The sequence below is a fragment of the Streptomyces desertarenae genome (assembly GCF_042681365.1).
Classification (GTDB): Bacteria; Actinomycetota; Actinomycetes; order Streptomycetales; family Streptomycetaceae; genus Streptomyces; species Streptomyces desertarenae.
In genome coordinates, this window is sequence record NZ_JBHUFU010000003.1 from 171,073 (window position 1) to 214,859 (window position 43,787).

Genomic DNA, 43,787 nt, shown 5'->3' on the forward strand with positions numbered 1-43,787 from the left:
CCGCGGCCCCCGCGTCCGTCCTGCCCGAGCAGGCCGGCAACTGGGCCTACGCGCAGCCGGAGATGACGGACGGGGAAGCGGTGTTCACGCTCGCCGGCGGCATCCTGGGGCGGCTGTACCTGGCCGGCCGGCTGGACCGGATGGACGCCGGACGGCTCGGCCTGGTCCGGGAGGCGGTGGCCGTCCACCGGGCCCTGCTGCCGGAGATCGCCCGCGCCCTGCCCCTGTGGCCGCTCGGTCTGGCCGGGCCGCCCGGGCCGTGGGTGGCGACGGGGCTGCGGGTGCCCCCGCCGGACGGCGGAGCGGGCGGGGACGTCCTGCTGACGGTGTGGCGCAGGCCCGGTGCCCCGGCGGCGCTGGAGCTGCCCGTCGCACCCCTGCGCGGTGCGGACGCCGCGCCCGAGACGGTCTTCCCCCCGCCGCGGGGCACCGGCGCGGCCGACTGGCCGCTGGAGTGGGACGCCCGGCGCGGGACGCTGCGGCTGACCTGCCCGGTGCCCGCGCCCGCCGCCCGGGTGATCCGGCTGCGCCGTCGCTGACGGCCCGGCGGCGGCCCGGCCCGGGGGGCGGCCGGCCGCCCCCCGGACCCGTGCCTCACACCCGCGTCGCGCGCAGCAGCACCAGCCGCTCGGGGTAGAGCACCGGTGCCTGGAGCCCGGCGCCGTCCAGCACCCGGCCCGGCAGCCGGACCCCCTCCTGCGTCCACCACGGCAGGAGGGCGCCCCAGTGGTGGGCGTTGCCGTCCGGCAGGTCACCGGGCGGCTGCGGCCGCACGTGGTAGACGGCGTCGGGGTCGAGTCCGGGCAGCCTGACCGGCCCGGGCGGGTACAGCTCGGAGGAGGCCGTGGCCACCAGCGCGTACACCGCCTCCGAACCGTCCTCGGCGACCACGCCGTGCAGGTGGTAGGCCGGGTCCGGGTGGTCGGCGCGGACGGACGTGCCGGTGTGGAGCAGCCCGCGCAGCTCCTTGTGGAGGGCGACCCACTCGCCCAGCCGCGCCAGCTCCTCCGGGCTCGCGGCCGTCAGGTCCCACTCGATGCCGAAGTGGCCGAACAGCGCCGTGCCGGCCCGGAAGTCGAGCGGGTGGCGGCGTCCGGTGGTGTGGGCCGTCCCGGAGCCCACGTGGGTGCCCATCAGCTCCGGCGGAATCAGCACGCCCGTCCAGCGCTGGATCTGCTGCCGCTCCAGGGCGTCGATGCAGTCCGAGACCCACACCCGGTCGGTGCGCTGGAGGATCTCCAGGTCGACCCGCCCGCCGCCGGAGGAGCAGGACTCGATCTCCACCCCGGGGTGGCGGCGGCGCAGTTCGTCCAGCAGCCGGTAGACCGCCAGCGTCTGGCCGTGCACGCCCGCGCGGCCGGTGGGCCGGTGCCCGGCCTCCACCAGGTCCCGGTTGTGGTCCCACTTCAGGTAGGAGATCGGGTGGGTGCTCAGCAGCTCGTCCAGGCGTTCGAGGATGTGGGCGAAGGCCTCGGGACGTGCCAGGTCGAGCACCTGCTGGGAGCGGGCCGCGCCGGGCAGCCGGCCGCCGGTGGCCATGATCCAGTCGGGGTGGGCGCGGGCGAGGTCGGAGTCCTCGTTGATCATCTCCGGCTCGACCCAGATGCCGAACTGCATCCCCAGGCCCGTCACGTGGTCGATCAGCGGGCCCAGGCCGTCGGGCCACACCTCCGGGGAGACGTACCAGTCGCCCAGGCCCCGGCGGTCGTCGCGGCGCGAGCCGAACCAGCCGTCGTCCAGGACGAAGCGCTCGGCGCCCACCGTCGCGGCGGCGTCCGCCAGCCGGCGCAGCCGCTCCAGGTCGTGGTCGAAGTAGACGGCCTCCCAGGTGTTGAGGGTGACCGGGCGGGGCGTGGAGGGGTGGTGCGGACGGGAGCGCATCCAGCGGTGGAAGCGCGCGGAGACCTCGTCCAGGCCGGTGCCGTGGGAGCCGTACTGCCAGGGCGAGGTGTAGGACTCGCCCGGCGCCAGCTCCACCTCGCCGGAGAGCAGCAGCTCGCCGGAGCCCAGCAGGGAGACGGAGTGGAAGGTGCGTTCGGCGAAGGTGCGGTGGTTGCCGGACCAGGCGGTGTGCACGGCCCAGACCTCCCCGGAGCGGTTGCCGAAGCCGGGGGTGCCGGCGGCGAGCAGGTAGGCGCTGTCGTAGCCGGTGCGGCCGGTGCGGTTCTCGCGCATCCGCAGCCCCTGGGTGAAGGCCGTGCGCTGCGGGCTGCGCTCCCGCAGGTGGTGCCCGGTGAAGTCCAGCAGCTCGGTGGCGGCGGCGGGCACCGGCAGGGTGAGGTTCACCGCGTCGAGCGCGAAGGGGGAGGAACCGCGGTTGGTGACCGCGGCGCGCTGGCGCACCAGTCCGGAGGCGGTCAGCTCGATCACCAGCTCCAGTTCCAGCTCGGCGCCGGCATCGTGGGCGAGGACGGTGAGGCGGCCGCCCGCCCCGCCGCCGGGGGCGGGTTCCTGCGGTACCGCCAGGTGCGCCTCGCGGACGGCGAAGGCCGTGGAGAAGTCCCGTCCGCCGCGGTTGCCCACCAGGCCGGGGGTGCCCAGCCAGCCTGCCGACTGCTCGGGGAGGACGGCCACCTCCACGGGGGCGTCCACCGAGAAGCCGATGGGCTGCGGCCGCCGGGCGAGCCGGAGGTCCCGCAGCCGTCCGGGGTCGAGGTCGCCGAGGTCGCAGCCCCAGTGCAGCACCCGCGGGAGGGTGCCGCCGGTCAGGTCGAGCACGAGGCCGACCCCGCCGGCCCGCAGGTACGTCACCTCGGGAGGGAGCGAAACGGAAGATGGTGCCACGGTGGTCTCTCCGTCCTGGCCGCATGCGCCGTTGACTTACTTAATTCGGTGGCGTAAGAATCTCGGGCGACGATACTCGGCTCGCGAGGGAGAAATCCACCGGCGACCGGCCCCTTCCTCCCACGGCCCCAGAAACGACCCGCCCCGACCCGCCGTGCCCCCGGCGGAGCGACCGACCTAGGAGTGAGCGCCGATGATCCGCCAAACCCTGCACGACGGCTGGCAGTTGTCGGCGACCGCCGGACCGGTGCCGGAGGGCGTCGCGGGCCGGACGGTCCCGGCGTCCGTCCCCGGCAGCGCCCACCTGGACCTGCTGGCGGCCGGACTGATCCCCGACCCCTACCTGGACCGCGCCGAGGAGGAGCTGGTCTGGGCCCACCGCACCGACTGGCGCTACGACCTGGCCTTCGAGGCGGAACCCGCCGGCCCCGGCGAGCGCGTGGACCTGGTCTTCGAGGGCCTGGACACCGTGGCCACCGTCGAACTGGACGGGGCGGTGCTGGGCAGCACCGCCAACATGCACCGCAGCTACCGCTTCGACGTCCGCGCCGCCCTGGCCGGCGGCGCCCGCGAGCACCGGCTCGCCGTCTCCTTCCGCTCCGCCCTGGAGTACGCCGAGGAGGTCGAACGCCGCCTCGGCCGCCGCGACCACGTCTACCCGCACCCTTTCAACATGGTGCGCAAGATGGCCTGCAGCTTCGGCTGGGACTGGGGGCCGGACCTCCAGACGGCCGGCATCTGGAAGCCGGTGCGCCTGGAGCGCTGGCACACCGCCCGCCTGGCCCGGGTGCGCCCGCTGGTGACGGTGGACGCCGACGGCACCGGCCGCGCCGAGGTCCACGTCGACGTCGAGCGCTCCGGCCCGGCCGGGGACGCCGACCTGGTGCTGACCGCCGTCGTGGCCGGCCGCACCGGGCGCGTCACCGTCCCGGCGGGGCAGACCTCCGCGCAGGTCGCCGTCACCGTCCCCGGTGCCCGGCTGTGGTGGCCCGCCGGGCACGGGGAGCAGCCCCTGTACGACCTCGCCGTCACCCTGGAGGCACCCGGGGACGGCGAGCCGTTGGACACCTACGAGCGCCGCATCGGCTTCCGCACCGTCACCGTGGACACCACCCCCGACGAGATCGGCACCCCCTTCACGGTCGTCGTCAACGGCAAGCCGATCTTCGTCAAGGGCGCCAACTGGATCCCCGACGACCACTTCCTCACCCGCATCACGCGCGAGCGCCTCGAACGCCGCGTCGACCAGGCCGTCGGCGCCCACATGAACCTGCTGCGGGTGTGGGGCGGCGGCATCTACGAGACCGAGGACTTCTACGACGTCTGCGACGAGCGCGGCGTCCTGGTCTGGCAGGACTTCCCCTTCGCCTGCGCCTCCTACCCCGAGGAGGAGCCGCTGTGGAGCGAGGTCGAGGCCGAGGCCCGCGAGAACGTCGCCCGCCTCACCCCGCACCCCTCCCTGGCCCTGTGGAACGGCGCCAACGAGAACATGTGGGGCTTTCGCGACTGGGGCTGGCCCGAGCAGCTCCAGGGCCGCACCTGGGGCCTGCGCTACTACACCGAGCTGCTGCCGTCCGTCGTGGCCGAACTGGACCCGACCCGCTTCTACTCCGCCAACAGCCCCTACAACCCCGGCATGCCGGTCGACGGCACCCACCCCAACGACCAGGACCACGGCACCCGGCACGAGTGGGAGGTGTGGAACCGGGTCGACTACACCCACTACCGCGACCACGTCCCGCGGTTCTGCTCCGAGTTCGGCTTCCAGGGCCCCCCGACCTGGGCGACCCTGACGCGGTGGATCCACGACGAGCCGCTCACCCCCACCTCGCCCGCCTTCCTGCTCCACCAGAAGGCCGAGGAGGGCAACGACAAGCTCGACCGGGGCATGGCGCCCCACCTGCCCGCCCCGAGGTCGTTCGAGGACTGGCACTGGGCCACCCAGCTCAACCAGGCCCGCGCGGTCGCCTTCGGCATCGAGCACTTCCGCTCCTGGTGGCCGCGGACGGCCGGCTCGGTCGTCTGGCAGCTCAACGACTGCTGGCCGGTGACCTCCTGGGCGGCGGTCGACGGCGACGAGCGCCCCAAGCCGCTGTGGTACGGACTGCGCCACGCCTACGCGCCGCGGCTGCTGACCGTCCAGCCCCGCGACGGCCGGCCCGTCCTGGTCGCGGTCAACGACCACGACGGGCCCTGGACGGGCGAACTGCACCTGGAGCGGCAGACCTTCTCCGGGGCGGTGCTGCGGACCGTTAAGCTTTCCCTCGACGTGCCGGCCCGCTCGGTCGCCGGCATCGAGCTGGATCCGTCACTGGTCAGCCCGGAGAACGCCCAGGAGGAGGTGCTGGTGGCGACAGCGCAGGACGTACGCGCCGTCCACCTCTTCGCCGAGGACCGCGACCTGGCCTACGACCCCGCGGCGCTGAAGGCCGAGGCCGTCGCGGTCGAGGGCGGCTACCGGGTGGACGTGACCGCCTCCTCCTTCGCCCGCGACGTGGCGGTCCTGGCCGACCGGGTCGCCCCCGACGCGGTGGTGGACGAGATGCTGGTACCGCTGCTGGCCGGCGAGACGCGCTCCTTCACGGTGCGCACGGCCGCCGAGGTCGACCCCGCCGCGCTGACGGACCCGCTGGTGCTGCGCTCCGCCAACTCCCTGAGCGCCCGGGTGGTGCGGTACTGAGTGGACGCATCCGGTGGCGGGGGGACGAACGCGGTGGACGCGGGCAGCGGTTTCTCGGGAGCCGTCGGGCTGGTGCTCGCGCGCCCCGCGCGACTGCTGGGCATCGAACCGTTCTTCATGGAGTTCATCGCCGGCATCGAGGAGCGCCTGGCCGAGCGCGGGCTGTCCGTCCTGCTGCACGTCGTGGCCGACCAGGAGGCGGAGGTCGCCGCCTACCGGCGGTGGGCGGAGCGGGAGCTGGTCGAGGCGGTCGTGGTGGTCAACCGCACCGTCGCCGACCGGCGCCTCCCCGTCCTGCGGGAGCTGGGGCTGCCCGCCGTCCTGGTGGGCGCGGGGGACGACCTCGGGGAGCCGGGCGGAACCGGCGGCCCGGGGAGCCGGGCCATGCCCGCCGTCCGCACCGACGACGCCGGGCCGGTGCGCGAGGCCCTGGCCCACCTGCTCGACCTCGGCCACCGGCGCATCGCCCGGATCAGCGGGCCCGCCGACCTGCTGCACACCCGGGCCCGCACCGAGGCGCTGGTCGAGGGGTGCCGCGAGGCCGGCATCGAACCGGTGGTCGTCGAGGGCGACTACTCCGGCGAGGCGGGCGCCGGGCTCACCCGGGAGTTGCTGCGCGGCCCGCAGCCGCCCACCGCGATCCTCTACGACAACGACGTGATGGCGGTGGCCGGACTGGGCGCGGCACGGGAGCTGGGCGTGGCCGTGCCGGACCGGCTCAGCCTGATCGCCTGGGACGACTCCACGCTGTGCCGGCTGGCCTCTCCGCCGCTCACCACCATGAGCGTGGACGTGCACCGGTACGGCGTGCTGGTCGCCGAGTCGGTGCTGGAGCTGGTGGACGGGGAACCGGTCGCCGAGCGGTGGTCCCCCACCGCCCGGTGCGTGCCCCGGGGCAGCACCGCGCGCTGCCCCGTCCGCTCCACGGCCTGAGGAACCCCCGCCCCGGGGCGGGAGAACGCGCAAGGACCTCCGGGGGGAGGGCCCTCTTGGGGCCCTCCCCCCGGAGGTCCGCATCGGTTCCGGCTGCTCGGGCCGCCGGAACCGGACACGCACGACGGCGTCAGCGGCTGCCCTTGTGCTTGCCCTGGCCGCCCTTGCCGTGGTCCTTCTTGCCGTGGTCCTTGTTCTGCTTCTTGCCGTGGTCCTTCTTGTCCTGCTCCTTCTTGCCGTGGTCCTTCTTGCCGTGCTCCTTGTTGTCCTGCTCCTTCTTGTCGTAGCCCTTCTTCTGGCCACCGTCGTTGATGCAGGTGTTGCCGAAGGCGGGGTTCAGCAGCCCGACCACGCCGATGGTGTTGCCGCACACGTTCACCGGGACGTGGACCGGCACCTGGACGACGTTGCCGGAGACGACACCGGGGGAGCCGATGGCGGAGCCCTGAGCCCCCGCGTCGGCGGCGGCGGAGCCGGCGGTCCCGGCCAGTGCGACACCGGCGACGACCGTCACGGCGGCGGCCTTGGCGAAACGCGACATGAAAAGTCACTCCTTGGTTGCGGACATTCGTCCGGCCGCTCAGCCGTCGGCGGCCGGTGCCGTGTCCAACGGCGGGCCCGGCCGCGAGGTCACCGCGGTTAGGCCGAATGGTGGTCGCAGATCACCCGTCCGCCCGGCGACCTCCCGTTTCACGGCGCGGTACCCGGGTACCGGATCCCGGCCCGACCGCCCACGAGGAGGCCTGATGAACGCGCAGAGCGCACCCACCACCCGTGTCGCCGTGATCACGGGAGCGGACTCGGGGATCGGCCGTGCCACCGCCGTACGCCTGGCCGAACAGGGGATGGACGTCGGCATCACCTGGCACGAGGACGAGCGGGGCGCGCACCGCACGGCCGAGGAGGTGCGCTCCCACGGCCGCCGGGCCGCCGTCGCCCGGATGGACCTCACCGAACTCCCCGGCGCCGCCGACGCGATCGACCGGCTCGCCGACGAACTGGGCAGGATCGACGTGCTGGTCAACAACGCCGGGACCGGCACCGCCACCCCCTTCCTCGACCTCGACCTCGACACCGTCCGGCAGGTCCTCGACGTCGACCTCGTCGGGCCCTTCCTGTGCGGTCAGCGCGCCGCGCGCCGCATGATCCGGCAGGGGGAGGGGGGCAGGATCGTCAACGTCACCAGCGTCCACGAGCACCAGCCCAGGGTCGGCGCCGCGCCCTACTGCGCGGCCAAGGGCGGACTCGGCCTGCTCACCCAGGTCATGGCGCTGGAGCTGGCCGCCGACGGCATCACCGTCAACGCGGTGGCACCGGGGGAGATCGCCACACCGATGACCGGCCAGGAGGACACCGACGTCCGCGCCGAGAAGCGGCCCGGCATCCCCGCGGGACGGCCGGGCGACGCCCGGGAGGTGGCCGCCGTGATCGCCTTCCTGGCCGGGGAGGACGCCTCCTACGTCACCGGCGCCTCGTGGTCGGTGGACGGCGGGATGCTGCGGATGGGACCGCAGGCCGGATCCCACCTGGAGAGCGACTCCTGGCGGACCCCCTGAGCCGGGCGGCGGGCGGCACGGGCGCCGGGACCGGCCGCCCGGTTGCTCCGGTTGGTGGCCCCCGGTTTCCCCGCGGCGGCGCCGGCGGGCAGCATCGGTGTCCCGGGGGGCGGCCGCCGGACCGCAGCGCGACCGCCGTCCACCCCTTTCGGAAGCGACCAGCCCGCCACGAGCCGGCGGCTCGAGCGAGACACGACGAGACACAGTGTGGTGATCGGCCGTGACGGAGACCGTGCGCGCGCCCCAGGGCGCACCCTGCTGGGCCACCCTGCTGGCCCCCGACCTGGGAGCCGCGCAGCACTTCTACGGGGAGCTCCTGGGCTGGCGGTACCGGCCCGGCTCGCAGAAGCTCGGCCACTACGTGGTCGCGCTCGCCGACGGGGTCCCGGTGGCCGGGCTGGGCGAGGCCAGGGACAGCCTGCGCGTCCTGTCGTCCTGGACCCCCTACTTCGCCTCCGACAGCGTCGACAGCGCGGCCGGCCGGGTGCGGGAGCGCGGTGCCACCGTCGCGGTGGGCCCGGTCGGCTTCGGCGCGGGCCGGGTGGCCTGGGCCGCCGATCCGGCCGGGGCGCTCTTCGGCATCTGGGAGGGCGGCGTCGACCCGGAGTGGCGGGCGGGGAGCCGCCTCAACGCCCCCTCCTGGCTGGAGCTGCGCACCCACGACGCCTTCGCCGCCGCCCTCTTCTACGGCGAGGTGTTCGGCTGGGACAAGGGCGACCCGGAGCGCTACGACATCCGCTACGAGCACGAGCGGGTGGTGCTGCGCATCGACGGGCACACCGTGGCGGGACTGAGCAGCGGCGCGGTGGAGGACGCCCCCGATCCGCGGGTGCGGCCCCACTGGCACCTCCACTTCGCGGTGGAGGACGTGGACGCCTCGGCGGTCCGGTCGGCGGAGCTGGGCGCCGAGGTGGTGTCACCGCCCGCCGACACCCCCGCGGGCCGGCTGGCGGTCGTCCGCGACCCGCAGGGCGCGCTGTTCTCGCTGGAGACCGCCGGCTCCTGAGGGAGGGCGGGACCGGGCCGGCCGCGGCCCGGAGGGTTCAGTCCCCGGCCCCCTCGGCGAGCGTGAGCAGCCCCTGCCCGACCACGGTCTCCAGGGACAGGGTGCGGTACCCGACCGTGTCGAACAGCACGGTGATCCGGTCCTCCTCCTCGCTCATCACCAGCCCCTCGCCCCATTCCCGGTGGAGCACCCGCGCCCCGCTGCGGAACCGGCCCGCGTCCGGCCGCGGGGCCTCGTCGCGGTCGCCGCGCTCCTGCGCGAGGTGCCCGAACTCCTCCCGCCCCTCCTCCTCGCGGGCCCGTTCGGCCAGGCAGGTGTCGCAGTTGCCGCACGGCGGCTCGTACTCCTCGCCGAAGTAGCCGAGCAGGAAGCGGCGCCGGCATCCGGTGGCCTCGGCGTAGCCGCGCATCATCTCCAGCCGGGACCGCTCCATCCTGCGCCGCGCCTCGGCCACCTCGACCGCGCGGTCGGCGGCCTCGTGCGGGCGGAGGTCGCCGGCGGGCACCAGTTCGCCGTCGTCCGTGGTGTCCACCGCGCCCGCCTCCTCCAGGAGGTTGACGGTGGCGGTGAGACGGTTGGCCGACAGCCCGGTCAGCTCGCGCAGCCGGGCGGTGGACAGCGGGGCGCCGTGGCGCCGGATCCGCGCGGCGACGTCGGCCAGCACCCGGGGGTCGGGACGCCCCCCGGAGAAGAACCTGCGCAGCCCCAGGTCCTCGGGCCGGTAGTGCAGTACGGCCAGTGCCGGGGCGCCGTCCCGGCCCGCCCGGCCGATCTCCTGGTAGTAGGCGTCGGGGGAGCCGGGTACGGAGGCGTGCAGCACGAACCGCACGTCGGGCTTGTCGATGCCCATGCCGAAGGCGGAGGTGGCGACCACCACGTCCGACTCGCCGTCGAGGAAGGCGTCGTGGGCCCGGGAGCGCTCGGCCGCGCGCAGCCCCGCGTGGTAGGGGACGGCCGACAGGCCGAGCTCCGCCAGCCGCGCCGCGTACTCCTCCGTCTCCCTGCGGGTGGCCGTGTAGACGATGCCGGGCTTCGGCTCCCGGGCGGCCCGTTCCACCACGGCCCGGCGCTTCTCCTCGTCGTCCCGGAACCGGCGCACCTCCAGCCGGAGGCCGGGCCGGTCGAAGCCGGCGACGATCCGGGCCGGGTCCTCCATGCCCAGGCGCTCGACGATCTCCTCCCGCACGGGAGGGGCCGCCGTGGCGGTCAGGGCGAGGACGGTGGGCCGGCCCAGCCGCTCCACCGCGTGGCCCAGACGCAGGTAGTCGGGGCGGAAGTCGTGGCCCCAGGAGGAGACGCACTGGGCCTCGTCGACGACGAAGAGCGAGGGCCGGGTGCGCGCCAGGCGCTCCAGCACCTCGTCCTTGGCGAGCTGCTCGGGGGAGAGCAGGAGGTACTCGGCGTCCCCCTCGCGGACGGCGCGCCACGCCTCGGCGGTCTCACCGGCGGCCTGGTCGGAGTTGACCGCGACCGCATCGGGCGCGTCGCTCCCCGACAGCCCCTCGACCTGGTCGCGCTGGAGCGCGAGGAGGGGCGAGACCACCACGGTGGGGCCGGACAGCAGTACCGCGGGCACCTGGTAGACGGCGGACTTCCCCGCACCGGTGGGCATCACCACCAGGGTGTCCCTGCCGCGCAGCACCTGCCGCATGGCCTCGGCCTGGCCCGGGCGCAGCTCGTGCCAGCCGAAGACCTCGGCGGCGACGCGCCCGAGCCGGTCGAAAGCGGTGTCGTCCGTGCCGGCGCCGGCCGGCTCGGGGGTGTCGGACATGGCCGGTTCCCTCCTTGGGCCCGGCGGCGGGCCCGAAGTCTCAGCGGGACGCCTCGACCAGCGCGTCGGCGCCGCTGCCCTGCTCCTCCGTCCCGGCCTCGCCGGCCCGGAGGTGGTAGACCGCGAAGGCGCGGCGGATGACCGGCTGGGCGACGTTGCGCACCCGCACCCCGCCGCTGGTCATGCCGTGCTCGGTGCCGGCGTGGGCGTGCCCGTGGACGGCCAGGTCGGCACCCGCCTCGTCCACCGCCTCGGCCAGCAGGTAGCTGCCCAGGAAGGGGTAGATCTCCAGCGGCTCCCCGGCGAGGGTGTCGGGCACGGGGGAGAAGTGCGTCAGGGCGACGCGCACGGCGCACCCCTGCCGGCCCAGTTCCTCCAGGGAGGCCCGCAGGCCGTCCGCGCAGCGGCGGCTGTAGCGGATGAACTCCTTCATCACCGGTTCGCCGAACTCCCCGCCGCTGCGCCCGGCGAACCCTCCTCCGAAGCCCTTGGTCCCCGCCACGCCGACGGACGTGCCGCCGACCTCGAAGACCGCCGCCTCGCCCTCCAGGACGGCCACGCCCGCGTCCCGCAGCAGGGCGGCGACCTCCTCGGGCCGCTCGTCGTGGTGGTCGTGGTTGCCCAGCACGGCGACCACCGGCACGCCCAGGCCGGCGACCTCGTCAGCGACCACCCGCGCCTCCTCGGGCGTCCCGTGGCGCGTCAGGTCCCCGGCGAGCAGCAGGAGGTCGGCGCAGTCGGGCAGGGTCTCGAAGGCCGGGCGCAGGACGCCCCTGCTGTCCGGGCCCATGTGGATGTCACCGACGGCTGCGATGCGGATCATGCGAGTTCCTCCGGACGGTCGGGGGCCGTGGCGTCGGCCACGACGATGTCGGTCCGTACCGGCACGCCTGCCAGCTCTTCCTCCGCGATGCGCACGATGGTGTCGCGGCACTCGGTGGTGGGCGCGGTGCCGCTGACGACCACGGTGCCGCCGCGGGTCTCCACGCGCATGCCCAGCTCGGCGATCTCCTCGCGGACGAGCCGCTCCTGGAGGTGGGCGATGCGGTACTCGATGTTCTCGGCCTGCTCCGGGGCGGCGGACCCGGACGGGCGCTCCGCGCCGCCTCCCGGGCCCGCCCCCGGTGCCTGCGGCCCGCCGGTCCGCCGAACGTCACGGTCCGTCATGGGGCTCCTCCTCCGGTTCGATGACCTGCAGGCGCTCCAGCAGGTAGAGAAAGGCGTCGGGCATGGGGGCCGCACCGCACTCGCGGCGCACCCGGGACCAGTCCACCTTCTCCCGCAGGGCCCGCGCGATCGGCAGGACGGCACCGAAGTCGCAGTGGTGCTCGGTGAAGGCGTTCAGCAGGGAGGCGATCAGGTCGGTCACGGCCAGGACGGGCATGCGGACCGACTCCACCGGCAGCATCTCGGCCCGCTCCAGCAGCTCGCGGGAGACCGGCTGCCGCGCCAGCTCGAAGATCAGGTCGATGTCCTGCCCCAGGCACCGGGCCTTGAGCAGCCAGTCCTCCGGCGGGGTGTAGACCTCGAGCCCGGCGTCGCGGAGGGTGTCGGCCACCGCGTCGGCGTCCTCGGGGAGGATGCAGAAGTCGGCGTCGTGCTGGAGGTTCCCGGGCCCGCCGTGCGCGTACACGGCGACGCTGCCGGCCAGCGCGAAGGGGTGGCCGGCGGCCTTCAGCAGGGAGGCGACCTGCTTGGTGGCCTCCAGGATGGCCTGGGTCAGGTTCGGGGGCAGATCCTGGGGTGCGGGGCCCTCGTCCACGCCGAGGTGCTCGCGCATGCCGCCGGGGTCGCCCGTCGGGCGCGGGCCGGCCGCCGCGTTCCATTCGGCTGTCGCCGCCTCGCCCGGGTGATCGGTCACAGTCACTCCGCTCTCCACGTCGTCGTCTCCTCGCCCCCGCCGGCGGTTCGCGGTCGCGGCCCGTGCCGGCCGGGCGCACGTGTCCGGAACGGGCCCGAAGGCCCTCCCACGAGACCACCGGTACCCGTCGTCGTCCGTTCGATACCGGCGGATACCGGATGCGGGGGGCGCGCGAACGGGAGGAGGAGCCCCGAGACGGCGCGGTGGGGTCCGGTGCGCCGCGCCGGCCGTGCGCGGCGCACCGGGCACGGTACGCGCCGTGGAGCGCGTACCGTGCCGTGCCGCGTCGGCGCGGCCTCGGGAGCGGGAGCGTCACCCCTCGTCGTCGGCGTCGCACTCCTTCCAGGCGAGCTGGTAGGTGGTGTTGACCGAGCCGTCGGTGGAGTCCATCGCGATGAAGCTGGTGGTCCGGGAGGTGTCGGAGGTGCCGCCGCCGACCCGCAGCTCGGTGTTGATGTTGAAGTTCCGGATCTCGCCGCAGGGCGCCCAGACCAGGGCGCCGATCTCGGTCACGTCGCTCGCCTGCCAGTTGTCGTCGAACGGTCCGGTGAACTGGTGGACGCCCTCGTTCGTCTCCGCCTGGCCCTGGAAGTAGTAGTGGGCCTTCTGGGTGGCGGTGGCGCCCTCGGCGAGGAACGCGTACCCCCGGTAGTTCACGCCGGCGATCGCGTAGGTGAAGCCCTGTGGAACCCGGACGGCCAGGTTGAGCTGGCAGTTCTTCCGGAAGTCGGTCGGTTTCGACCCCACGCCCACCTGGGCGAGGTAGTGGCTGTAGGTCACGGTGAAGGCCGTGTTGTCGGGGGAGACGGCCACGGCCGCCGTCCCCAGCGGGCAGCCCGACCCGTTGACCGTGACGACGTCGATCACCATCCTGTCGGTCGGCGCGTCCTCGAAGGTGGGGGTGGAGACGACGATGTTCGGGGAGAACGTCGAGGCGACCAGCGCCGCGATCGCACCACCCACTGCAAGTGCTCCGGACATGGTTCTCCAATCAAGCGTCTGTGGGGCACACCGGGCCGGAGGGCACGGTGCGTCCGCCGGAGGGGACTGACCGACGCGCGTGGTGCCGCGCCCCCGGCGCGCACCGTCCGCGGGCACGCGGGAACGGGCCGGGGGAGGGCGGGGGTCCCGGGGCGCGCGCTCCGGGGCCCCCGCCCGGACCCGCGGCCCGGCGGGGCACCGGCCGGTGTGCCCGGAACCGGTGACCGGGCACCGGGCCCGGCCGTCGCGTCCTCCGCCTCGAAGGGGGGAACGCGGGCCACGCGCGGTCCGTGCCGGTGGTGCGGATCAGGCCTCGCACCTCTTCCAGGCGATCCGGTAGACGGTGTTGACGGCGCCGTCGGTGGAGTCCATCGCGATGAAGCTGGTGGTCCTGTCGGCGGACTCGCCGCCGTCGACCCGCAGCTCGGTGTTGACGTTGACGTTGCGCTCCACGCCGCAGGGCGCCCAGACCAGCTCGCCGATCTCGGTCCGGTCCGCGGTCTGCCAGTTGCTGTCGTACGGGCCGGAGATCTGGTGCGACGAGGCGGTGGTGTCGGGCGAGCCCTGGAAGTAGTACTGGGCCTTCTGGGTGGCCGTGGCGCCCCTCTCCAGGTACGCGTACCCGCGGTAGTCCACGCCGGCGATCGCGTAGGTGAAGCCGTGCGGCACGCGCACGGTGAGGTTGAGCTGGCAGTTCTTGCGGAAGTCGGTGGGCTGGGCGCCCACGCCGGCCACGGCGAGGTAGTCGCTGTAGGTCACGGTGAAGGCCGTGTTGTCGGAGGAGACGGCCACGGCCGCCGTCCCCGCCGGGCACCCCGAACCGTTGACGGTGTTCACGCTGACCTGGATCTTCTCGTCGGGGACCGTGGAGGTCGGTTCCGTGCCGAGCGCGATGCCGGAGAGGGCCGAGGCGAACAGCGCCGCGGCCGCTCCGCCGGCCAGAAGGATTCCGGACATGGTTCTCCAATCGATCGTCGTGGACGCGGGGAGGAACGGTTCCGGCTCCGTCGGTCCACGGGACGGGATGTGCGGTCGGTGCCATCCGGGCTTCCCGGGTCCCCGGACGTCTCCGCGGGGCCGGACGGGGCGCGGCCCCGGGGCCGGCGGTCCCGTCGGAGGCCGGGAGCGGACCCGTCCGCGGTGGGGCGCGTTCGGCCGGGTCGCGGCCGGAGCGGTGCGCGTGTTCGCGGACGGACGGTCCGGGTGGCCGGAGCGCACCTGCGGGGAAGGGGCGGGGCGGCGCCCCGCAACCGGGCGGCGCCTTCGCGGCCCGGTTTTCCGCAGATTCGCAAAAAAGGAGGTGGGATCGCTCCCAACCTAGGGAGCCGCGCACCGCCGGGCAAGGTTCCGCGCAGCTCTCCGGGAACACGGCCGAAACGCCTCCTCGGTGCCGTCGCCAAGCGATTCGCATTCCGGATCGCCGCGTGCGGTAAATGTCCCGCACCGGGTTCCGGGTGGCAGGGAGGAATTCCCGAACGCCTCCGGCGAGCTGCCGGGGCGGCCCGCCCAGGGCACCCCGGCGCCGCCGGACGGCGCCTGGTGCGCGCCGTCCCGGCGATCCGCCGGATTCCGCCGGGCCTTGGATCGGTTGCCGTTCCCGGGTCGTCTTTTCGCGCCAACCACACGACGGGATGAGGCAGTTGGGAAACCACGGGCAGGGCGCGCCCCGGCCGGGCCGTTCCGTCCCGCGCGTCCTCCCCTTTCAATCTCCGGTATCCACCGGTGAATCGACCGGTTGCCGGCGGAATATATTCACGGACGCGCCGCACCGGTATGCGGAAGGGGGAACGGCGGGGCGGCGAGGTCTCTTGCCGGGCCGGGTGCCTAAGGCTGTCCCGTAAATACCGGCGCAGTCCGCCCCGTCACCCGACGGGACTCGTTCGTCGGTTTCCGCGGGCAGTTCGGCTGTGTCCCAGCAGACGCGCCTGCTCGCTCTTGAGCTGTGTGAACCTGTCGCGGATGTACTCCCTGAGCTCCCGGCCGGGGAAGGAGATGAGTGACAGGTGCTCCTCGTAGTTGCCCTGGGCCCATCGGGCAGCAGTGATCTCGTAGCCCGAGACATGGGCGCAGAGCTGGAGGAGGGCCGGGGGCATCTCCTCCTCGATGAGGAGGTCGGCCTTGGTGACCACTACGTCCCGCATGGCCCTGATGTTGGGGATGAAGACGGTTGTGGCCCAGGTGCGCCACTCCGCGAGTTCCTGCTCGGTGGGTGGTGTGTCATGGCGGAAGGGATCGCGGCCGTCGGGGCGAGCGTACTTCTCCGAGAAGGTGTCGTAGGTTCGGCTGTTGGCTTCCATGAGGGCGAACAGCGGCCCGTAGAAGTCGCTCAACTGCTGGTTGACGCGCGTGAGTCGGGCCTGTCGCTGTGCAAGGCGCAGTCCGTTCAGATAGGTCGCCAGGTAGCCGATGAACGCCAGTCCGACGGTCAGGATCACTGTAGCCATGGCAGACGATGCTATGGGTCCGCTCCCCGCCCGGGGACAGGATCGTGCAGGGGGGCGACGCAGCCGGCAGCCCGGAGCGCACGCGGTGGGACGATTCCCGTGGCTGGTGTGATCACGGCGTTGGAGCCGTCCTGGACAGCCCCGTTCACCGGGCTGAGCCCGCGTGCCTTCGGGAAGCTGGTGACAGTTCTGCGGCGCGGGGGTGCGGACGCGGTCCGCAAGGGCCGGCCGTGGAGCCTGCCGCTGGAGGCCCGGGCCCCACTGGCCGCGGCATACCGGCGCACGGACCTGACGGCGGGTCAGCCCGCCCTGTCGTTCGGGATGCCGAAGTCGGCGGCGGGCCGCATCATCGACCACCTCGGGCCGATGCTCGCGCTCCGGCCCCGCAGCGACCGCCGACGGCGGTCACCGGGGCGCCGGACTGCTCCTCCCGCACCGAAGGACGAAGGGCCGGGCCGGACTCCCGGACAGGGAGGAGGAACACAACCGGCCCCGCAAGCAGGTCCGCGCCCGCGTCGAGCACGTCTTCGCCCGCATGAGGACCTGGAAGACCCTCCGCGACTGCCGCCTCGAAGGCGACGGCGTCCACCACGCCGTGCCCGGCATCGCCCGGATGCACACCCCGGCCCTCGCCGGATGGGCCGGCGGCCCCGCACGACGACCGACCTCGCCCGAGACGACGTGGAGATCGTTTGCGGGACGGCCTCCAGACGTCCGGCCGGACCGGATCCCTCCCCGCCCGGCCCGGGTCCCCGCCGGCACCCCGGCCGGGGCGCGCGTCCGGCGGCGGCCCGGTTCCCGTTCAGGGAGGGGATTTCGGGGAACGAGGGCGTGCGGAGACTCCCGCAGCAGCCGACGGAGGTGCCCCGATGGCCCGGTCCGAAAGGTCTCTCGCCACTCCCGGACGGCTCGTCCTGCTCCTGTTGCTGGTGCTCCTGCCGGCGGGGGTGCTGCTGGCCGGGCAACTGCGGCTGCTGCCGGACCTGGAGAACCCGTTCGCCACCCGCACCGAGGACCGCACCGGCCCGGCGGTGCTGAAGTCCCTGCGGGACATGAGCCGCTACGAGGGCGCGTCCGGTACCTTCCAGGTCGTCGTCGACCTGGAGAAGGACGCGAAGTTCCTCCCGGACGCCGTGCGCGGCAGCCGGACCCTGTTCGTCGGGACGGGCGACGTGGGCGCGTACGTGGACCTCGGCGGTCTCGGCGAGGACGCCGTCACCGTCGCCGAGGACCGCACGCGGGCGGCGGTCCGGCTGCCGCGCGCCCGCCTGGAGGAGCCCGCGCTGGACGTCGAGCGCTCCTACGCGGTCACCAAGGAGCGCGGCCTCCTCGACCGACTCGGTGACGCCTTCTCCGACAACCCCGGTGACGAGCGGGAGGTGCACCGGGTCGCCGCGGAGCGGATCGCGGAGGCCGCGGAGGAGAGCGGTCTGGCGGCGCGCGCCGAACGGAACACCGAGGACATGCTGGAGAACCTGCTGCGCTCCCTGGGGTTCGAGGAGGTCTCCGTCTCCTTCGGCGCGGAACGGCGGGAGCGCGGCTGATCCCGGGGCCGCGGACGGCGGGCGGACCGGTGCGCCCCGCCCGTTCCCATCGGGGTGCGGGCCGGTTATCGTACCGACCGGCCGGTAGGAGGCGGTCGCCCGGCCGTCCCGGCCGAGCCGTCTTCCGAGGAGGAGCCCGATGCCCCGCGCCCTGACCCACGGGATCGAGCTGGAGTACGACACCTTCGGCGAGCCCGGCCGCCCCGCCCTCCTGCTGATCATGGGGCTGGGCATGCAGATGACCGCCTGGCGGCCGGAGTTCTGCCGGGCCCTGGCCGACCGGGGCTTCCACGTCATCCGCTACGACAACCGCGACAGCGGGTTGTCCACCGCCTTCGACGGGGCCCCGCCCCCGGACATCGGGGCCGTTCTGGCCGGCGACACCTCCACCGTCCCCTACCGGCTGGCCGACATGGCGCGGGACGCCGCCGGGCTGCTCGACGCGCTGGGCGTCGGCGCCGCACACGTCGTCGGCGCCTCCCTGGGCGGCATGATCGCCCAGCAGCTCGTGATCGACCGTCCGGACCGGGTGCGCTCGCTGTGCTCGATCATGTCCACCACCGGGGACCGCTCGGTCGGCAGGGCCACTCCCGAGGCGCTCGCCCTCCTGGCGGCGCCGCCGGCCCGCAGCCGGGAGGAGGCCGCGGCGCGGGCCGTCCGCTCCGCCGCCGTCCTCGGCTCCCCCGCCCACCCGACCCCGCCCGGGGAGGTGCGCGAGCGCGCCGCGGCCGCGTACGACCGCGCCCACCGCCCCGAGGGGGTCGCCCGCCAGTACGCCGCACTCCTGGCCTCGCCCGACCGCACGCCGCACCTGCGCTCCGTCGCGGTCCCGGCGCTGGTGGTGCACGGCGCGGACGACCCGCTCGTCGACCGCAGCGGCGGCGAGGCGACGGCGGCCGCGATCCCCGGCGCCGAGCTGCTGGTCGTCCCCGGCATGGGGCACGACCTGCCCGAGCCGCTCTGGCCGCTGATCACCGACGCCGTCGCCCGCACCGCGGCCCGCGCCGACGACCGCGTCGCCGGCCGGTCATGAGGGCCGCGCGGTCGGTCGGAACCGGCCGTGCCCCCGGGTGAAGGGGCGGCGCTTGACCCTGACACCGTGTGAGGCGCTGCAGTGGGAGGCGTCATGTTCACCATCGGAGACTTCGCCCGGCACGGCCGCGTGTCCGTCCGCATGCTGCGGCACTACGACGCGATCGGTCTGCTGCGCCCCGCACGGGTCGACCCGGCCACCGGCTACCGCTTCTACGAGGCGGTCCAACTGGCCCGCCTCAACCGCGTCGTCGCGCTGAAGGACCTCGGTTTCACCCTCGATCAGGTGAGGACGATCCTCGACGAGCGGGTGAGCACCGAGGAGCTGCGCGGGATGCTCCGGCTGCGGCGGGCGGAACTGGAGGCCGCTGTGGCCGACGCCACCGCGCGGCTGGCCCGGGTCGAGGCGAGACTCCGGACGATCGAGAGCGAGGGACGCATGCCCACCGAGGACGTCGTGGTCAAGAGCATTCCGCCGGTGCGGGTGGCCGAACTGACCGGCACCGCCGGCAGCTACGGACCGGAGGACATCGGGCCGGTGATCCAGCCCCTGTACGGCGAGCTGTTCCGCCGGCTGGACCGCGCCGGGGTGATGCCGACGGGCCCGGGGATCGCCTGGTACGAGGACGCGCCGGAGGGAGGCGGCGCGGTCGTCGTCCACGCCGGCGTCGCGGTCTCGGCCGAGCCGGGGGAGGGCCCGGACTTCGCGGTCGTGGACCTGCCCGCCATCGATCGGGCCGCCACCGCCGTCCACCGCGGTCCCATGGACGACAGCGTCGCCACCGAGCAGGTCCTCGCCCGCTGGATCGACACCAGCGGCCACCGGCCGACCGGCTACGCGCGCGAGCTGTATCTGGAGTGTCCCGAGGACACCGCGAAGTGGGTGACCGAACTCCAGGTGCCGATCACCCCGGCCTGAGCCGACCCGCCCCGGCTCCCGGCGGCGGATGCGCGGCGGCGCGCCGCACCGGGCGTCCCCGGTGCGGCGTGCCTCCTCCGGGTGCCGCCGTCCTCACGGCCACGAGGTCTCGGTGCGCGGGACGACGACCACCTCGGGCATCACACTGCCCCCGGGGACCGACAGCGCGCACAGGACCGCGTCCGCCACGATGTCCGGGCTCTGCAGCTTGGAGGTGTCGGCGTCGGGGAAGCGCTCGGTGACGAACGGGGTCTCCATGCCGCCGGCGATCACCCCGGTCACCCCGATGCCGAGACAGTCGCGCTGGGCCTCCTTGAAGAGGGTGTGGGTGAAGGCGCGCAGCCCGGACTTGCCCGCCGAGTAGGGGCCGGCCTCGGTCCAGGTGCGGTTGGACGCGGTGGACAGGATGTTGACGATGTGGCCGCCGCCGCGGGCGACCATGCGCCGGTAGGTCTCCAGGCACAGGTACATCGGCCCCAGGAGGTTGGTGGACACCACCCGGGTGACCTCCTCGGCGGTCAGGTGCTCGATGGGCTTGGAGACGTCCACGGCGGCGTTGTTGACCAGGACGTCCAGCGGCCAGGACGCCTCGTCCAGCCGGCGGAACGCGGCCGCGACCGCCTCCGCGTCGCGGACGTCCGCCTCCAGCAGGCGGACGTCCGCACCCTCCTCCTCGCTCACCCGGGCGCAGAACTTCTCGCCCTCCTCGCGCCGGACGTCCACCACCCGCACGGCCGCCCCGGCCCGTGCCAGGCGCCGGGTGATGGAGGCGCCCAGTCCGCGGGCCCCTCCCGTCACCAGGGCGCGTTTGCCCGTCAGGTCCACATGCGCGGAACCGCCCATGGCTCCTCCTCCTCGCTCGGCCGCTGTCGCCCGCCCGCACGGGGGCACCGCCCGCGGCCGGGGCACCGGCCGGCTCGGGGCCGGCGCGCCGGGCCGGGCGCGTTTCGCCGGGGTGCCCGCGCGGCGGAGGGCGAAACGGGCGCGGTCCGCGGGTGACGCGCCCACCGCGGGCACATCACCCGGACGGAGCAGGCGGGACGCGGCCCCGGCCGTACCGCCCGCCGGTCAGGCGGGTGCGGCCTCCTGCTCGCGCAGCGCCGCGGGATCCATGTGGACCACCTCCCACAGGTGCCCGTCCGGGTCCTGGAAGCTGCGCGCGTACATGGCCTCCTCCTCCATCGGCTCGTTGGCGGGGGAGCCGCCGGAGGCCAGGGCCCTGTCGGCCAGGTCGTCGACCTCCTCCCGGCTGTCCACGCCCAGGGCCAGGATGGTCTCGGTGCCGCCGGTGGCGTCGACGACCTCCTTGGGGGTGAAGGAGCCGAAGAACGGCTCGGTCAGCAGCATGGCGTAGATGCCGTCGTCGATGACCAGGCACGTGGCGTTGTCGTCGGTGAACCGGGGGTCGAAGGCCAACCCGAGCGCGGTGAAGAAGCGGGTCGACCGCTTCAGGTCCTTCACCGGCAGGTTGACGAAGATCTTCCTGGACATTCGCTCCTCCTCGATCGTTTCCGGGCCGCGGGGCCGCGGGGCCGCGGTCCCGGGACCGCTCCGTGCCGGACGGTGCGCGGAACCGCCCGCACAAGGGTGGACGGCACCGGGGCGCCGAACTCATCGGCCGCCCCGCGGGCGGCCGGCGCGGGGAAGGGCGGGGAGGCGTGACCGCCGGCCGCCGTGCGCGCCGATCCGCGGGCGGGTGGCGACGGGGCGGCGGCCGACGGGTTCCGCCCGCCGGTCCGCCCTGCCGAGGGCCGGTGGACAGGAGGACGTCCCGGCCGCTCACGACGGACCGCGCGCCTTCGGCCCGGGAGCCCGGCGGCACCCCCCGCCGGGGGCCGCCCCCCGCTGCCGGGGGCGGACGCGGGGCCGGAGCCGGCCGGCTCAGCGGGCGCCGAGGCGCGCGGGCAGGCCGAAGAGCGGGAACAGCCGGGCGGTGTCCAGGAAGGAGTCGAGTGCGGTGATCCGCCCGCCTGACACCTCCACCACCTGCAGCGCCCAGGGGGCGAAGCCGCCGTCCGGCGCCGGGCGGTACTGGCCGAACCCCTGGCGGCCGTTCGCCGCCACCGGGACCAGGCGCGAACCGCGGCAGCCGCTGCCGTGCCCGGTCAGCCACGCCCGTATGTCGGCGTGGCCGCGCAGCCACAGCCCGTAGGGCGGCATCGACAAGGTGGCGTCGTCGTGGAGCACGGAGGTGAGGTCGTCCAGGTCGTACGCCTCGAAGGCGCGCACGTAGCGTTCCAGGAGGTCGCGCCGGGCCCCGTCCAGCGTCCCCGCGTCCGGGTTCCCGGCGGCGGAGACCTCGCCGGAGGCGAGAGTCGCCCGCGCGCGCTGGAGCGCGCTGTTGACCGACGCGACCGTGGTGTCCAGCAGCTCGGCCACCTCGCTCGCCCGCCAGCCGAGCACCTCGCGCAGGATCAGCACCGCGCGCTGCCGGGGCGGCAGGTGCTGGAGCGCCGCGACGAACGCCAGCCGCACCGACTCGCGCGTCACGGCCGCCTCGGCCGGGTCGCCGCCGTCCGGGAGGATCCGTGCGTCGGGCATCGGCTCGATCCAGGTGGCCTCCGGCAGTGCCGACCCGGGGCGCAGCTCCGGCCGGCCCGGTGAGGACAGATCCACGGGGCGGGCGCGCCGGGCGCTGCGGCCGAGCATGTCCAGGCACACGTTGGTGGCGATGCGGTACAGCCAGGACCGCAGCGAGGACCGCCCCTCGAACCGGGAGAGACCGCGCCAGGCCCGCACCATCGCCTCCTGCACGGCGTCCTCCGCCTCGAACGCGGAACCGAGCATGCGGTAGCAGTAGCCCGTCAGCTCCGACCGGTGCCGCTCCAGCTGTGACTCGTCCGCCGCGGGCCCGCGCGTCACCGTGCCCGCCGCGCCGTCCGTCGTGGTGACGTCACCCATCAGGGCCCCCTGTGTCCTGGACCGTGCTCGTCCGCACCGGCTCGCGGGGCGGACGGCGCACGCGCTCTCCGACCGGCCGGCCGCGGTGCGGGCCGGCCCACTCCCCAGCAAACCACCGGTCACTGACAACCGCGTCCCGAAGCCTTCGGCACCGCCCGGAACCGGCGGTTCAGGCCTCCGTCCGCTTCCGGCGCCGCCGCCGGCGCCGGGAGCGGGGCAGCCGGAAGCGGCGCTTGAACTCGTACAGCCTGGGGTGCCGGTCCCGCTCCTCGCGGGTGTAGCGGTCCAGCTCCTCCGCCAGACGAGTCGAGCGCTTCTCCACGTCCAGCTCGTCCAGCATCCGGTCGCTCTCGGCCAGCAGCGCTCCCAGCAGGTGCCACTGGCGGGGGTGCTCCCGCACGCGGGCGAGCATCAGCCGGGCGACCCGCTCGCGGCTGGCGCGGCCGGCCTCCAGCTCCTTGGTCAGCCGGTCCTCCGCCTCCTCCGAGCTGGCGCTCAGGGGACTGGTGACCAGGACGGCGAAGCTGCGCACCGACTCGGCGATGTGCTCGAACAGCTCCTCCAGTTCGGCGGCGACGTCCGCCGGGAACAGCGGCTCGTCCTCGCGGTGCCGGGCCAGGTCGGTCAGGGTCCGCGACATCGACCGCATCACCGAGGTGCAGATCTCCAGCGTGTCCAGGCCGGTGCGCAGCACCACCCGCGACAGCAGCGCCTCCTTCACCCGCGGATTGAGCCGCAGGCTCTCCTCGGCCTGGACGAGGGCGGCGTCGACCTGGACGATGTCGTTGTCCAGCCGGCGCGCCTCGTGGAGCCGGGCCGCGGCGCGCTGCACGGGTGTGTGGACGCCCGGCGACTCGCCCATGTGCAGCAGCAGCCGGCGCATCCGCCCGGCCAGGTCCACCAGCGCCTCCTCGGCAGGCTGGACCCACACCGGCGGCACGAACAGGAAGTTGAACAGGAGCCCGACGATGGCGCCGATGAGGGTCTCCAGCACCCGGCTCAGCGCCAGGTCGGTGGCGTGGGAGACCCCCAGCACCAGCATGGCGCTGATCGCCACCTCGGGGATGAAGTCGCCCGCCCGCACCAGGTGGCCCACGGCCAGCGAGGTCAGGATGAGCAGGCCCAGGCTCCACCAGCTCAGACCCACCAGGGCGCTGAAGCCGACCGCGATGGTCACCCCCGCCACCACGGCGTTGACCCTGGTGATGCCGCTGGTGAGCGTGGCGTACAGGGTCACCTGGACCACCAGCAGGGCGGTCAGCGGGGCCAGCAGCGGGGCACGGGCGTCCGTCAGCCACAGGGCGGTCGCATAGGCGATGGTCGCCGCGGCCGTGGAGCGCAGGGCCTGCACGACCGCGGGCTCCCTGCGCCGCTTGACGAACTCGATCACGGGTCCGGGAACATCAGGCACACTACGGCCCTTCCCGCGCGGGGAGCGCCGACACCGTCCGACCAGCCTGCACTCCTGCCTCCTTCGTCACACCCGCCCCACCGGATCCCCGGAAGCCGCCCCTGCCATGCCCCCGGCGCGCCGTGCCACCCGTCCGGGCCACGACATCGGACGGGCGGCCACGTCTCCGGGCGGTATGTGCTGAACATCCCTTAATTCGGGTAGGGGGTAACCGGCGGTCCCGAGGAGCCGCGGCGAGGGCGCCGGGCAGCCCGGCACGGAGGGGCCGGCGAGGAGGCGGTGTGGCAGACGGGACCACCGGGGACGCCGGGGAGACGAGCGCACCCGACCGGGCACGGGAGCCCGGCGTCCTGCGCGCGCTCTTCGAGGACGTGGGCTCCGGCGTGTTCGCCACGGACGCCGCGGGCAGGCTCATCGCCGTCAATCCCCGGGCCGAGCAGATCACGGCGCGCCGGGCCGGCGGAATGCTCGGCCGCGATCTGCACGACCTGCTGCACCGCACCGCCGAGGGCGGCCCCTACCCCCGGGAGCGGTGCCGGACACTGCGGACGCTGGCCGACGGACGCCCCCGCGAGGGCGGTGACGAGTACCTGCTGCGCGGCGACGGCACCACCGTTCCGATCATCTGGTCCGCCTCCAGGCTGCGGCTGCCGGGGGAGCCGCCCGGCCTGGTCTTCACCTTCCACGACTTCAGCGTGCGCCGGGCCGCCGAGAGGCAGACGGAGGCCCACCTGGCGGTGCTGGAGACCCTGACCAGGCGGCTGACGCTGGTGACGGAGGTCTCCTCCGTCCTCATCTCCGATCTGGACGTCTCCCGGATGCTGCGCGAGACGGGCCGCCTGCTGGTGCCGGAACTGGCCGACTGGACCGCGGTGGACGTGTGCACCGACCCGGCGGGCGAGGGGCGCCGCGCCGCCGTCCACAGCCGGGACCACCCGGAGGCGGCGGAGCTGGAGGGCCCGCTGCCGCCGCTGCCGCGGGAGACCGCCTCGGCCCCCGCGCGGGTGCTGCGCGGCGCCGGTCCCGTCCGGTTGACCGCCGACGACATCGCGCGGACGCCCGGCTCGCCGCTCGCCGCCGCCCACCGGGAGCTGTTCGAGCGGCTCGGCGGCCACAGCGCCGTGGCGGTCCCGCTGCGCAGCCGGCAGCAGGTCTTCGGAATGCTGACGGCCGCGCGCACCGGGCGGGCCCGGCCGTACACCGAGGACGAGGCGGCGGTGCTCGCCGACATCGGCCGCCGGGCCGGACTGGCGATGGACAACGCCCGGCTCTTCGACCAGCAGCGGCACGTCGCCGAGACCATGCAGCGCCAGCTGCTGACCCCGCTGCCGCAGACCGACCACCTGCGGATGGCGGCCCGCTACCGGCCCGCACAGGTGGCCGCCGAGATCGGCGGCGACTGGTACGACGCCTTCCTGCTGGCCGACGGGACCACCACCATGGTCATCGGGGACGTGGTCGGCCACGACCTGCAGGCGGCGGCCCACATGGCCGAGGTCCGCAACATGCTGCGCGCCCTGGCCTGGGACCGCCAGGAGCCCCCCAGCCTGATCATGCGGCGGCTGGACGAGGCGATGACCAACACCAGCGACGCGCCCATGGCCACCGTCGTCTTCGCCCGCATCGAGGGGGACGAGGGCGGCCCGTGGCGGCTGCACTGGGTCAACGCCGGGCACCCGCCGCCGCTGCTGGTCACCCGGGACGGCGGCGTCCGGTGGCTGGACGACGGCCACGGCCCCCTGCTCGGCATGAGCTCCACCCTCCACCTGGGCATGCACTGGCCCGACGCCCACGAGGGGCTGCCGCCGGAGTCGACGGTGCTGTTCTACACCGACGGCCTGGTGGAGAGCCGCGACCGGCCGATCGACACCGGCATGGAGCTGCTGGGCCGGCACGCCGCCGCCCTGGCCCGCCGCGACCTGGAGGACTTCTGCGACGAACTGCTGGAGCGCATCGACCCGCGCGGCGACGACGTCGCCCTGCTCGCCCTGCGGCTGCCGCCGCGCGGCGCGGGCGCCGCGGGCGACAGCACCCCGCCGCCGTCCCGGGGCCGGCACGCCCACAACCCGGCCGACCCCTCCCGTTCGGCCCCCGGGGCCGAGGCGCTGGGTGCGGACGAGACCTTCACGGAGGCGCCCCACGGCAGGAAGCGTCCGCCACCTCCCTGACCGGCACCGGCCGGACGGGACCGCTCCGGCACGGGCGCGGCGGCCGGGGGCACCCCCGTACGGGGCCGGAGGAGGACGGGCGCGCATTCCGCCGCTTCGGCGGGGTACTGCGTGAAGCACTGCGCCCGGACCCGCCCGGCCCCGGGCGCCCCGTTGCCGCGGAGGGCACGGGGCGCGCGGAGGCGGCCCGGGCCCGGCACCGACCACGGCAGGAAGAGGACGGAATGGACCGGATCGCCGACATCTGGGGCCCCCGCACCCCGCACCCCCGGGGGACGGTGTGGCCCGCCCGCGTCGACCGGCACCTCCAGGAGGGGGTGGCGGAGGAGGACGTGGACCGGTGGGTGCGTTCCGCCTGCGTGCTGTGCAGCAACGGCTGCGGCTGCGAGATCGCCGTCAGGGACGGCCGGATGGTGGGAGTGCGCGGGGTGGCGACCGACGTGGTCAACCACGGCCGGCTGGGCCCCAAGGGCCTGTACGGAAGCTGGCCCTGGGCGAACAGCGCCGACCGGCTCACCCGCCCCCTGGTGCGCGAGAACGGCCGGCTGGTGGAGACGGACTGGGCCACCGCGATGGGCCGGATCGCCGAGGTCTCCCGGCGCCTGCTGGAGGAGAAGGGCCCCCTGTCCCACGGCTTCTACACCTCGGGGCAGCTCTTCCTGGAGGAGTACTACACCCTGGCGGTGATCGGTAAGGCCGGGCTGGGCACCCCGCACATGGACGGCAACACCCGGTTGTGCACCGCCACCAGCGCCGCCGCCTTCAAGGAGTCCTTCGGCACCGACGGGCAGCCCGGCTCCTACACCGACATCGAGCACTGCGACGCGCTCTTCCTCTTCGGCCACAACATGCCCGAGACCCAGACGGTGCTGTGGGCCCGCGTCCTGGACCGCACCCGTGCCGACGACCCGCCGAAGGTGGTGTGCGTCGACCCGCGCCGGACCGAGGCCGCGGCGGAGGCCGAGCGGACCGGCGGCGTCCACCTGGCCCCCCGGGTCGGCACCAACGTGGCCCTGATGAACGGCCTCACCAGGGAACTGTTCGAAAGCGGCCGCGTGGACACCGACTGGGTGGAGCGGCACACCCTCGGAGTGGAGGACCTGCGCGCGACCGTGGAGCCCTACACCCCGGAGGAGACCGCCCGGATCTGCGAGGTGGACGCCGAGGACGTGCGGCGTGCGGCGCGGATCTTCGGGGAGAGCGACCGCGTGCTCTCCACCGTCCTGCAGGGCTTCTACCAGTCCCACCAGGCCACCGCCGCCGCCGTGGCCGTGCACAACCTGCACCTGCTGCGCGGCATGATCGGCCGTCCGGGCGCCGGCGTCCTGCAGATGAACGGCCAGCCCACCGCGCAGAACACCCGCGAGTGCGGCGCCGACGGCGACCTGCCCGGCTTCCGCAACTGGAGCAATCCCGCCCACGTCCGCGAACTGGCGCGGCTGTGGAACGTCGACGAGATGACCATCCCGCACTGGGCCCCGCCCACCCACGCCCTGCAGATCTTCCGCTACGCCGAGCAGGGCTCGGTCGGACTGCTGTGGATCTCCGCCACCAACCCGGCCGTCTCCATGCCCGAGTCGGCCCGCGTCCGGAGGATCCTCGGCGGCGGACAGTGCTTCGTCGTCGTCCAGGACCTCTTCCTCACCGAGACCGCCCGCCTGGCCGACGTGGTGCTGCCGGCGGCCGGCTGGGGCGAGAAGACCGGCTGCTTCACCAACGTCAACCGCACCGTGCACCTGTCGGAGAAGGCCGTCGAGCCGCCCGGCGAGGCCAGGAGCGACCTGGACATCTTCCTGATGTACGCCGACGCCATGGACTTCCGCGACAAGGACGGCGCGCCGCTGGTCAAGTGGCGCACCCCCGAGGAGGCCTTCGACGCCTGGCGCGAGTGCAGCCGCGGCCGCCCGTGCGACTACTCCGGACTCTCCTACGACAAGCTGCGCGGCCCCACCGGCATCCCCTGGCCCTGTACCGACGAGCACCCCGAGGGCGTCGACCGGCTCTACGGCGACGGTGTGTTCAACACCGATCCCGAGCTGTGCGAGACCTACGGCCACGACCTGCTCACCGGGGGCACCGTCACCCCCACCGAGTACCGGGCGAAGGACCCGGCGGGACGGGCCTTCCTCAAGGGCGCGCCCTACGTGCCGCCCCACGAGGAGGCGAGCGAGGAGTACCCGCTGCTGTTCACCACCGGGCGCACCGTCTACCACTTCCACACCCGCACCAAGACCGGCCGCTCGCGGGAGCTGAACGACGCCGCGCCCGACGTATGGGTGGAGCTGTCCGTCCCCGACGCGCGCCGTCTGGGCGTCACCGAGGGCGACCGGGTGCGGGTGGAGTCGCCGCGCGGGGCGATGGAGGCGCGCGCCCGCGTCGGGCAGGTGGCGGAGGGCGCGGTGTTCGCCCCCTTCCACTACGGCCCCGGGGATCCGGACGAGGCGGTGCCCGAGGACTTCTCGCGGCAGGCGAACGAGCTGACCATGACCGTCTGGGACCCGGTCTCCAAACAGCCGTACTTCAAGACCGCCGCCTGCCGGGTGGTCAGGGTCGCCGACGGCGGGGGGCCCGCGCCCGCGCCCACCACCGCGGCCTCGCGGCCGGTCGACCCCTCCGTCCCGCCGACCCGGGGCGGTCCGGGCGCGGCCACCTCCGCCGAGGTGGCCGCCGACACCCCCGGCTACCCCAACGACCCGGCCCAGGCCCCCGCCGGTGACGGGCACATCGCCGAGGCCGCCGCCCCCGGGAGGTCCTGATGCCGCACCTGGCCACCTACGTCGGACTGCTCCACCACAGCGAGCGGACCCTCGCCGAGGCCCTGCGCACGGTGGGGGAGGGGCACGCGGCGGAGGCCGACGTGTACCACGTCTGCGACACCCTGGCGAAGATGAGCGAGGAGCACGTGCGGCGCCTGGAGCCCGTCGTCCGCCGGTACGGCGAGCAGCGGCACGGCGACGACGTCGAGGAACCCGAGCGGCTGTACGCCGACGGGCTGGGCGAGGTCCGCAAGGGGCCGGTCGGTCTCCTGCGCGACCTGCAGGACCTGCACGTCCTCGCCACCTTGGTGCAGACGACCTGGACCGCCGTCGCGCAGGCGGCCCAGGGGGTGCGCGACCGCGAGCTGCTGGAGCTGGCGCACACCTCGCAGGCCGAGACCGGCCGCCAGCTCTCCTGGCTCACCACCCGGCTGAAGGCGGCGGCGCCGCAGGCCCTGATCGTCGCGCCCTGAGGGGCCGGACGGCCTTCGGGACCCGCCCCGCCGGGTGCGGAGCCGCCCGGCGGGGCCGCCCTTCACCTGCCGCCCGCGGGAGGGCCGGCGCCGGAGCCGCCGGCGTCTTGGCCGGGGACCTCGCGGTCCGAGGCGGGCCACACGTAGGGCAGGTCGTCCGGCACGTCCGGGAAGAGCGGAGCGTAGTGGTCCGGGTCCTTGCGCACCAGCGCGGAGCGGTGGCTGAGGTGGAAGGACGGCTCCCCGAGCCAGGGGGGCAGCTCGCCGGCCCGTGCCAGCTCCTCCTGGGTGCGGGGGGCGGAGATGCCGGTCGCGTGCCGCAGGTCGGCGAGCATGGTGGCCTCGCAGGTGTCGGTGCGGCCGGCCAGGCGCCAGTGGCGGCAGACCTCCATGCCGTAGCGGACCAGGGCCTCCTCGTATCCCGCCCACATGCGCACCGCCGGATGCCGGGCCCAGCCGTAGCCGGGCACGGTCAGGGCGCGCAGCACCTGGAGCGCCTCCACCCGCTGCTTGCCCAGCCGCCGCCAGTCGAGCGTCCGGGCCGTTCCGGCGAAGTCGGGAAGCGGAAGGAACGTCTGCACGGTGTCGCGGTCCGATCGTCAGGCCCCCCAAGCCCCCCTGTCGGGTCCGGGGACGGGTACCCCCTCCCCGGCCGGGATCACCTGCCGCGTTCGTCGACGACGCGGCGGATCTTGCCCACCGACCGCTCCAGAGTCTCCGGGTCGACGACGTCGACGTCGACGGTGACGCCCACGCCGTCCTTGACGCCCCGGGCGATCGCGGCGGCCGCGGCCTCGCGCTGTTCGGGTCCGGTGCCGGGGCGGGCCTCGACGCGGACCGTCATGTGGTCCATCCGGCCGCGGCGGGCGAGACGTATCTGGAAGTGCGGTGCCACACCGGGGACGCGCAGGAGGATCTCCTCCACCTGGGTGGGGAAGACGTTGACGCCGCGCAGGATGATCATGTCGTCGCAGCGCCCGGTGACCTTCTCCATCCGGCGGAAGGCCGGGCGCGCGGTGCCGGGCAGCAGCCGGGTCAGGTCGCGGGTGCGGTAGCGGACGACCGGCAGGGCCTGCTTGGTCAGCGAGGTGAACACCAGCTCGCCCTCCTCCCCGTCGGGGAGCACCTCGCCGGTGATCGGGTCGACGACCTCCGGGTAGAAGTGGTCCTCCCAGATGTGCAGGCCGTCCTTGGCCTCCACGCACTCCTGCGCGACGCCGGGGCCCATCACCTCCGACAGGCCGTAGATGTCCACCGCGTGCAGCCCGGCGCGCTCCTCGATCTCGCGGCGCATCTCCTCCGTCCACGGCTCGGCGCCGAAGACGCCGAGCTCCAGCGACGAGGTGCGCGGGTCGACGCCCTGGCGCTCGAACTCGTCGAGGAGGGTGAGCATGTAGGAGGGCGTGACCATGATGACCTCGGGCCGGAAGTCCTGGATCAGCTGCACCTGCCGGGCCGTCATGCCGCCGGACGCCGGGATGACGGTGCAGCCCGCCCGCTCGGCGCCGTAGTGCGCGCCCAGCCCGCCGGTGAAGAGCCCGTACCCGTAGGAGACGTGCACCTTGTGGCCGGGGCGGCCGCCCGCCGCCCGGATGGAGCGGGCCATCAGGCCGGCCCAGACCGACAGGTCGTCCTCGGTGTAGCCGACGACGGTGGGGCGCCCGGTGGTGCCGCTGGAGGCGTGCAGGCGCCGCACCTCGGACATCGGAACGGCGAACATCCCGAAGGGGTAGTTCTCGCGCAGGTCGGCCTTGGTGGTGAACGGGAACCGGGCCAGGTCCGCCAGGGAGCGGCAGTCCTCGGGGACGACGCCCGCCTCGTCGAAGGCGCGCCGGTAGTGCGCCACGTTGTCGTAGGCGCGCCGCAGGGTGCGGCGCAGGCGCTCCAGCTGGAGCGCCTCCAGCTCCGCGCGGCCCATGCGCTCGGCCGCGTCCAGGGACTCCCGGGCCGGGGCCGGCCCCGGGCGCACGGCACGGGCCGGGCGGGGGGCCGGGGCCGGCGCCTGGACCGGGGGGATCGTCGGATCGCTGGTCATGGTGTCTCCTTCCGGCCCGGGAGGCCGCGGTCGCCCACGGAGCGGCTGCGTCCGCGGAACTCCACGACCACCTGCCCGTCCCGCAGGACGGTCACGTCGTAGACGCCGCTGCGGCCGAACCGGGTGCGTTCCTCGGCGACGGCCAGCAGCACGTCGCCCTCGTACACCGGTGTGGTGAAGACGACGTCCGCGCCGGCCGCCACGGTCACCGGGCCGCGGCTGTTGCAGGCGCAGGCGAACGCGGTGTCCGCCAGGAGGAACAGGTAGCCGCCGTGCGCGACGCCGTGTCCGTTGACCATCGCCGCCGTCACCGTCATCCGCACCGCGGCCGCGCCGTCGTCGGCCCGGAGCAGCTCCATGCCCAGGTCCCGGGAGGCGCGGTCGGCGGCGAACATCCGCTGGGCGGGGCCCGGGGCCGACACCGCCGTACCGGTGCCGGTGAGCCGTGTCATGCGTCTCCACCCCTTTCCGCCGCGGGCCGTTCCGCACCGCGCCCCGGGCCGGCGCGTCCGGCCCACCGGTGCCGCCGCGGGGCGCCGTCCGCGGGCCCGGACCGCCCTTGAGCCCGACCGACCATTCGGTTAGCGTTGCCGCGACGTCAGGTAACCCAACGCCCCGGTCGGCTGTCAAGGGGTGGGGCGCCCGCCGGCCGCGGCCGGCGGCACAGAACGGGCGCACCGGCCGTGCGGGCACCCACCGGACGCGGGCGGGCACGAGGAGGCAGGAGAGGACATGGCAGCGGCACCGGGGACGGTCGGAGTGCTGGGCGGCGGGCGGATGGGCGCGGGCATCGCCCAGTCCTTCGCGGCGGCGGGCTCGACCGTGGTCGTCGTGGAGAGCGGTGAGGAGGCCGCGGGGGCGGCCCGGGAGCGCGTCGCGGCCGGACTGCGCCGGGCCGCCGAGCGCGGGAAGCTCGGCGAGGAGGCCGAGCGGGTGCTGGAGCGCGTCACCGTCACCGCCTCCGTGGACGGCCTCCCGGCCGCCGCCGACCTGGTCGTCGAGGCCGTCCCCGAGGACGCCGCCCTCAAGGTCCGGATGCTGGCCGCCGCCGAGAAGGCCGTGGGCGAGGGGGCGGTGCTGGCCACCAACACCAGCTCCCTGTCGGTCACCGAGCTCGCGGGCGCGCTGACCCGCCCCGAGCGCTTCCTGGGCCTGCACTTCTTCAATCCCGTCCCCGCCTCCGCCCTGGTGGAGCTGGTCGTCGCCGAGCAGACCGCAAAGGGCACCGTGCGGGCCGCGCTGGAGTGGGTCCGCGCCCTGGGCAAGCAGGACGTCGTCGTGCGGGACTCGCCCGGCTTCGCCAGCAGCCGGCTGGGCGTGGCGCTCGGCCTGGAGGCGATCCGGATGGTGGAGGAGGGCGTCGCCGAGCCCGAGGCCATCGACACCGCCATGAGCCTGGGCTACCGGCACCCCATGGGCCCGCTGCGGTTGACCGACCTGGTCGGCCTCGACGTGCGCCTGGCCATCGCCGAGTACCTCCACGGCACCCTGGGCGAGCGCTTCGCGCCCCCGCGGCTGCTGAGGGAGAAGGTCGCCCGCGGGGAGCTGGGCCGCAAGACCGGACAGGGCTTCTACACCTGGGAGGAGTGACGGCACTCCACGCTCCGGGGCGCCCCCGCCCCGCGCGCCCCGGCGGGCCCGCGCCCCGTCGTACGCCCCGCCGCGGACCCCGCCGGAAAACGTCGCAGGGCGCTGTCGCCCGGCAACCGAACGTGGCATCCTCTCTATTCCTGCCGGCGGTTGGACGGTTGGTTCGTCACGGGGGAGGGCCGTTCGGGTGGAGCAGTCCGCAGCGGGGATGGGCATGCGCGGGCGCAGCGGGATCATGGCCCTCGTCGCCGAGTGCCTGGAGCAGCCGCACGGCACCGAGCGGCCGGTGACGATGCTGGTCGGCCCGCGGGGCAGCGGTGCCAGCGAGGCGCACAACGGCGCCATGGAGCGCTTCGGCGTGGACCACCCGTTCGCCTACCTCAACTTCGCCGCCGACCAGGCCCTGCTGCCCCGCTACGCCCTCGCCCTGATCGCCCGCCAGTTCGAGCGCAGGCTGCCGCAGTACCGGGCCTCCCACTTCCCCCGGCTCACCCTCGGACTGCTCGCCTCGGACCGCGAACTGCGGATGACCACCCGCTCGGAGGGGCGGCGCGCCATCCAGCAGCAGCTGGACCAGTTCCGGCAGCAGGCCGAGGACCGGTACGGCGACTACCTCGGCGCCTTCCTGGAGGTCGCCGGCAGCGCTCTGGGCGCGCCCAACGGCGCCCCGGCGGTGGTGGCCGCGCTGCTGCGGGACGCCGCCCGCGGAGGCGGGCGCAGGCTGCTGCCCGGACGGCGCTTCGCCGGCGCCCCGCAGTGGTTCGCCGCCCACCCGCTGGTGCCCTCCCGGGACCCCTGGGACGCGCTGCTGGAACTCAACATGTGGCGGCACAGCGGCACCGGGCAGGAGAAGCGGATCCTGGACCGGGTCCTCTTCGCGGCCTTCCTCGACGACCTCCGCCACGACACCGCCCGCCGGTTCGCCCCCGGCTCGTACCTGCTGCTGCTCGACAACTGCCACACCGACCAGGGGCGGCTGTTCCTGGAGCTGCTGACCGGGGCGCGGCGCGACGCGGCCCTGGCCGGCGCCGTCTGCGACCCGCTGACCGTGGTGGGCAGCTCCAACCGCTGGCTGGACAACTGGGGCCCCTCCTCCGGGGACCAGTGGCCCTGGCGGCTGCGCAGCCCCGACCGGGCCTCGCTCCGGGACTGGCGCGAGCGCCGCCCGGCCCATGACAGCGACGACTCCTGGTGGTATCCGCTGCGGTTGCGCGACCTCACCCTGGACGAGGTGCGCACCGGCGTCGAGCTGGCCTCGCCCCGCCACTCCGGGCTGGCGCCCTTCGTCCACCGGCTGACCCGGGGCCTGCCGGTGGCCGTGGGGCAGGTGATGGAGGTCCTGGACCTGGCCAACGCCCGCAGCCGCGGCGGCCGGGAGCTCGACCTGTGGCTGCGCTCCCTGCCCGGCCGGCAGATGCGCAGCACCCCCGGGACGAGCCTGGTCGACGCGGCCCTGGACCACCTGCTGGAGGACTTCTCGGCGACGCAGCGCGAGGCGCTGGTGCGCTGCGCGGCGGCCCGGGACCTGGCCATGGGCAGCCGGGTCCTCAACTCGGTGGCCCCGGGCGGTGCCGGCGAACCGCTCTTCAACGAGGTGCGCTCGCGCTGGCTGCTCGACCCCGACGCCCGCGGGCAGCCGCACCTGCACCCGTGGCTGCGCAGGCTGCTGCTGTGGCGGCTGGCCGCCGACCCGGACGAGTGGGACACCGTCCACGAGCTGCTGGCCGAGCACTTCGAGGCGGAGGAGCAATCCGCGGAGGCGCTGTACCACCGGCTGGCGGCGCACCACGTCGACGAGGTGGTCGACCGGCTGACCGGCCACTTCCGCGAGATGGCGGCCGTCCACTGGATCCGGTTGGTCAACGCGGTCACCTCCGCGCCCAACCGGCTGCCCTCCGACCGGCCGCCGGTGGAACTGCTGGGCGACCTGGCGCCCGAGGAACCCGCGCACGCCATCACCGACACCTCGGTGATCCGGGGCCTGGTGTGCGCGCGCTGGCTGTGGAGCGATCCGCTGGGGGATCCGGGGCTGCGGCTGAACAGCGTGATCGCGGCCCGGTACGACCGGCTGTCCGAACTGAGGGGGAGTGACATCGTGGCCCTGTACGACGAGGCCGAACGGTACCGGCGCTGGCGCCACCGGCCGGCCGGCACCGACGGGGAGTGAGGGCGGTGGCCGGGCGCAGGATCTCCCTGCTGACCGTCAAGCGCTCCGTGACCGCGGCCGTGGTGCTGGCCGTCCTGGCCGGCGCGACGCTGGTCTTCCTCGACTGGTGGGTCGAACGGCAGGCGCGCTGCGCGGACGGGGTGGTCAAGAGGGGGGCGGACGAGGAGTGCGTCGGCGTGACCGACGGCTCCTACGTCTTCGCCGACCACCTCGCCCCCGTGACGAAGCGGATCCGGGAGGCCAACGAGGCGGTCGTGGAGGAGGGGGACGACTACGTCAGCGTGGCGTACATGACCTCCTTCACCGTGCAGGAGGACGACAGCAACTCCGAGGAGTCGGTGCGGCACGAACTCCAGGGGGCCTATCTGGCGCAGCAGCGGTACAACGAGCGGTCCACCCCGAAGATCAGGCTGCTGATCGCCAACACCGGCAGCGACTCCGAGCACTGGCGGCACACCGTCGGCGAACTGGTCGCGCGCAAGGGCGACGACGGTGAGCGGCTGGTGGCGGTGGCGGGCCTGGGCCCGAGCACGGACCGCAACCGGGAGGCCCTGCGCGAGCTGTCCGCCCACGGCCTGGCCATGGTCGCCAGCACGATGACCGCCACGGACGTCAACGAGGACGAGGACGGCGGGAAGCTGAGGGGCTACGTGCGTGTCGCCCCGACCAACGTCGACGAGGCGAAGGTGGCGGCCGAGTACCTGCACCAGGAGGGCTTCGGCACGGCGATGGTCGTCCAGGACGTCGCGGAGCGGAACCTGTACGCCCGCACCCTGGGCGACGCCTTCACCGACGCGTTCCGCGAGGGTGGGAGGCACCGGCTGGTCGCCGAACGCAAGACCTTCGACTCCTCGGTGCCCGGCAACTGGAAGAGCGAGCTGCACTTCCTCTCCAACCAGCTGTGCTTCCACCGCCCCGAGGTCGTCTACTTCGCCGGGCGCGGGCAGCACCTCACCCACTTCCTGGAGGCGCTGTCCGACCGGGTCTGCCCGGAGTGGGACTTCACCGTGATGACCGGCGACGACACCACCAACCTCACCGCCCAGCAGGTCAGGAAGGCCACGGCCAGCGGCATCAGGGTGTACTACACCGGGCTGGCCCATCCGGAGATGTGGAAGGACGAGCCCGAGGGCGCCCCCGAGGGGCTGCAGGCGGCCTTCCGCGAGGACGGGCAGCTGGAGCAGTGGTTCGGCGACGACTCGCACGCCGACGGCCAGGCGATGATGTCCCACGACGCGGTGCTCACGGCCGCGCGCGGCGTGCAGATGGCCGACATCGGGGAGACCGGGGTGACCAGCGAGGCCGTCGGCAGGATGTTCCACCTCATGCAGGACAGCGAACGGGTGAGGGGGGCCAGCGGCTCCCTGTCGTTCGAGAGCGACGGCAACGCGCACGACAAGACGGTGCCGATCCTGCGGCTGGACCCCAACGGCATCCCGGTCTTCGTCCGGGTCCTCTCCCCGGAGGGATGAGGCCGCCGGCCCGCGGCCGGGACGTCCGCCCGGCCCCGCCCGATCTCTCCGCGCGGGCCGGCCGGGTCAGGTGGGCGGCGGGTCCAACTGGTCGCTGATGGGGCAGATGCGCAGTGCCTGGGCGATGACGCGCTCCCGCTGGGCGTCGTCCGCCGAGGGCAGGGCGACGTCGGCGGTGGCGGTGAAGGCGTAGTGCTGGCCGCCGCCGGTGCTCAGCCGCACCCGGGCGGTCACCTCGCTGCCCGCGGGGTCGACGCCGGTCTCGCCAGCGGCGATGACGACGGCCTGGTGCAGGCAGGTGGCCAGCGCGGCCGCGTACAACTGCTCGGGGTCGTACCCGTGGCCGCTGCCGCCGAGCTCGCCGGGGGCGCCGACCGGCAGGCCGGCCCTCCCGGAGACGTCCACCCGGCCGGTGCCGTGCAGGGAGCGGGCCTGGGCGGTGTACAGGTCCTGTTCGGAAGGGGGCATGGGATGAGGTCTACCCGGTGCCCCGCCCGGGAGGCGCCCCCAAAAGGCTGACGACGGCCCCGGGCGGGGCGTCTCGCCGCCGTCAGCCGGCGCGGTCCACGCGCATCCGCACCTGCTCGGCCAGCCGCTCCAGGCTCTGGTCGAGCGAGGCGTGGACGGCGTCCCGGGCAGGCGCGTGCTCCTCGTTGAAGAAGGACAGGTGCACGATCACCTCGCTGGCGCCGCTGCCGATGCCCGAGACCTGGAGCCAGCCCGCGTACGAGCCCTCGTCCCGGGTGCCCCACTCCGCGCGCAGCTGGTCGGGCCGGGCACGGAACAGGGCCCTCACGTCGTGCCCGGTGCGGTCCTCGTGCACGGTCACGGCGGGCAGGTCCTCCACGTGGGCGTGGAGGTCCACGGGGAGCCAGCGGTTCAGGGTGTCCGGGTCGGACACCTCGTCGAAGACCAGCTCGGGTGCGGCGGGCATGGTGCGGGACCGCTCGTATTCGCTCACCGGATCTCACTCCCGACGGTTCGGTGTGTCACAGGACCCAGAACGGCGTACCCGCCCAGGCCCCGGGCATCCCCGCCGGGGCCGGTCCGTTCGGGCGAACCTCACGGCAGGCCCGCCGCCGCCAGGATCCGCTCGGCCACCCGCACCGAGTCCACCAGCGGGTGCAGCGCCAGGGCCCGCAGCGCGGCGCGGCGGGAGCCGCTGCGGGCCGCCTCGATCGCCGCCCGCTCCACGGCCTTGAGGGCGAGCATCAGCCCCAGCTGGTCCGGGGCGACGGGGCCGGTGGCCAGCGGACGCACCCCCGAGGCGTCGACCAGGCACGGCACCTCGACCACCGCGTCGCCGTCCAGCCCCGGCACGGCGCCGCGGCCGGGGACGTTCAGGATCAGCGTGGTGCGCTCGCCGCGCGCGACGGCCCGCATCAGGGCGAGCGCGACCCGGTCGTAGCCGCCGCCGTCCAGGTCGCAGCTGTCGCGCTCCCAGCCGCCCGAGGCCTCGCGGCTGTCGGCCATGTAGGTCTCCTCGCGCTCCAGGCGGGTGCGCTCCCACTCCCGGTGCGCCTGCTCCGGGTCGTCGGGCCGGGCCGCCGCGTAGAAGCGCGACTGCTGCTCCAGGAGGAACTCGCCGCGGGTGGCCTGCGCGGAGGCGGCGGAGGCGACGGCCTCCCGGGTGAAGTAGTAGTAGTGCAGGTACTCGTTGGGCAGGGCGCCCAGGGTGCGCAGCCAGTCGGCGCCGAACAGCCGGCCCTCCTCGAAGGAGGCCAGGGCGGCGCTGTCGGCCAGCAGGCCGGGCAGCCGGTCGGTGCCGTCCACCGTCAGCCGGCGCAGCCAGCCCAGGTGGTTCAGGCCGACGTAGTCGTAGCCGGCGCGGTCCGGGTCGGCGCCCAGGGCGCGCGCGGCGCGGCGGCAGAGGCCGACGGGGGAGTCGCAGATGCCGATCACCCGGCCGGGCAGGCCCCGTTCGCTCAGCACCCGGTCCATCGCCTCGGTCACCATGCCCGCGGGATTGGTGAAGTTGATCAGCCAGGCCCCGGGAGCCGTCTCCGCGACGCGCTCGGCGATCCGTACGGCCACCGGCAGTGTGCGCAGGCCGTAGAGCACGCCGCCCGCACCCACCGTCTCCTGTCCCAGCACCCCCTCGGCGAGCGGGACGCGCTCGTCGCGGACCCGGCCCGCCAGGCCGCCGACCCGGATCGCGGAGAAGACGAAGTCGGCGCCGCGCAGCGCGTCGTCGAGGTCGGTGGTGACCCGCAGGGCGGGGGCCGGGCCGGTGCGGTGGCGGCGCTGGTGGGCCAGGACGGCGCCGATGGCGTCCAGCCGGGCGCGGTCGGTGTCGTACAGGACGAGTTCGGTGCAGCGGCCCGCGGGGTCGCCCGCGTCCTCCAGCAGCGCCCGGTGCACCAGCGGCACCCGGAACCCCCCGCCGCCCAGCACTGTGAGCCTCATGTCCGGCGACCCCCCGTCACGGCCTTCCACCCTCCGCTGCGACGACCTCGGACCCGTACGGTCCCTGTCCGGCCCCGGCCGGCCCCGCTCCGGCCCGCCCGTCCTCGGTGCGGTCCGCGGTGCCCGGCGCGGCCCGGGGCGCTGTCCACCGTCTCACACCGGGGACGCGTCCGGGCACGCGCCGCCGCCTCCCGGGCGGTTCCGGGGCGGGAGGCGTCGGCGCGCGGAAGCCCTCAGGCGTGGTCGACCAGTTCGGCGTGCCCCTGCACGCGCGCGCAGTGGGCGCAGCAGAAGAAGCGCCCGTCCGCCGACTGCAAGCCGTGCCCCAGGATGCGGCACTCGCAGTTCTCGCAGATGGGGGCCATGCGCTGGGCCGCGCACTCCAGGCTGTCGAAGATGTGGACGGCACCCGCCGCCCGCACCTCGAACGCCATCTCGTAGTCGTTGCCGCACACCTCGCACACGCTCATGGAACGTTTCCCTTCGGCCGGTTCGCCTGCTGGTCGGGTCAGCCGCAAGGATGGGGCGGGCCCCGGTCCGCCCGGCCCCGCGACGCGGCGCCCCGGCTCCGACCGGCGCACCGCAACCACCCGCCCGGCCGAGGCCCGGCCGGGGCGGACCGTCCCCAGAAGTGACGTGCCCTCAACAAAAGAGTCCGGAGTCCGGACATTCCCGCGCCTCCGGCGGGGCATGACTGGGCCTGACCGCGCAGGGAGCCCGCGAGGGGCCCCGCACGACCGGGAGGGCGGAGCATGACGGCGACCGCGGAGGTCCGTACCGGGGAAGGCGGCACGCCGCGCGCGTCGCGGCGGGCGCTGGTGGCGGGATCGGTCGGCAACTTCATCGAGTGGTACGAGTTCGGGGTCTACGGCTACTTCGCCACGATCATCGCGGCGCAGTTCTTCACGCCCGAGGGCGCGAGCGATCTGGAGGCCCTGGTGAAGACCTACGCCTCCTTCGCCCTGGCCTTCTTCTTCCGCCCGGTCGGCGCCGCCCTCTTCGGGCGGGTGGGCGACCGCATCGGCCGCCGCCCCACGCTGATCCTGGTGGTCCTGCTGATGTCCGCCGCCACCGCGGCCATCGGCCTGCTGCCCACCCACGCCGCCGTCGGCGCGGCCGCGCCCTGGCTGCTGACGCTCGTCCGCGTCGTGCAGGGCCTGTCGGCGGGCGGCGAGTTCGGCGGCGCGGTCTCGGTGATGACGGAGTTCGCGCCGCCCGGCCGGCGCGGACTGTACGGGGCGTGGCAGTCGTTCACGGTGGCCCTGGGCCTGCTCGCGGGCGCCGGACTGGCCGCGCTGCTGGCCACGGTGCTGAGCGAGGAGGCCCTGCACGACTGGGGCTGGCGGCTGCCGTTCCTGCTGGCGGTCCCCCTGGGGGCGGTGGCCCTGTGGCTGCGGCTGGGGCTGGAGGAGACCCCGTCCTTCCGCCGGTCGGCGGGCCGGGGGCCCGGCGGGCCGCGGACCGGGCCGGCGGCCGCGTCCGCCGCCGTCGCGCGGCCGTCCGCCGCCGAGACCCTCCGGGCCGTCGCCGCGGGGGTGGGGCGGCTGATGGGCTGGTCGGCCGCCGGCTACACCTTCCTGGTCGTCATGCCCTCCTACCTCCAGACCACGCTGGGCGCCTCCTTCCGGGAGGCGCTGGTCGCCACGGTGGTGGCCAACGCGGGCTTCGCGCTGGCCATCCTGCCCGCCGGGGCGCTCAGCGACCGGATCGGACGCCGGGCGGTGATGGGTGCCGGCACGGTGCTGCTGATCGTGCTCGCCTTCCCCCTGCTGAACCTCCTCCAGGACCCGGGCTCCTCCACCGCCGCCAGGTCGGCGGCCGTGTTCGCCGCGGGCGCGGCGGTGGGGCTGCTGGCCGGCCCGGGGCCCGCGATGCTCGCGGAGATGTTCCCCACCACGGTCCGCTACACCGGCCTCGGCCTGGCCTACTCGCTCTCCAACGCCGTCTTCTCCGGTTCGGCCGGCCTCGTCATCACCGAGCTGATCAAGCGGACCGGCGACGCCGACATCCCCGCCTGGTACGTGGCGGCGGTCTGTGCCGTGGGACTGCCGGCGCTGCTCACCCTGCGCGGCGACGACCACCGCCGCGCGCTGCGCGACTGACCGCCGGACGGACCGCGGAACGACGAGGAGAGGACACGGACGTGAGGGTGATCGGACTGATGTCGGGCACCTCCTGCGACGCGATCGACGCGGCGGCCGCCGACCTGGCGATCGAGGACGGCACCGTCGTCCTCACCCCGCTCGGCTCCCTGGACCACCCCTTCCCCGGGGACCTGCGCCGCGAGCTGCTCGCCGCGCTGCCGCCCGCGGCCACCACCATGGCCGACGTCTGCCGGCTCGACACCCTGCTCGGCCAGGCCCTCGCCGCGGCGGCCGGGCGGGCCGACCACGACCTGTGCGGCGGCCGGGCCGAGCTGGTCGTCTCCCACGGCCAGACCCTCTACCACTGGACCGAGGGCGGCCGCGTCCTGGGCACCCTCCAGCTCGGGCAGCCCGCCTGGATCGCCGAGCGCACCGGCTGCACCGTCGTCTCCGACCTGCGGCCGCGCGACGTCGCGGCCGGAGGGCAGGGGGCGCCGCTGGTGAGCGCCCTGGACGTGATGTGGCTGCGCGGCCGGCCGGGGGTGCCCGTCGCCCTGAACCTGGGGGGCATCGCCAACATCACGGTGGCGGCCGGGGGACGCGGGCCGCTGGCGTACGACACCGGCCCCGCCAACGTCCTGCTCGACACCGCCGTGCGGGAGCTGACCGGCGGCCGCGCGGACCGCGACGCCGACGGTGCGCTGGCCGCCGCCGGAACCGTCCACGCGCCGCTGCTGGAACGGCTGCTGGCCGAGCCCTACTACACCCTGCCCCCGCCCCGGACCACCGGCCGGGAGCTGTTCAACGCCGCCTACCTGCGGACCGCGCTGGACGGCTTCGGCCACCTGCCCGCCGAGGACGTCCTGGCCACGCTCACCGAACTGACGGCGCGCACGGTCGCCGACGCGGTGCGCGGTGCGGGCGGCACGGAGGTGGTCGCCTCGGGCGGCGGAACCCGCAACCCCGCCCTGATGGCCGCGCTCGGCCGGGCCCTGGGGGGCGTGCCGGTGCGCACCTCCGACGAACTCGGCCTGCCGTCGGACGCCAAGGAGGCCTACGCCTTCGCGCTGCTGGGCTTCCTGACCGTCCTCGGGCTGCCCGGCACCGTGCCGTCCTGCACGGGCGCGCGCCGGTCCGTCGTCCTGGGCTCCGTCACGCCGGGGCGGCACCGGCCGCCGCCGGCGCCGGGCGCCCCCGGCGCCGCGGTCCCCGACCGGCTCCGCGTGGCCTGAGCGCAGCCCCCGCCGGACCCGGCTCCGCGCGTCCCGCGGCCCTCAGGCGGCGGCCGAGGCCCGCAGCACGGCGACGACCTCCTCGTCCCCCACCTGGGTGAAGTCCTCGTACCACTGCCCCACGCCCCGGAAGTCCGGCGGCCGGGACAGGCACACCAGCCGGTCCGCCTCCGCCTCCAGCGCGGCCGCGGCCTGCGGCGAGGAGACGGGGACGGCGAGCACCAGGCGGGCCGGCCCCCCGGCGCGCGCGGCGCGCAGCGCGGCGCGCGCGGTGACCCCGGTGGCCAGCCCGTCGTCGACGACGAGGACCGTCCGCCCTCCGACGGCGGGAGCCGGCCGGCCGTTGCGGTACAGCTCCTCTCGGCGGCGCAGCTCCGCCCGCTCCCGCTCGACCTGCGGGGCGAGTCCCTCGGGCGTCAGGCCGAGCAGGGCGAGGGAGCGCCGGTCGAAGAGGACGGGCCCCTCGCCCGCGACGGCGCCGACCCCCAGCTCCGGGTTGGACGGGGCGCCGACCTTGCGGGCCACCAGCACGTCCAGCGGCGCGTGCAGCACGCGGGCGATCTCGTCACCCACCGGCACCCCGCCCCGGGGCAGCGCCAGGACCAGCGGGTCCTCCAGCTCCCCGGCCCGGTGGAGCTCACGCAGCGGCTCGGCGAGCATCCGGCCCGCCTGCCTGCGGTCGTGGAAGCGCATGGTCTCCTCCCTCCGGTCCCGCCGCCCGCCGGCAGGCGTCACGCGGCGTCCGTCCGCCGGGCCATGCGGACGAACCAGTCGCGCGCCGCCGCGGCGACCTGGTCGAGCGCGCCGGGTTCCTCGAACAGATGGGTGGCGCCGGGCACCACGTGCACCGTGCACGGGGCGACCAGCCGGGCGGCCGCCTGCTCGTTCAGCCGCAGCACCTCCCGGTCCTCGCCGCCGACGATCAGCAGGACGGGCGCGCCGACCCGGTCCAGCGCGTCGCCCGCCAGGTCCGGCCGGCCGCCGCGGGAGACCACGGCCCGCACCGTCCCGGGCCGGTCCGCGGCGGCCGCCAGCGCGGCGGCGGCTCCGGTGCTGGCCCCGAAGAGGCCGACCGGCAGCCCGGCGGCGGCCCGCTGCGCGGTGAGCCAGTCGACGGCCGCCACCAGACGCCGCGCGAGCAGGGGGATGTCGAAGCGGTGCCCGGCGGTGGCGGCGTCCGTCCGCTCCTCGGCCTCGGTGAGCAGGTCGAACAGCAGGGTGCCCAGGCCCGCGTCCCGCAGGACGCCGGCCACCGCCCGGTTGCGCGGGCTGCGCCGGGAACTGCCGCTGCCGTGGGCGAACGCCACCAGGCCGCGGGCCCCCTCGGGAACCTCCAGGTCGCCGGCGAGATCGGCCCCCGGGCCGGTGGGGATGCGGGCTGTCTCGGGGAGCATGCGGCACCTCCCGCGTGCTGGACGTCCGTGTCCGCCGGGGTACCCGCCGGACACGGCGCCATGCGCTCCGGGGCTTCGGGGCCCGGCGGTCACTCCCCGTCCGGGCCGGGCTCCCCGTCCGGGCCGGGCTCCCCGTCCGGGCCGGGCTCCCCGTCCGGGCCGGGCTCCCCGTCCGGGCCGGGCTCCC

Annotated in this window: 37 protein-coding genes and 2 pseudogenes (1 of these 39 running past the window's edge); 17 read left to right on the forward strand and 22 right to left on the reverse strand. The window is 75.1% G+C overall.

All coding sequences use genetic code 11. The features are described from left to right. Window positions 1-539: the 3' portion of a glycoside hydrolase family 36 protein gene (locus ACFSJS_RS06890; protein WP_380897888.1), read on the forward strand. Its footprint begins 1,642 nt before the window's first position; the window shows 539 of its 2,181 coding nt (coding positions 1,643-2,181); the start codon falls outside the window, past its left edge; the stop codon is at window positions 537-539. A 55-nt stretch (window positions 540-594) separates the two neighbouring features. Here the strand turns inward: ACFSJS_RS06890 and ACFSJS_RS06895 are convergent, their stop codons facing one another. Further along, on the reverse strand, window positions 595-2,784 hold the full coding sequence (locus ACFSJS_RS06895) for an alpha-galactosidase (RefSeq protein ID WP_380897891.1): 2,190 nt from the start codon (window positions 2,782-2,784) through the stop codon (window positions 595-597). 193 nt (window positions 2,785-2,977) lie between these two features. On the opposite strand from ACFSJS_RS06895, the gene ACFSJS_RS06900 reads away from it, so the two are divergent. Together ACFSJS_RS06900 and ACFSJS_RS06905 are read left to right on the forward strand one after the other, a co-directional pair. Continuing rightward, on the forward strand, window positions 2,978-5,464 hold the full coding sequence (locus ACFSJS_RS06900; protein WP_380897893.1) for a glycoside hydrolase family 2 protein: 2,487 nt from the start codon (window positions 2,978-2,980) through the stop codon (window positions 5,462-5,464). Then, entirely contained in the window at window positions 5,465-6,397 is a 933-nt protein-coding gene (locus ACFSJS_RS06905) for a LacI family DNA-binding transcriptional regulator (RefSeq protein WP_380897895.1), read from the forward strand. Window positions 6,398-6,671: 274 nt separating this feature from the next. On the opposite strand, the pseudogene ACFSJS_RS06910 reads toward ACFSJS_RS06905, so the two are convergent. Then, window positions 6,672-6,938, reverse strand: a pseudogene (locus tag ACFSJS_RS06910) (chaplin); the annotation flags it as partial. A 205-nt stretch (window positions 6,939-7,143) separates the two neighbouring features. Here ACFSJS_RS06910 and ACFSJS_RS06915 point away from each other — a divergent pair. Both ACFSJS_RS06915 and ACFSJS_RS06920 read left to right on the forward strand, forming a co-directional pair. Further along, window positions 7,144-7,953 carry an SDR family oxidoreductase gene (locus tag ACFSJS_RS06915; RefSeq protein ID WP_380897896.1) on the forward strand — a complete coding sequence of 270 codons (810 nt, stop codon included), beginning with the start codon at window positions 7,144-7,146 and terminating at the stop codon, window positions 7,951-7,953. A gap of 220 nt (window positions 7,954-8,173) precedes the next feature. After that, window positions 8,174-8,959: a VOC family protein gene (locus tag ACFSJS_RS06920; protein WP_380897898.1), complete on the forward strand. Its 786-nt coding sequence runs from the start codon at window positions 8,174-8,176 to the stop codon at window positions 8,957-8,959. A 37-nt stretch (window positions 8,960-8,996) separates the two neighbouring features. Here the strand turns inward: ACFSJS_RS06920 and ACFSJS_RS06925 are convergent, their stop codons facing one another. The 7 genes from ACFSJS_RS06925 to ACFSJS_RS06955 all read right to left on the reverse strand — a co-directional run bounded on the left by ACFSJS_RS06925 (window position 8,997) and on the right by ACFSJS_RS06955 (window position 16,016). After that, complete coding sequence (locus ACFSJS_RS06925; protein WP_380897900.1) at window positions 8,997-10,730, reverse strand: RecQ family ATP-dependent DNA helicase; 1,734 nt, start codon at window positions 10,728-10,730, stop codon at window positions 8,997-8,999. 40 nt (window positions 10,731-10,770) lie between these two features. Then, entirely contained in the window at window positions 10,771-11,553 is a 783-nt protein-coding gene (locus tag ACFSJS_RS06930; RefSeq protein ID WP_380897902.1) for a metallophosphoesterase family protein, read from the reverse strand. After that, on the reverse strand, window positions 11,550-11,897 hold the full coding sequence (locus ACFSJS_RS06935; RefSeq protein ID WP_380897904.1) for a BON domain-containing protein: 348 nt from the start codon (window positions 11,895-11,897) through the stop codon (window positions 11,550-11,552). The genes ACFSJS_RS06930 and ACFSJS_RS06935 overlap by 4 nt, the downstream gene beginning before the upstream one ends. After that, window positions 11,884-12,510, reverse strand: a complete 627-nt coding sequence (locus ACFSJS_RS06940; protein ID WP_380898318.1) for a hypothetical protein — start codon at window positions 12,508-12,510, stop codon at window positions 11,884-11,886. The genes ACFSJS_RS06935 and ACFSJS_RS06940 overlap by 14 nt, the downstream gene beginning before the upstream one ends. A 393-nt stretch (window positions 12,511-12,903) precedes the next feature. Further along, on the reverse strand, window positions 12,904-13,572 hold the full coding sequence (locus ACFSJS_RS06945; protein WP_380897905.1) for a DUF4360 domain-containing protein: 669 nt from the start codon (window positions 13,570-13,572) through the stop codon (window positions 12,904-12,906). A 306-nt stretch (window positions 13,573-13,878) separates the two neighbouring features. After that, a complete protein-coding gene (locus ACFSJS_RS06950; RefSeq protein ID WP_380897907.1) occupies window positions 13,879-14,529 on the reverse strand; it encodes a DUF4360 domain-containing protein in 651 nt (216 codons plus the stop codon). 905 nt (window positions 14,530-15,434) lie between these two features. Beyond that, the gene (locus ACFSJS_RS06955) at window positions 15,435-16,016 is read right to left on the reverse strand and encodes a hypothetical protein (protein ID WP_380897908.1); all 582 of its coding nucleotides are present in this window, start codon (window positions 16,014-16,016) and stop codon (window positions 15,435-15,437) included. A gap of 99 nt (window positions 16,017-16,115) precedes the next feature. Between ACFSJS_RS06955 and ACFSJS_RS06960 the strand changes: the two are divergent. From ACFSJS_RS06960 to ACFSJS_RS06975, 4 genes and pseudogenes are all read left to right on the forward strand, one after another. Next, window positions 16,116-16,653 (forward strand): annotated as a pseudogene (locus ACFSJS_RS06960) (transposase family protein); the annotation flags it as partial. 232 nt (window positions 16,654-16,885) lie between these two features. After that, entirely contained in the window at window positions 16,886-17,560 is a 675-nt protein-coding gene (locus tag ACFSJS_RS06965; RefSeq protein ID WP_380897910.1) for a DUF4230 domain-containing protein, read from the forward strand. Between the two features lie 139 nt (window positions 17,561-17,699). Next, window positions 17,700-18,593 carry an alpha/beta fold hydrolase gene (locus ACFSJS_RS06970; RefSeq protein WP_380897912.1) on the forward strand — a complete coding sequence of 298 codons (894 nt, stop codon included), beginning with the start codon at window positions 17,700-17,702 and terminating at the stop codon, window positions 18,591-18,593. Window positions 18,594-18,686: 93 nt separating this feature from the next. Further along, on the forward strand, window positions 18,687-19,511 hold the full coding sequence (locus ACFSJS_RS06975; RefSeq protein WP_380897914.1) for a MerR family transcriptional regulator: 825 nt from the start codon (window positions 18,687-18,689) through the stop codon (window positions 19,509-19,511). A gap of 93 nt (window positions 19,512-19,604) precedes the next feature. Here ACFSJS_RS06975 and ACFSJS_RS06980 read toward each other — a convergent pair whose 3' ends face one another. The 4 genes from ACFSJS_RS06980 to ACFSJS_RS06995 all read right to left on the reverse strand — a co-directional run bounded on the left by ACFSJS_RS06980 (window position 19,605) and on the right by ACFSJS_RS06995 (window position 23,823). After that, a complete protein-coding gene (locus ACFSJS_RS06980) occupies window positions 19,605-20,354 on the reverse strand; it encodes an SDR family oxidoreductase (RefSeq protein ID WP_380897916.1) in 750 nt (249 codons plus the stop codon). Window positions 20,355-20,579: 225 nt separating this feature from the next. Then, entirely contained in the window at window positions 20,580-21,002 is a 423-nt protein-coding gene (locus ACFSJS_RS06985; RefSeq protein ID WP_380897918.1) for a VOC family protein, read from the reverse strand. Between the two features lie 390 nt (window positions 21,003-21,392). Then, the gene (locus ACFSJS_RS06990) at window positions 21,393-22,412 is read right to left on the reverse strand and encodes a sigma-70 family RNA polymerase sigma factor (protein ID WP_380897920.1); all 1,020 of its coding nucleotides are present in this window, start codon (window positions 22,410-22,412) and stop codon (window positions 21,393-21,395) included. Window positions 22,413-22,581: 169 nt separating this feature from the next. Continuing rightward, a complete protein-coding gene (locus ACFSJS_RS06995; RefSeq protein ID WP_380897921.1) occupies window positions 22,582-23,823 on the reverse strand; it encodes an FUSC family protein in 1,242 nt (413 codons plus the stop codon). Window positions 23,824-24,104: 281 nt separating this feature from the next. Here ACFSJS_RS06995 and ACFSJS_RS07000 point away from each other — a divergent pair, with 281 nt between their 5' ends. The 3 genes from ACFSJS_RS07000 (at window position 24,105) to ACFSJS_RS07010 (ending at window position 29,220) form a co-directional block, all read left to right on the forward strand. Next, window positions 24,105-25,991, forward strand: a complete 1,887-nt coding sequence (locus ACFSJS_RS07000; RefSeq protein ID WP_380897923.1) for a SpoIIE family protein phosphatase — start codon at window positions 24,105-24,107, stop codon at window positions 25,989-25,991. Window positions 25,992-26,215: 224 nt separating this feature from the next. Beyond that, window positions 26,216-28,747 (forward strand): molybdopterin oxidoreductase family protein, encoded by a 2,532-nt coding sequence (locus ACFSJS_RS07005; RefSeq protein ID WP_380897925.1) that lies wholly within the window; start codon window positions 26,216-26,218, stop codon window positions 28,745-28,747. Next, a complete protein-coding gene (locus ACFSJS_RS07010) occupies window positions 28,747-29,220 on the forward strand; it encodes a hypothetical protein (RefSeq protein ID WP_380897927.1) in 474 nt (157 codons plus the stop codon). Before ACFSJS_RS07005 ends, ACFSJS_RS07010 begins: the two co-directional genes overlap by 1 nt. A gap of 62 nt (window positions 29,221-29,282) precedes the next feature. Here the strand turns inward: ACFSJS_RS07010 and ACFSJS_RS07015 are convergent, their stop codons facing one another. The 3 genes from ACFSJS_RS07015 to paaI all read right to left on the reverse strand — a co-directional run bounded on the left by ACFSJS_RS07015 (window position 29,283) and on the right by paaI (window position 31,707). Further along, entirely contained in the window at window positions 29,283-29,801 is a 519-nt protein-coding gene (locus tag ACFSJS_RS07015; protein ID WP_380897928.1) for an MSMEG_6728 family protein, read from the reverse strand. A 77-nt stretch (window positions 29,802-29,878) separates the two neighbouring features. After that, window positions 29,879-31,255 carry a phenylacetate--CoA ligase PaaK gene (gene paaK / locus ACFSJS_RS07020; protein ID WP_380897930.1) on the reverse strand — a complete coding sequence of 459 codons (1,377 nt, stop codon included), beginning with the start codon at window positions 31,253-31,255 and terminating at the stop codon, window positions 29,879-29,881. Beyond that, window positions 31,252-31,707: a hydroxyphenylacetyl-CoA thioesterase PaaI gene (gene paaI / locus ACFSJS_RS07025; RefSeq protein WP_380897932.1), complete on the reverse strand. Its 456-nt coding sequence runs from the start codon at window positions 31,705-31,707 to the stop codon at window positions 31,252-31,254. Before paaI ends, paaK begins: the two co-directional genes overlap by 4 nt. A gap of 280 nt (window positions 31,708-31,987) precedes the next feature. On the opposite strand from paaI, the gene ACFSJS_RS07030 reads away from it, so the two are divergent. From ACFSJS_RS07030 to ACFSJS_RS07040, 3 genes are all read left to right on the forward strand, one after another. Further along, window positions 31,988-32,845, forward strand: coding sequence for a 3-hydroxyacyl-CoA dehydrogenase family protein (locus ACFSJS_RS07030; protein ID WP_380897933.1), 858 nt, complete (start codon window positions 31,988-31,990; stop codon window positions 32,843-32,845). Between the two features lie 187 nt (window positions 32,846-33,032). Then, entirely contained in the window at window positions 33,033-35,012 is a 1,980-nt protein-coding gene (locus tag ACFSJS_RS07035) for a hypothetical protein (RefSeq protein WP_380897935.1), read from the forward strand. A gap of 5 nt (window positions 35,013-35,017) precedes the next feature. Further along, a complete protein-coding gene (locus ACFSJS_RS07040; RefSeq protein WP_380897937.1) occupies window positions 35,018-36,484 on the forward strand; it encodes a type 1 periplasmic-binding domain-containing protein in 1,467 nt (488 codons plus the stop codon). Window positions 36,485-36,550: 66 nt separating this feature from the next. On the opposite strand, the gene ACFSJS_RS07045 is transcribed toward ACFSJS_RS07040, so the two are convergent. From ACFSJS_RS07045 to ACFSJS_RS07060, 4 genes are all read right to left on the reverse strand, one after another. Then, window positions 36,551-36,952 (reverse strand): OsmC family protein, encoded by a 402-nt coding sequence (locus ACFSJS_RS07045; RefSeq protein WP_380897939.1) that lies wholly within the window; start codon window positions 36,950-36,952, stop codon window positions 36,551-36,553. Between the two features lie 82 nt (window positions 36,953-37,034). Then, a complete protein-coding gene (locus tag ACFSJS_RS07050; protein ID WP_380897941.1) occupies window positions 37,035-37,445 on the reverse strand; it encodes an SRPBCC family protein in 411 nt (136 codons plus the stop codon). Between the two features lie 101 nt (window positions 37,446-37,546). After that, on the reverse strand, window positions 37,547-38,890 hold the full coding sequence (locus tag ACFSJS_RS07055) for a 6-phospho-beta-glucosidase (protein WP_380897943.1): 1,344 nt from the start codon (window positions 38,888-38,890) through the stop codon (window positions 37,547-37,549). Between the two features lie 233 nt (window positions 38,891-39,123). Then, window positions 39,124-39,360 carry a hypothetical protein gene (locus ACFSJS_RS07060; RefSeq protein ID WP_380897945.1) on the reverse strand — a complete coding sequence of 79 codons (237 nt, stop codon included), beginning with the start codon at window positions 39,358-39,360 and terminating at the stop codon, window positions 39,124-39,126. 282 nt (window positions 39,361-39,642) lie between these two features. Here ACFSJS_RS07060 and ACFSJS_RS07065 point away from each other — a divergent pair, with 282 nt between their 5' ends. Together ACFSJS_RS07065 and ACFSJS_RS07070 are read left to right on the forward strand one after the other, a co-directional pair. Continuing rightward, window positions 39,643-40,992, forward strand: coding sequence for an MFS transporter (locus tag ACFSJS_RS07065; RefSeq protein WP_380897947.1), 1,350 nt, complete (start codon window positions 39,643-39,645; stop codon window positions 40,990-40,992). A gap of 41 nt (window positions 40,993-41,033) precedes the next feature. Next, complete coding sequence (locus tag ACFSJS_RS07070; protein ID WP_380897949.1) at window positions 41,034-42,206, forward strand: anhydro-N-acetylmuramic acid kinase; 1,173 nt, start codon at window positions 41,034-41,036, stop codon at window positions 42,204-42,206. Window positions 42,207-42,248: 42 nt separating this feature from the next. Here ACFSJS_RS07070 and ACFSJS_RS07075 read toward each other — a convergent pair whose 3' ends face one another. Further along, window positions 42,249-42,899 carry a phosphoribosyltransferase gene (locus ACFSJS_RS07075; protein ID WP_380897951.1) on the reverse strand — a complete coding sequence of 217 codons (651 nt, stop codon included), beginning with the start codon at window positions 42,897-42,899 and terminating at the stop codon, window positions 42,249-42,251. Between the two features lie 38 nt (window positions 42,900-42,937). Continuing rightward, complete coding sequence (locus ACFSJS_RS07080; RefSeq protein WP_380897953.1) at window positions 42,938-43,600, reverse strand: dienelactone hydrolase family protein; 663 nt, start codon at window positions 43,598-43,600, stop codon at window positions 42,938-42,940. Window positions 43,601-43,787 lie beyond the last annotated feature (187 nt).

Excerpts from the sequence above, each read along its gene's own strand:
- ACFSJS_RS06900 (WP_380897893.1), top strand. The coding sequence starts at position 2,978 with ATGATCCGCCAAACCCTGCACGACGGCTGGCAGTTGTCGGCGACCGCC.
- ACFSJS_RS06915 (WP_380897896.1), top strand. The coding sequence starts at position 7,144 with ATGAACGCGCAGAGCGCACCCACCACCCGTGTCGCCGTGATCACGGGA.
- ACFSJS_RS06925 (WP_380897900.1), bottom strand. The coding sequence starts at position 10,730 with ATGTCCGACACCCCCGAGCCGGCCGGCGCCGGCACGGACGACACCGCT.
- ACFSJS_RS06930 (WP_380897902.1), bottom strand. The coding sequence starts at position 11,553 with ATGATCCGCATCGCAGCCGTCGGTGACATCCACATGGGCCCGGACAGC.
- ACFSJS_RS06935 (WP_380897904.1), bottom strand. The coding sequence starts at position 11,897 with ATGACGGACCGTGACGTTCGGCGGACCGGCGGGCCGCAGGCACCGGGG.
- ACFSJS_RS06940 (WP_380898318.1), bottom strand. The coding sequence starts at position 12,510 with ATGCGCGAGCACCTCGGCGTGGACGAGGGCCCCGCACCCCAGGATCTG.
- ACFSJS_RS06945 (WP_380897905.1), bottom strand. The coding sequence starts at position 13,572 with ATGTCCGGAGCACTTGCAGTGGGTGGTGCGATCGCGGCGCTGGTCGCC.
- ACFSJS_RS06950 (WP_380897907.1), bottom strand. The coding sequence starts at position 14,529 with ATGTCCGGAATCCTTCTGGCCGGCGGAGCGGCCGCGGCGCTGTTCGCC.
- ACFSJS_RS06955 (WP_380897908.1), bottom strand. The coding sequence starts at position 16,016 with ATGGCTACAGTGATCCTGACCGTCGGACTGGCGTTCATCGGCTACCTG.
- ACFSJS_RS06965 (WP_380897910.1), top strand. The coding sequence starts at position 16,886 with ATGGCCCGGTCCGAAAGGTCTCTCGCCACTCCCGGACGGCTCGTCCTG.
- ACFSJS_RS06970 (WP_380897912.1), top strand. The coding sequence starts at position 17,700 with ATGCCCCGCGCCCTGACCCACGGGATCGAGCTGGAGTACGACACCTTC.
- ACFSJS_RS06975 (WP_380897914.1), top strand. The coding sequence starts at position 18,687 with ATGTTCACCATCGGAGACTTCGCCCGGCACGGCCGCGTGTCCGTCCGC.
- ACFSJS_RS06980 (WP_380897916.1), bottom strand. The coding sequence starts at position 20,354 with ATGGGCGGTTCCGCGCATGTGGACCTGACGGGCAAACGCGCCCTGGTG.
- ACFSJS_RS06985 (WP_380897918.1), bottom strand. The coding sequence starts at position 21,002 with ATGTCCAGGAAGATCTTCGTCAACCTGCCGGTGAAGGACCTGAAGCGG.
- ACFSJS_RS06990 (WP_380897920.1), bottom strand. The coding sequence starts at position 22,412 with ATGGGTGACGTCACCACGACGGACGGCGCGGCGGGCACGGTGACGCGC.
- ACFSJS_RS07005 (WP_380897925.1), top strand. The coding sequence starts at position 26,216 with ATGGACCGGATCGCCGACATCTGGGGCCCCCGCACCCCGCACCCCCGG.
- ACFSJS_RS07010 (WP_380897927.1), top strand. The coding sequence starts at position 28,747 with ATGCCGCACCTGGCCACCTACGTCGGACTGCTCCACCACAGCGAGCGG.
- paaK (WP_380897930.1), bottom strand. The coding sequence starts at position 31,255 with ATGACCAGCGATCCGACGATCCCCCCGGTCCAGGCGCCGGCCCCGGCC.
- paaI (WP_380897932.1), bottom strand. The coding sequence starts at position 31,707 with ATGACACGGCTCACCGGCACCGGTACGGCGGTGTCGGCCCCGGGCCCC.
- ACFSJS_RS07030 (WP_380897933.1), top strand. The coding sequence starts at position 31,988 with ATGGCAGCGGCACCGGGGACGGTCGGAGTGCTGGGCGGCGGGCGGATG.
- ACFSJS_RS07045 (WP_380897939.1), bottom strand. The coding sequence starts at position 36,952 with ATGCCCCCTTCCGAACAGGACCTGTACACCGCCCAGGCCCGCTCCCTG.
- ACFSJS_RS07055 (WP_380897943.1), bottom strand. The coding sequence starts at position 38,890 with ATGAGGCTCACAGTGCTGGGCGGCGGGGGGTTCCGGGTGCCGCTGGTG.
- ACFSJS_RS07060 (WP_380897945.1), bottom strand. The coding sequence starts at position 39,360 with ATGAGCGTGTGCGAGGTGTGCGGCAACGACTACGAGATGGCGTTCGAG.
- ACFSJS_RS07065 (WP_380897947.1), top strand. The coding sequence starts at position 39,643 with ATGACGGCGACCGCGGAGGTCCGTACCGGGGAAGGCGGCACGCCGCGC.
- ACFSJS_RS07075 (WP_380897951.1), bottom strand. The coding sequence starts at position 42,899 with ATGCGCTTCCACGACCGCAGGCAGGCGGGCCGGATGCTCGCCGAGCCG.
- ACFSJS_RS07080 (WP_380897953.1), bottom strand. The coding sequence starts at position 43,600 with ATGCTCCCCGAGACAGCCCGCATCCCCACCGGCCCGGGGGCCGATCTC.